We start from the raw sequence: 57,671 nt of genomic DNA, 5'->3' as shown, positions 1-57,671 counted from the left end.
CGCACCGGCCGGATCGGTTTTTATTTTTAACTCCCATGCCTGGCATGGAGGAACAACAAACCGTACCTCTAAACCTAGAAGAAGTATCCACAGTTATTTTTGTACCTCGGACCAACCACAACAGATAGACCAAAAAAAATATATTACTGAGGAAACCAGACAACGAATAGGCATCGGGGCTCAAAAAATACTGGATGTAATATAAGTGCTTGATAGGCATCAACCCTATTTGGGAGTATACAACAGAATGTAATGACAGAGTTTCCTCCTATCCCACCTCCTTAGGCGGCACTATATTCTAATTTGTCCTGAGCAAGTCATTGGTTTTTTTTTACGGCCAAGTGCTGGTAGTTATGTCTTTTACCTGCCTTTACCCTTTCCCTGGCCACTATAATCAATTAGTATTGATATGTTTTATACCAAAAAAACTTGGAGGATCCCCATCCATTATGTAGCTGGATTGTCTAAGACCACAATCTCCAAATCTGTGCCACCAAAAAAGTCACCACAAATCCCATAATAACAGGTAATATTGAAGCCACAAGGGTCCATTTAAGACTTTTGGTCTCCTTATAAATAGTATAAATAGTGGTGCTGCACGGATTGTGCAATAAGCTGAACAACATTAGGTTAATAGCGGTCAACAACGTCCATCCCCCTGCTCTTAGAATATCCCCCGTGGCCGATACCGAATCCAATTCGAACATAACCCCGGCACCTTCACCCGCGGAAATTCCCGTAACTAGGACCGTCAACATCAGAATAGTGGGAATCACAATTTCGTTGGCAGGGATAGCCACAATATAAGCCACCAATATAACACCGTTAAGACCTAAAAGGAAGCCAAAGCCATCCAAGGAATCTATTAACCATGCGGCCAGACTGGCATCTCCCAAATAAATATTGGAAATAAGCCAAATTACGGCTCCGGCAGGGGCTGCAAAGACAATTGCACGCCATAGTACGATCAGGGTCCTATCTATGATGGAAGTATAGATGGTTTTCCAAAATCGCGGAGGTCGATAGGGTGGCAATTCCAAATTAAAGGTAGACACTTCTCCTTTCAACACCGTTTTGGAAAGTCCCCATGAAACCAAAAACATAAAGACCATACCCAATACCGCAATCGCTATAACGGCAGCCAATGATAATACTCCCGAATAGGAAGCGGGTACCAAGGCCCCTACAAATATGGTGGCGATCAGAATCTGCGTAGGCCAACGCCCGTTACACAGGGAAAAGTTATTGGTAATAATAGCAATCAATCTTTCCCTTGGGCTATCAATGATCCGGGTAGCAACAATGCCTGCGGCGTTGCATCCAAACCCCATACTCATGGTCAGTGCCTGTTTGCCATGGGCCCCGCTTAGTTTAAATAAATGATCTAAATTAAAGGCCACCCTTGGCAAATACCCGAAATCTTCCAATAAGGTAAATAAGGGAAAGAATATGGCCATTGGAGGCAACATCACGGCGATGACCCAAGCCACCGCCAAATAGACCCCGTCTATCAAAAACCCGTCCAACCACCATGGCATTCCAATGGCAGCTGCAAATCCCTTCAAGGCCGGATGCACAGTATCCAAGAGCAATCCGGACAACATGGCAGAAGGATAATTGGCCCCTACGATCGTCAGCCATAGCACAAAGGCAAGAATTAAGAACATAAGCGGAAACCCCCAAATCTTGCTCGTAATGATCTTATCTATTTTGGCATCTATCCTAAAGGTGCCCTTTTCGTCCTTTTTATGTACTGAGTCCTTTACAATTTCCGCAGCGTCAGCGTAAATTCCCTCCGCCAGATTATCATGAAATTCATCGCCGATCTGCCAACGAAGGTCATTGGAAAGTGAAATAATATGATCTATCTTTTTAGTGTCCATCAAAGTATGATTAAACAAATTCACCCGTTTTAAGGGTCTCAATTATATTTTTATCGCCTTCCAGCAAGCGCAAAGCGATCCATCTACTATTGGGAATGTCCGGATATACCTGTTTTATTTCTGCACTCAACTTTTCCAAAGCCTGTTCTATGTTTTTTGGTATATTCTTTATGCGGTGTGGCTTACACACAATTTTACCATTGGCCAGTTCACTAACGGTCTGGATCAATTCCGGAATTCCTCTATTGTACCTTGCGCTGGTGGGCACCACAGGAATGCCAAGGTCCCGGGCCAAAGTCCGGGTATCTATCTCCAAATTATTTCTTTCCACCTCATCCATTAAGTTTAAACATAGGACCGCGTTATTTGTAATTTCCAAAATCTGTAATACCAGATTAAGATTTCTTTCAAGTCTGCTGGCATCCACCACGATGACCGTTACCGAGGGCTTTCCAAAAAGAATGAAATTCCTGGCGACTTCCTCATCTTCCGAGGTGGACAACAGGGAATAAGTCCCAGGCAAGTCTACCAGCTTAAATTTCTGCCGATTGTATTCAAAAGCGCCTTCTGCCCTGGTCACCGTTTTGCCCGGCCAATTTCCCGTATGTTGGCGCAATCCGGTCATAGCGTTAAAAACAGTGCTTTTTCCAGTATTTGGATTACCCGCTAAGGCGACTACATAATCAAAATCAGTGGTATTTACCCCTAATTTTTTCAATCCGTCCGCATTGAACTGGGCACAGGTCTCACACGCACTTTTGGGTTTAACTTCCATGATCTAATCTTTTTGTATTAAAATTTTTGACGCTTGATTTTTGCGTAGGGCAATGCTAGTGCCCTTGATTAAAAAAGCTTTGGGATCGCCCAAAGGATTCATAAGATCAATTTGAACCTCGGCTCCTTTCACAAAACCCAAATCGAGCAACCTTCTTCGACTATCTCCCCTGATTTCCTTTGATATTCCAATAATCTTGGCGGTTTCATTTTCCTTTAAAATGGACAACCTCGCTAAATTTTCTTCAAACACCACATCCTTTTCCAAAACGGATACCGTAATATTACCGGCCATTATGGGAGCCAATACAAAGGCCTCCCCCTCAGAATGAAATTCGATGCGGGCAGACGTCTTTTCCATAATCCTTATCACAGATCCAATATGTATATTCTCCGCTAGGATCTGCTTGTAAATTATTTCGGGTTTATCCTTGATATGGACAATTCTTCCAATGGTTCCTATGGGAAGTTCTGATACGGGAATTCCCTTAATTTTGGCAATCTTCCCCGTATTGGTCGGTATAGGGTCTCCATGGGGGTCAAATTGAGGATTGCCTAACTGGGACGACAAATTATCCGCATCCACCTTGGAAAGTTCATGTTCCATTCTTTCTGCCCTCTCGTGCCATTCCGCTTCCTTGAACCCCGTTTTTTCGGCTAAAAATTTTTCCCATAACCTATGGGCCCTAACAATACGCAAGGCATAATCACTACCAGATTGTGTAAGCTTCACATTATCTCCCTGAATACTTATCAACTCGTGGTCGGACATCTTATTGATGCATTCCAGTATGGTCCTGTCATTGTATTTTAAGGTTCTTATAATATCGTTGATATTGAGATGCTTGTCCGCATTTTCATTGTGATATAACAACTTTAAAACATCCTCCACTACTATTTTATCATTCGAAACCGAACTGTTTCTTATCAGCCAAAACCATCCCCTATAGGGTCTGAAAAATAGAAATACCAAAATTGAAAGTGCAAAAAACACCGCTAGGGCCGTTAAGGGATTGTAGGTATTCATTAGCCTGTTGTAGATATATTTTTAAATTGGTTGTTAGCCACTTTACATGTACCCTGCAGGACATGTCCTTTATTAAAATTGATTTTAATAATTTATATAAAGATAATTATTAATTTTTAGATTACCCTAAAAATTTATTTCACATACCCTATATTGATGAAAATACACAAGGCTACTTCCTTAAAGTACACCCACCAATATGGTAGTGGAAGCACCGCGGCAAAAAGGCTACGAAATTTTAAAAGTCCCAAAATTATTTTACACCCTGCAACATGGGATTATTCCTTTTCTTCTTGAAAAATAAATATGCCTTGGTTCATGAATAAGTTTTTATCGTTATAATTGTGGCTTGGTTACAAAAACATTGTGTTACTTTTAAAAAAATATTATTCCAGAGTTTTATGAAAAAATTATTGTTCACCCCGTTATTAAAAAAATTAATTCTGCCAGTTCTGATTTTTGGCATGTTCTCAACCAACGCTCAACAAAAAGTTGGCGGACTGGCACTTTATACGGTCCGGGATAATATGGGTGAAGATGCCAAGGCCACCCTTAAGGCAGTCGCCGACGCTGGGTATAAAAATATTGAAGCGGCCGGATACAAGGATGGAAAGTTTTACAATATGGCGCCCATGGAATTTAGCGAATTGCTTAAAGAAGTGGGACTAAAACCTATCAGTACACATCAGGGAGGGGTAACCTTAGAGAACGCGGACACCATGATTGCCGATGTTAAGGCAGCAGGCTTCAAGTACTTTGTTATTCCTGTACCCCCCATGGGATTGAAGGGCGACTATAAACAACTCGCTTCTGCATTAAACACCTTGGGGGAAAAATGTCACAAGGCAGGGTTGAAACTACTCTACCATAATCACGCTTTTGAATTCGAAAGAGGATATGATGGTATTATTACCTATGATTACCTTCTTGAAAACACCAATCCAAAATTTGTAAATTTCCAGATGGATCTTTATTGGGTAACCAAGGCGGACAAAGACCCTATAGCCTATTTCAACAAATATCCCGGTAGGTTTAAAATGTGGCATGTAAAGGATATGGATGATAAAGGTAGGTTTGCACCAGTAGGCAACGGCCAAATTGATTTCTCAAATATTCTAGCCAAAAAAAAGCTATCGGGGATGAAGTATTATATGGTAGAACAGGATAGAACTTTTGATATGACGCCTTTGGAGGCGATAAAAATTAGTCATGAAGGCATTATCCAAATAGGATTCAAATAAGAATTCAACAAATTTCATTTGTCTTTAAATGAAGTGTTGATTAAAAATTGCCATAGGCAAACGGCTGCTGGGGTTTGACCCTGACAGCCGTTTGTTTTCTCCCCTCCACATATAGTAACACTCCCTGGTTTAATCGAGATTAAACCTTAACAGTCGCAGGGCATTGATTACCACCATTAGGGTAGAACCTTCATGAATGGCCACAGCAATACCTATATTGGCAAATCCAAAAAGGGTTGCTGGAATTAAAAATGCCACAACGCCCATACTGATCCAAAGGTTTTGTTTGATAATTGATTTGGATTTTCTACTCAACCCAATTACAAAGGGAAGGCTCTCTATCTTGTCCGACATTAGGGCTACATCTGCGGTTTCCAAGGCTACATCGCTCCCCGCAGCCCCCATTGCAATACCTACCGTACTGCTGGCCATGGCAGGGGCGTCATTAACGCCATCACCTACCATGGCAATTTTTACTCCTTTTTTCTGAAACTCCTGTATAGCCTTCACCTTTTCTTCCGGGAGCAAATTCCCTTTGACCTCTGTGAGTCCAATTTGTCTGGCAATGGATTCGCCCACGTTCTGATGGTCGCCTGTCAGCATTATCATTTGTTCAATGCCGATTTCCTTAAGTCTCTCCAAAGTTGGAGCGGCACTTTTTCTTGGAACATCCATGACACTCAACAGTCCTATTATGGTTTGTTTATACCCCACCAGCATAACAGTCTGCCCGTTTTTCTGCCATTGGTTAATTTCGTCTTGGGCTTCCGGTGATATTTGGATTCCCTCCTCCTCCATCAGTTGTTTATTCCCAATAAAAACATAATTCCCATTATATTGTGCCTTTACCCCTTTTCCCTGAACGGCCTGCATATTGGAGGAACGGCGTTTCTTTTCTATGTTATATTTTCCAAGGAGATCCTGTGTAATTGCCTTTGCCAAGGGGTGATTGCTTAAACTCTCCACGTCTACCACCAACTCCAGAAACTCATTTTTATCAAATCCATTCAAGGAAATGGCATTTGTCAATCTAGGTTTGCCTTCTGTAAGGGTCCCTGTTTTATCAAAAGCTATGGTAGAAAGGCTGCCCAAATCTTCTAGGGCGCGACCTCCTTTTATGAGCACTCCCTTTTTGGCCGCCCTGGCGATGGCACTCAATACTGCACTTGGTGTTGAAATAGCCAAGGCACAAGGACTGGAAGCTACCAATACACTAATGGCCCTATAAAGACTTTCTTTCACCGTTTCGTCTATGACCAAATGGGCAAAACACAAAATAACGACCAAAACAATAACTGTCGGCACAAACCATTTCTCAAATTTTTTGGTCAGTAATTGAGTGGGGGATTTTTTGGTTTCCACCTCACTTACCATTTTCACCAATCGGGAAATGGTAGTATCCACATTCAATTTTAAAACTTGGATCTCCAGCATGGCATCCCCGTTAATGGTACCTGTAAAGACAATGTGCGACTGCGGTATTTCACTAAACTCTGGAAGCACTTTGGCATTTGTGACAGCCGTTTTGTCTACGGGAATACTCTCTCCTGTTATGGGTGATTGATCTATACTGCTACTCCCCTTTACAATAACTCCATCTGCCGATATTTTGGTATTAGGTTTTACCACTATTATATCGTTCAACTTCAAATCCTCTACGGGTACTTCCCTTATATCCTCTCCATTTTTCAAGAATGCCGTCTTGGGGGTAAGCTCCCCTAGGGCCTTAATGGATTTAGTGGCCTTGTTCATGGCATAATGCTCCAACGCATGTCCCAAACTAAACAAAAACAATAATAGGGCCCCTTCTCCCCAACTATCTATATAGGCCGCTCCCAGGGCGGCAACGAGCATTAGAAAATCAATTTCAAATTCCCCTTCCCGAATTTTTCCAATAGCCTCTAGCAGGGTAAAATATCCCCCAAAAAAATAGGCTGCCATATAGCTTACCAATGGAGCCCATGCCACGGCATCAAATATGGTAGAAAACATCAAACCAGTTAAAAAAAACACCCCGCTTAAAATAGCGAAATAGAGTTCTGTCTTTTCACCAAAAATTCCACCGTGATCGTGTTCATGATGGTGATCCCCACCCTTGTGAGCATGCCGATGCTTCATAAATTAGTCATTTGAAAGCTAAATTAACCCTTATGCCAGTGCAATGTATGTGCATTTATTGGTTGCAGTGCTCACAAACACCCTTTATTAGCATATTTACATCTTCCGGGATAAATTTTTCCGGTAAATTTATTTGAGGAATCCGATGCTCCGTTAAACAAGTAGTCTTATTGCATTGTGTACAATGAAAATGCAAATGAAGGTCCGAATGCTTCACCAAACCTTCATCATGATCGCATAGCGCGTATTTGGGAATTCCTGTGCCGTCAACTATTTGATGTACAATGCACTTCTCCTCAAAAGTCTTTAGAGTCCTATATAAGGTAGTCCTATCCGATTTTTCAAAATTCCCTTCAACGGTGGTAAGGCTAACAGCCGACTTCTGCAAGGCCATAAATTGATGTACCAAAATGCGCATAGCTGTTGGTCTAATACCAAATTTCTTCAGTTGTTTCTCGGTTTCCTTCATAATATCCTGATGTCCGTACTTGCTTATTATTCAATCCTTAATTATCCATCTACCTTCTCCAAACACCAAGGTATTATTTTCTACTGTATCCTTAAAATTCAAACCTTTGAAGTTTTCTCTATTGTATTGAAAACCTATGCCAACTAAGCGTCATGGTGCAAAGTGGTATGGTATATATAGCCAAATTCATTTTGAAAAAGCAATTTCGGATTTATGATCGAGGTTATATTTCGTATTTTTAAGCTAAACAAAAACCCATGGTCAAACCAACTTTTTCCCGTTTTATCCAGCTTCAAATACTGCTTTGTTTTCTCGTTTCCAGCACTGTGTTAAACGCTCAAAACGAATCGTTTATATATGGGGATGCCCTGCCCGATGCTCCTGAATTGGCTTCACGTGGCGCTTATAAAATTGGCGTACGCACATTGGATTTGGTCAATAAGGGACAGGTGGATGTTTTAAATTCGAAAAACGGGATGGACCCCATTTATGATCGGCCCCTAAAGGTAGAAGTCTGGTATCCGGCCTTATTGGCCCCGGGAGCCACAGAATTGGCCATTTATAAGGACGTTATGGGAACCGCCCATGATTCCCTTCGCCCATTGACTCCCATTACTTTTAAAGGTAGGGCGTCCCGTGATGCCGCACCACTTGCCACAGAGGGTCCTTTTCCCCTTTTAGTGGTTGCACATGGTTATGTTGGCTCCAGATACCTTATGACCTATCTAACGGAGAATTTGGCTTCCAAAGGATATATAGTAGTAGCCATAGACCACACGGATTCCACTTTTAGGGATGCTTCCCCTTTTTCAAGTACCTTGGTGAACCGCGCCAAGGATATTTCCTTTGTTATGAACCAAATTGGGGACTTGGGAAAAGCCAATAACAAACACTTTTTATCGGGATTGGTAGATTCCGAAAACATCGGTATTATAGGCTATTCCATGGGTGGATACGGAGTACTGAACGTGGCAGGTGCTGGATATAGCGATGGCCTCGTAGATTTCTTTTCCAGCATGACCGGAGGTAGCAAAGCAATAGCAGAATTGGCCATGAGCAACCCTAACTTTCCAAAGGTTGACCCTAGAATAAAGGCGGTTGTAGCCTTTGCTCCCTGGGGAATGGAGCGTGGTGTTTGGGATACCGAAGGTTTAAAGGGACTAGAGATCCCTACCTTTTTTATAGCAGGGAGCCAAGATGATATTTCAGGATACGAAAAGGGAATTAAAGCTATCTTCGAGGGAGCCATAAATACGGATCGATATTTACTTACTTATGAAAATGCAAGGCACAATGTAGCCCCAAATCCCCCGCCAGTGGAATCTTTAAAGCCTGGACTCCATATGGATGAATACTATAGATATGCCGAACCTAGTTGGGACGAGAGAAAGATCAATAATGTAAACCAACATTTTTTAACTGCCTTTTTAGGTATACATCTAAAACAAAAGGATTATTCAAAATTTTTGGAGTTAGAGGAAGATTCCAATGAAAAGGATTGGACCGGATTTAAGCCTCGTTCCTCAACAGGCATGGAACTGCTTCATGCCAAACCTGCACCTTAGGAGGTAGGTATGGAGCCTTGTCCTTACTTTCTCGTTCCTCAGCTATATATTATATCTTTTTAAAAATAACTAGGCTATGAAGCTTTTTTGGACGATTCTTAAAATACTATTGGCCCTTTTTATGATATATGCAGGGATGCAACATTTTTTTAAACCAACCTTCTACCTGCCTTTCGTACCCCAGTTTTTACCCTTTAAAATATTCGTCATCTATTTATCGGGAATATTGGAGATGGTTTTAGGGGTATTGCTCCTCCTTCCCAAATACACAAAATACGGAGCTACAGGGATATTATGGCTTATGATTGTTTTTCTTCCTGTCCATGTTTGGGATGTTTTTTCCGATCGACCCGCCATAGGAAGTCCGCAGGCAGCCATGATTCGATTGCCAATACAAATTGCCCTTATAGGCCTTGCCTGGGGTGTTGGAAAATATGCCACTGGTAAAAGTTAATATCTATATTTTAAATAATAAAAGGTATTAAACCTCAGGGCAAGCCTGCCTGCCGACAAAGGTAGGCCTGTCTGCCGACAAAGGTAGGCCTGTCTGCCGACAAAGGCAGGCCCTGAACCCCATAATAGGAATCGACCCTAGGGTCGAGGCATTGAACCTAGGTCCCGCCAAAAAAGGCAGGATTAGTTCAACTTGCAATTTTAAGTGCGTCTTGCCGACTTCTTAAAATTGAGTTTCACCGATAGGGATCGACCCCAGGGTCGAGCTAGTGGACCTGGATCCCGCCGAAAAGGGCGGGATTAGTTCAACTTGCAATTTTAAGTGCGTCTCGCCGACTTCTTAAAATTGAGTTTCACTGATAGGGATCGACCCCAGGGTCGAGCTAGTGGACCTGGATCCCGCCGAAAAGGGCGGGATTAGTTCAACTTGCAATTTTAAGTGCGTCTCGCCGACTTCTTAAAATTGAGTTTCACTAATAAAAATCGAAAAAAAAATGACACCTTTGGGGGGTCCAACCCTGTACAAAACCTAATAACTTCGGCCCATGCTGGAACCTGCACATATTCACTTTAAAATTTACAAGCCTTTTGAAATGTTAAGTCAGTTACACTCCAATGACGCCAAGGAGATACGTAACAAACGTTTCCTAAGCGAGCTTTATAACTTTCCTGAGGGCATTATGCCCATAGGTCGACTGGATGAAAAATCGGAGGGATTGCTTCTGCTCACAACGGATGGAAAATTGAGCGATCAGATCAACCGCTCGGGCGTGGAAAAGGAATATTTTGTACAGTTGGATGGAGAAATAACCAATGAAGCTATCCAATTATTGCAGCGCGGAGTGGAAATTGGATTCCATGGCAAGAAATATATAACCAAAAATACTACTGTCCATAGATTGTCCACCCTCCCTGTCCTACCCGACCCGGATAAAAAATTAAGAATAGGACGACATAGGCCCACTTCCTGGATAAGCATCACCATCACCGAAGGGAAGTTCCGTCAGGTGCGTAAAATGACGGCTGCGGTAGGATTTCCTACCTTACGGTTGATTCGCATCCGTATTGGGAATATTGATATGAAGGGATTAACTCCGGGGAAGGTTGCCCCGATCCAAGAACTATCTTTTTAAGTACCGAGGCAAAAGTACATCAGTGCAGAACGACCTATAATTCCTTGCTTTTGCTTTTTGAACATAACTCATTGAATATAAATAAAGTATTACGCAAAGGACTAGGCCTTCTACTCCCTTATCATGAATGAAGCTGCCCAATGTGAATGGATCGAACCAAATTTAAAAATATATTAACGGGGACGGGCAGGACCTTGTGGATCAGGGCGCTGTTTCACTGAGTTCGACGATAGGTGTGAGCATTACTTTTCGGAATTCCACCTCCGCCCCTTCGGCTTGTAAAGCAATATTTCCACTACTTACTGTGGCATTGTAACCATGGTTTACCAAATCGCCATTAACCCATACCTTTATTGAGTTTTTGAGGCACTCAATAGTCATGGAATTCCATTCACCCAATGGATTTTCGGAACCATCGGTTAAATTTTTTATTCTTCGCAATTTGCCTTCGGTAATACCCCATTCTTCTTTAGGACCTCGCCTTTCCAACATATTATCGGTCGTGATGTCCTGAACAATACACCAGAAATCACCGGCATTTTCATGCATCATTTGCACTTCTATAGACTTGGGAAACATGTCATAAAGGGATCTAGGGGTGGAAGCAAACACCAATACACCACAATTACCCGGTTTCCCAGCAAAACGATATTCCACTTCCAGTCTAAAATCCTTATAAATGGCATCCGTAATAAGGTGGCCCTGGGGTTCCCCCAAACTTACCAACATACCTTCCCTTATTATAAATGGATTAATGGCCTCGGGATCATGGTCCATTTCAGGTACATCTACATGCCAACCCTCCAAATCCTTCCCATTAAATAGACTTTTGGACGACTGGGAAGTACAACCAACTAATGTAAAAAAAGCCATGATGGCTGCCACTATACTTTTCATCTGTATATTTTTATCGATAAGTGTATTCAACATTATTAAATTTCATATCCAAGATCCCTTAAATGTATCATTTTCCTATGACATATGAGGTAATGAAATTTTCTCAAAACATTTTTCCCGTTAATCACCAATATCCTAGGGCTCGTTATTTCCAGTGCAAATATTGAAGAAAATACCTTGCACTACGAATATGGGGGTTCAGTATAAATTAAGTAATTTGCACCCATTCAAAATAAAAATAAAGTGAAAGTCTGTATTGCAGAAAAACCTAGTGTTGCTCGAGAAATTGCTCAAGTATTGGGAGCAAATACCAAACACGATGGGTATTTTGAGGGAAATGGATACGCCGTTACATTTACCTTTGGGCATCTCTGCACTTTATATGAACCTAGCGATTACAAGCCACATTGGAAAAGTTGGGACCTGAACAACTTGCCCATGCTCCCTGAAAAATTTAAAACCAAAGTAGTGGACAATGCAGGCATCCAAAAACAGTTCAATATTGTTAAGGCCTTATTCGACAAAGCAGAATTGGTCATCAACTGTGGGGATGCCGGACAGGAAGGGGAACTAATACAGCGTTGGGTGCTACACCAGGCCAATTATAAGGGAAAAGTACAGCGATTATGGATTTCATCATTAACCACCGAGGCAATAAAGGAGGGCTTTACCAAATTAAAATCCTCAGATGACTACGACAATCTTTATTATGCCGGATTTTGCCGTGCCATTGGAGATTGGCTTTTGGGTATGAATGCCACACGCCTCTATACTGTAAAGCACGGGGGCTATAAACAAATGTTATCGGTGGGAAGGGTACAAACCCCTACACTGGCTATGGTGGTGAACAGGTATTTGGAAATAGAAAACTTTAAACCCCAACCCTATTGGGAATTGCAAACCCTTTATAGGGATACGGTATTTAATTATGAAGAGGGCCGTTTCTTAAAGATGGAGGACGGGGAAGTTCTTGCCAAAGAAGTAAAGGAACACGAATTCGAAATTGCAGGTATCACCAAAAAGAAAGGAAAGGAATACGCTCCCAAGTTGTTCGATCTAACAGGTCTTCAGGTATATTGCAATACAAAGTTTGGATTAACGGCCGATGAAACACTGAAAATTGTCCAAAAATTATATGAACAAAAAGTGGTAACCTATCCTAGGGTAGATACCACATTCTTACCCAACGACGTTTACCCCAAAATAGCGGGAATACTTCGTAATTTAACCCAATATGAACAGTTGGCCTCTAGCCTATTGTCCAAAAAAATCAGAAAGTCCACCAAGGTTTTCAATGACAAAAAAGTAACGGACCATCACGCCATAATTCCCACCGGGGTCGAGATAAGGTTGGCACCTGCCCAGCAACAGGTGTACGATAGTATAGTGAAACGATTTATTGCCGTATTTTATGATGATTGTGAAGTTTCCAATACCACGGTAATCGGTAAGGCGGCAAACATCTCCTTTAAAACAACGGGTAAGGAAATCCTAAAAAAAGGATGGAGAGTGGTTTTTGAGACCAACGCTTCCAAGGAAAAAAAAGAAACCGGTATATTGCCTTTGTTCATTAAGGGTGAAAAAGGTCCGCATGAGCCTTCTTTTCTAGAAAAACAGACCAAACCCCCCAAACAATTTACGGAAGCTACTTTGCTGCGAGCTATGGAGACGGCCGGGAAACAAGTTGACGACGAAGAAATGCGCGAACTCATGAAAGAGAACGGAATTGGAAGACCTTCTACCCGTGCCAATATTATTGAAACCTTATTTAGACGCAAGTACATAGAAAGAAAAAAGAAGCAGGTATTGCCTACTCCAACCGGTATTCAACTAATTGATACGATACAAAACGAATTGCTGAAATCGGCAGAATTAACAGGTTTATGGGAAAAGCAACTGAAGGACATCGAAAAGGGAAGTTTTAGTGCAGCCCTGTTCATCAATAATATGAAAAAAATGGTGGACGAATTGGTTTACGAGGTAAGGAGCGAAACCAATCGGGCCAATATCTCCAATGTCATTGCCAACGAAAGAAAGGAAGCCCAAAAGCCAAAGAAAAGGTCAAAAGGTATAACAGAAGAAACCTGCCCAAAATGCCAGAAAGGGAATCTTATAAAAGGGAAGTCGGCCTATGGGTGTAGTAATTACAAGAATGGTTGCGATTTCTTACTCCCCTTTGTCTTTCATCACAAAAAGATCTCGGAAAATCAGTTCACAAGATTACTTCAAAAAGGTTGTACGGTAAATTTAAAGGGGTTTAACCACAATGGTGTTGAGGATGTTGAAGGCCTCGTACGTTTTGACGAGCACTATAAGTTGATTCTAGAGCCAAAGAAAAAACCAAAAACCGATTCTCCAAATTGTCCCAAATGTAAAAATGGAATGATTATCAAGGGCAAAACCTCCTATGGTTGTAGTAATTATGCCAATGGTTGCGATTTCAGGTTTACTTTTAAGGAGGTAAAAGCCAAGGCTAAGGATAGGCCATTGACAAAAGCACTGGTTCTTTCCATTTTAAACAGTGCTTAACGTTAAAGCGGGTATATTATTGATGATAGAATATATTGAATCTCCTAGAGATGATTAGGGTATTATAAGCAAAAGGCCGTCCAAAAACAGACGGCCTTTTAATATCGATGGCATTGATCCCTAAAGGGAAGTGCAATTGCCATTATGTTGTAACCATTATAAAATAGCTACCAATTCCAGCTCAAAAGTAAGATCTTGTCCTGCCAACACGTGATTGGCATCAATAATAATACTCTCTTCCTTAACATCTGTAATTCGCAATTGATTTTCTGTACCGTCCGGATTTTGCGCAACCAACATCATTCCTATTTCAGGTTTAATATCTTCAGGAAGTTCCGACTTCTTGATTTCATGAAACAATTCTTCCATAATATCGCCGTAGGCTTCTTCCTTGGGAACGGTAATAGTTTTCTTTTCATTTACCTCCATATTCACCAATTCCTTCTCAAAACCTGGAATAAGCTGCCCTTGTCCCAAGGTAACTTCGATGGGTTCCCTTTCCAAGGAACTGTCAAAAATTTGTCCCGTCGTTAATTTTCCGGTGTAATGTACTTTTACTTTGTCATTCTCCTTAACTCTACTCATAAAATTTAGTATCTCTAGTTTTAAATCCGACTATTAAAGTGCAAACCTATGCGATATAGATTTTTTAGAAGAATAGATTGTACAAAAACCGCCAAAATTCACAATATCTTAACACTTTCCCTTTTACATCAACCTATATCATCCTTAAATCGGGCCTATTTCATTCCAAAATAGCCTGATAGACCAAACTTCTCAGCTTAGGGTGATCGTCAACTCCATTGGTAGGAATGAGTTGTTTAAAATAAACTACGACCAGTTCCTCCACGGGATCTGCCCAATAAGTGGAACCATAAGCACCTCCCCATTCAAAAGTACCTATAGAACCAGGCTCTCCCCTTTCACCAACATTTTTTGTAATGGAGAAGCCCAGACCAAAGCCCGAACCTTTTCGACTGCCGTAGGGAATCCCCCTTACATCAACATGGTCTACAATCATTAACTCGACGGTTTTTGGGGACAATATTCTGTTTCCGTTAAATTCTCCTCCATTCAGCATCATTTGCAAGAATTTGGCATAGTCCATGGCCGTAGATAGTAATCCGGCGCCACCTGAAAAACTCTTCCTAGGGCCCTTGACATAATGACCTTGCCCCATTCCCAAGCCAGGATCGGGGGATCTTTCCAATGGCTTTCCTTCATAAGCCATATACGAAGTAGCCAGTCTTTCAGTTTTGTTCTTAGGCAAGTAGAAATGTGTATCCACCATCCCTATGGGATCCAAGATCCTTTCCTTAATAAATACATCCAAAGATTTACCGGAAGCCTTTTCCACAATTACCCCAAGGATATCCGTATTGTAACCATATACAAACTTTTCTCCAGGCTGGGCATCCATTGGCAATTTTGCCATACGTGCAACTGTTTCGGCAATTGGCTCGTTTCGGTCTGCAAAATACCAATTCTGTATCCCGGCCTCTTCCCATTCTTTTTTTGCAGGACCATGTCCGTACCCAATTCCGGCAGTATGGGTCAATAAGTCCCTAATGGTAATGGACCGGTTAGCCCTGACCACATCGTATCCCCCATCTTCACGTACCTTCGCTACGGTTGTCTCTTTCCATTCCGGCAAATATTTTCCTATGGGATCTGCAATCAATAATTTTCCTTCTTCCTGCAAAATCATTGCAGCAACACTTACAATGGCCTTTGTTTGTGATGCAATCCTAAATATGGCGTCTGTGCCCATCTTCTTCCCTGCCTCCATATCACTCTGGCCAAACGCCCGATGATAGATCACTTTGCCCTTTCTGGCTACTAGGGCAACATTTCCGGACATCTTTCCGTCCTTCACATACTGCTCCAAGGTAGCCGATAGTCGTTCCAACCTCTCTGAGGACATCCCCACCTCCTCGGGCAGTGCCGAATCTAAATTTTGAGCTTGGGAATAGGATAAGAAAAATAAACATCCCAACAATAGGATGTGTCCTTTGATGAATTTTACCATGGTTTTAATAATTTGATTAGTTATTTTTTTAAAGAAGATTGAAAGTTATTGTTTTTTTTGGTTTTAAAAAACAGGAAGTAATTTTACAGTACGATTATATGTTCAGGATAGACTTTCAATACCGGAGGATGGCCTTTGGAGTATGGTATCCGATAAATCCAAGTGCTTTGCTGTGGTGTTGGGAAGAACAAAGTACAGCGCTTAATTTAAATCCAAAATTATTTACGATTACAGTAAACGGACTTATTCAGGATCAATCCCAAAAGTTGTGTGTGAATTACAAAAAAATATAATTTACTATTTCAAGTTTGTATCCTGTTCATTTTTTGCATCGCCCAAAAAACGAACCAAAAAACGCTAGGCTGATTTTAAATTTCTTTAAATCTACGCAATTTCCACGGCCCCGGCGTCCAGGCCGCTTTCACTTGGGTGAAATGCTCTATGGACGCCTACCTGAACCCAATGTGAAAACTACTTGATTTAAGACGAAATTGAAAATAGGCCGGTCCTTTCGTTCCGTCAACCCTCATGTGGGAAAAGTCATTTTCCGTTATTAAAAACCTTTGAGCATTGTCCTCAAGATCTATGGTTAGGTCGTTCTTCTTCCGTCGTGGAGATGGCATGGCCGTTAAGAATTATTGAAGCCTTGGAAATAATTTAGGCCATGGCATCGGTACTTAAAATCCAGAGATTTTAGGGACCACCTAGCGAAGAAGGGTCTTTTCTCCTGCCTGCCGGAAGGCAGGTTTGTTTAGCTCATGGCTGGTTATTTTCCTAATTATGTATTCGTGAACCTGCGGTTTCGTTTTATTCATTGCTTGCTTATTTTGTAATATGGTATTCATGAACCTCCTAGGTCGGTTTCATTGGACAAGCAAAGAAATCGAAGATTCACGAAATCCGATAAAAAACAATAACAACCAATTGAGTAAAATGAAAGAATAATTTAATCATTGGTTTTAATAAATTGCTCCTATTAATTAAAACTATTGATCAAAAAACACGACTGATCAAATTATTCCTAACTTTTTGATAAACACAACAATTGGTCATGATCCCTTATTCATACTCTATCCAATGAAATTTGGCACAAAAAAATAGTACATAAATCCAGCTGTGTTTTGGATCAATATGTACTATCCATACAATTCTAAAGTAGCCCAAATCCATTGTGGCAATTGGATTGAATACTAGATTTTCTTTACCCGTACCGCATTCATCCCCTTCATTCCCTTTTCCAGTTCAAAGGAAACCTTGTCATTTTCGGCAATCTCATCTATAAGCCCACTAACATGGGTAAAATACTTCTCTTGGTTTTCAGTATCGATAATAAATCCAAATCCCTTGGAAGTATCGAAAAAAGATACTTTGCCATTTCTAACCGGGTCGAATTCCTCAACATCGCTATCATCCCTTTTAGGCACCCCAATTTCTATGGTAGAAGCATCTATTTTTATTTTTTTGGAGGGATCTGGCGGAGTATCCGTTAAATTTCCGTCATGATCAACATAAGCAAATTGAATACCTGGTCCATTTTCCTTCGACTCCAATTTACGGGCCTCCTTTTTCTTCTGCTTTTCCTCACGTTTTTTTAAACGCTTCTTTTCCTTTTCACTTTTACTATACGTTTGTTGCGATTTTGCCATTGTTTTTTTTAATGTTAAAATTGTAAATCTCGTCCGAGCAGCGGTTGAAATACTAAACGAGTGTTTGAAAAAGAAAAATGAATCTAATTTTATCTACCCAAGAATTTAGTAGCAGCAATAGTGATTACAGGTCAATGCGCAACTCTTAAAACTTCAACAAATATAAGGCTAGTATTTCAAATAATTTAATTTCCTCCACCAATTTTTTATTCCTATTGAATAAAAGGTATTAAATCTCAGGGCAAGCCTGTCTGCCGACAAAGGCAGGCCTGTCTGCCGACAAAGGCAGGCCCATAACCCAATAATGGGAATCGACCCTAGGGTAGAGGTATTGATCCTAGATCCCGCCGAAAAGGGCGGGATTAGTTCAACTTGCAATTTTAAGTGCGTCCTACCGACTTCTTAAAATTGAGTTTCACTAATAGGGATCGGCCCCAGGGCCGAGCTAGTGGACCTGGATCCCGCCGAAAAGGGCGGGATTAGTTCAACTTGCAATTTTAAGTGCGTCCTACCGACTTCTTAAAATTGAGTTTCACTAATAGGGCCATGTACTTTCATTTAAAAGACCACATCTACGTTTCATTCAACACACCCCTTCATACAACCCTCTTTTTTAAGCAATTACATCAATTTTTGGGAATTTTTCCTACAATTCGTTTCAGAAATGCTTAACTTCTAAGCATATTAACTCAAAAATACTCACATATGAAAAAGCATTACCTTATTGCTATGATTTTCCTTTTGGGGATGGTAGGTATTACCAACGCCCAAATAAAAGGAACAGTTTTGGATGAAGAGGGTAATCCGTTGCCCGGGGCATCCATTGTAATCAAAGGAACCACCACAGGTACAACTACGGATTTCGATGGCAACTTTACCATTGAGGCTTCCATGGGCGATATTTTAGTGGTTTCCTATATTGGATTCGAGACCTTGCAGTTAACGGTCAATAATACCGTCATGGACATACGTCTTACTTCAGGTGTCGCCTTGTCCGAAGTCATTATTGTTGGTTCGCGTAATCCCAATAGAACGGCCACTGAAAGTACCGTACCTGTAGATGTTATAGACATGAAGGAGCTTAATAATGTGGCGCCGCAGGTAAATCTGAATCAGATATTAAATTATGTGGCACCATCTTTCACCTCCAATACCCAGACCATTTCGGACGGAACAGACCATATTGATCCGGCATCTCTTAGAGGATTGGGGCCCGATCAAGTTTTGGTCTTAATTAATGGCAAAAGAAGGCACACCTCCTCATTGATCAATGTTAACGGTACCTTTGGTAGAGGAAGCGTGGGAACTGATTTGAATGCCATCCCTGCCGCTGCCATACGACGTATAGAAGTGTTACGGGACGGTGCCGCTGCACAATATGGTTCAGACGCTATAGCCGGAGTTATCAATATCATATTGAACAAAGATGTAAATGAACTCACTACTACCGTTACCACAGGAGCCAATTTCACCAAAAACGCCAATGACCAAACCGGGGGTGTGGATGGAGAAACAACCAACATATCGGCTAGTTACGGAATACCACTTGGGGACAATGGTGGATTTATAAACCTGTCCGGAGATTTTGACGTACGGGAGGAATATAGCCGAATGAAGGAGTGGGAAGGTTCTATTTTTAATCTGTACAATACAGTTGAAAGAGTAGCCAATTCAGATGGATACGACATTGCCAATCTTCTGGATGACGATGTAGCCGATGTAATCCAGTATGCAGACCAAGCAGGGATTGATCGAAATGGAGCTAACACCAAAGAGGATTTAAGAACTATTCTTAGTGCAGATGCAACCACTGCGGAATTGGCGGCCAGGGGCCAACAAAGAAGCGATTACAATATGAGGGTAGGACAATCCGCCTTGCGTGGTGGCCGCTTATTTGCCAATTTCTCCTTACCCTTGGATGATTTAGGAACAACGCTATACTCCTTTGCCGGAATCAGTTCCAGGACAGGTAATTCCGCTGGATTTTATAGGTTGCCCAACCAAAGCAGGACCTATACTCCTGCCTATATCGACGGCTTTTTACCCGAGATCAATTCCAATATCAAAGATCAATCCATATCATTGGGAATCAAAGGTATGGTTGGAGATTGGAGCGTTGATTTGAGCAATACCTATGGAAAAAATTCATTCTTGTACACTATCGGAAATACCTTTAATGCCTCTATGCAAAATGCATCCCCCACATTTTTTGATGCCGGTGGGTTCTCTTTTCTTCAAAACACCTCCAATTTGGACATAACACAGTTTTTTGAGGATGTCATGTACGGATTGAACATTGCCTTTGGTGCAGAGTATAGGGTAGAAAATTATGATATTGTTGCAGGGGAAGAGGCGTCCTATGCCCAATATACTGCCAATGGACAACGTATAACCTTGGCATCCCAACAACCTTCCCAAGATTTCTTTGGCGCTTCCAGACCTGGTGGCTCCCAAGTGTTTCCAGGTTTTGCTCCGTCCAACGAATTATCTAGGGGAAGAAGCAGTGTAGCCGGCTATTTTGATGTAGAGGCCGATTTTTCAGAAGCGTTTTTGGCCAGTTTCGCTACCCGATATGAAAATTACAGCGACTTTGGAGGTACCATCAATTTTAAACTGGCAGGAAGATTCAAGGCTACTGATAATCTAAATATTCGTGCAGCTCTGAATACAGGCTTTAGGGCGCCATCCCTCCACCAGATCAATTTTAATTCCACCTCCACTATTTTTGACAACCAAGGTAACCCACAGGAAGTAGGGACCTTTGCCAATGATAGCAGGGCCGCCAAACTATTGGGCATTCCACAGTTGAAGGAGGAAACCTCCCAAAGTGTAAGTTTGGGGCTTACCGCCAAAATTCCGGAAGCCAATATTACCGTGACCGTAGATGGATATTTTGTAAAAATCAATGATCGTGTCGTCTATACCGGTCAGTTTTCTGGACCTGGTACAGGTACAGAATTGGACAACCTGCTAAGACAGGCCAATGCTACGGCGGCCTCCTTCTTTGCCAATGCGATTGATACCGAATCCAAAGGCTTGGATGTAGTAGTCACCCACAAGACCGATTTAGGAGCCAATTGGAGGTTAAAATCGGATTTGGCAGGAACTTTCTCCAAAACCAAAAAAGTAGGGGACATAAATGCCTCTGATGTTCTAAGGAATGCAGGATTGATCGATACTTACTTCCCCGAAGATAGCAGGGTTTATTTGGAGGAGGCAGTACCAAGGACCAAAATAAACCTTTCCAATAGCCTTACCTCGGATAAATTTATCATTTTCCTTAGAAATGTGTACTTTGGAGAGGTAACCGAAGCAACCACAACGCTGGCCAACCAACAGGTGTTCGGCACTAAATTGGTAACAGATCTTTCTGTAGGCTATAAAGCAACGGATGCCCTAACTTTTACTATTGGAGCCAATAATTTGTTGGATATTTATCCGGACAGGGCCAAGGACGAATTTGGTAATCGCAGCGATGGCCGTTTCGATTGGTCGCGCAGGGCACAACAATTTGGCATTGGAGGTAGGTTCCTTTTTGCTCGAGTGAATTTTACACTTAAATAAACCCGTAATATTTACATTCATCAAAAAAAGGAAAAGCCACCATGTAGTGGCTTTTCCTTTTTATGGTTACACCTTGAACATTTATTTATGGTTCGGACCATAAATACCAATTGTCTTAACCTTGCAGGTCCACCTCCAAGATTATGTTTGTTTTCAACAATTTGGAAATAGGACAAATTTCCTTCGCCTTTTGGGCCACTTCCTTAAATTGTTCCAATTTGATTCCCGGTACCGTACCACTAAGACTTAAAGTTATCTGTGTTATACTCCCATCCTCAAAATTTACCTTGGCAGCTGTATCCAAATTGGTCGGCGTAAAACCGGCCTCTCCCAACAAAAAACTGAGCTGCATGGTAAAGCATCCGGCATGGGCCGCTCCAATAAGTTCTTCAGGGTTGGTACCCTTGCCATCTTCGAACCGTGACTTAAAGGAATATTGGGTATCCTTCAAGATGGTACTTTCCGTAGTCAAGGTACCCTTACCATCCTTACCGCTACCTTGCCAGTTTGCACTTGCCTTTCTCGTGAATTTCATACCTACTTATTTTAAGTTATTGCAATCTTTTATTAATCCACTTCCATGTATGCCCCCCCTTCCCTGTACAACAAAATGGACCTTCCCTAAATATTGGTAAATCCTACTTCATATACTGTTGAACGGTGAAGCACATTAACCTCTAAGATATTAAATAGCTAATTATAATTTACCAAAATTCACACATTTCCCTTAGTGTTTCTTGCATGCCACATAAGTTGAACTATTTTTCTTCAGGTCCACTAAAACAAAAAAATAGTCAAATGACTGATATTCAGTTAATTAAAATAAATTTCTCTCCTGTATCCAAGGTATTAATGTTAAATATTGCTTAAAACGGTACTATTTTATACATAGTACTGTAACAATTCCATCAATCTATCGTCTCCTAGTAGTACATCAATTAATCATACATAAAAGAATATTATGGAAACAATTAACAAACATTTGGTAAAACAAACATTGGAATCTTCAAAAAGTAGAATTTGGAATAACAAAAGAAGGTACAATTAGCATATCGCAAAAAAACAATTTAAACATCAATTAAAAATCAACATCATGGAAAAAGTCAATAAGCATTTCGTTAAACAAACAATTGAAAACTCTAAAAGCAACATTTGGAATACCAAAAGGCGTTTCAGGTAATTAAAAAACCTTAAAACAATAATCATGAAATCATTCATCCATAAATCACAATCAGAATCAACTAACTTTCAGTTGACCGGGGAAAGTATCCTAATGGTAAATTTTAAAAGTATCAAGAAAAACCGTTGGGCCGAGCGCAGAATCTATTTAAATTAATTACCATTGTTCACAGTGAAAAGGTTCTATAATTAAGAGCAGTTGATGTGGTATCACCTGCTTTTTTTTATATCAGTTCATCCTACCCCTTTAGCTTTACCCAAGAGTAAGGTGGTACAATTAAAACGGCCCTAATCCTCTTTGGGCGAAAACCGACTTGAAAATCTAGAAAACAAGACCAATTTTTTTCTGGTATTGATAAAATAGACCCCGGTCAGAAGCACTATAGCAGCAATGGTGGACTGGGTAGTTATCTGTTCATCCAAGAAAAACCAACCCAGTAAAAGTGCTATTATCGGGTTTACATAGGTGGAAGTCGCTACCTTTTCGGGTGATACCACTTTTAATAGATAGTTGAACGCGGTAAAGGCAACTATACTGCCCAGAATTATAAGAAACAGCATAGAATATTGTACCGGACTACTCCAAGTTGTAGGAAGGGTCCAAGTTTCCCCAATAAGCAAGCTTCCCACCATTAGAATGATTCCCGCTGTAAACATTTGAAATCCTGTATTGACAAAATAATTCTTGGGTAGATCCGCCTTGGCCACAAACAAACTGCCATATGCCCAACTAACCATACAGCAAAATATCATGACCATCCCCAATACCGAGTTCTCTTGACTTATAATTTGGTTTTGGCTCACCAATAAATAGATCCCCAAAATGCCAATAATAACCCCTACCACAGACATGGTCTGAATCTTTTTTCCTTCCAGTATCCGCATTAACAATAAAATTACCAGAGGTTGTGCCGCTATTTCCAAAGCTGCAAAACCGCTGTCTACGTATTTCAGTGCCCATACAACAAAACCATTCCCAAAAGCAAGGAATAAAAATCCTGCAACAATGGAATTTAATAATTGCCTTTTAGTGATGGTCATTGGAATCCCCATAATCTTACACAGTAAAAAAATTAAAATTCCAGCCACCGAAAACCGCACAGAAGCCAACATAAAGGGAGGTAATTCATGTACAGCGATCTTATTCATTAGGTAAGTAGAGCCCCAAATAACATATATGGCAAAAAAAGCGAGTACTATTAGAAGTGTATTTTGGGATTTGGACATAAAAATAGCTTTTCCAATGAACCACAAAAGTAAGTATAACTTTTATTAATTATGCCCATCCAGGATGCCATATTATGGCAATAATCCACTAATACCGTCCCTGGTCTCCCCAAGTTCCAATCCTAAAAGTTTAGTCACTTATGTAGTTTGCTAAAACAATAGGCAAAGAACAGGCCTACTGCTTTAAATTGTGGCCGTATACATCGCTAACCCTCCTGTTTACCAGCTACCGCCACCGCCACCGCCAAAACCACCGCCAGAAGAACCGCCACCACTAGAGCTTCCACTGCTGGAAGGGGAACTCACCATATTCGATTTTGTGCTTGACATGGTCTTGGAAAAGGATTTGGAAAACTGATTCATTGTAAAACTACTACTTGAAGTAGAGGTATACCAGTTAGGGGGGGGTATATTTAGATTGCGAAACTTTTTGGCCCATTGATCAAACAAACCAAAGGCCAGTGCGTACCCCAGGGTATTCTCAAAGTAATGCGGGTCCTCCTTCAAAAGCATCTTTAATCTGTTTTCCTCCGCTACCTTAATAAATTTTTTAAATCCCTTTAATTCGGAAAGTAACTCATTGCCCTTCGCATTCTTTTTTACCATAAATCGATTGACAAAAATAAGTATCACACAGACAACTACGATGGCCACTGCTGCCAAAGGCCCCCAGAGGAACAAACCTACCAAGGTAAGTCCGATCGCCAAAACTATCAAAGCCACATACATAATGCCCTGCATTTTTTTGGACTCCGCTTCGTAATAGGGCTGTGCACTTTCCTTTAACTGGCTGCGCGCCTTTATCATTTTGGTATAAAAGGTATCCTTTAAACTACTTACCAGTACTTCGGTACCAACCACATTGGCATTGTCACCAAACAGGCCCTTGAATATTTCCAATTCATAGGTAGGGGAATCCATTGGCAAGGATTGCAGCCGAATAATTTTGGTGTCCTTTGATCCAAAAAGGCCCTTTTTGGGAATTTCTTCCAGTCTTATAAACCCTTTTGACCCCCAATAGGGTATTAAGGCTATCAAATCGGCATTGTCATCCTTATCGTTGATTAAAAACCCAACCATGGCAGGATCCAAACCGTCAGGCGGAAAATAACTGGTGGCAGCAATGACACGTTGGTCCTTGCCAAATTTCCACCATACCCTAAAAAAGGCAAAAAGCATTATCCCGATCAGGAACACCCAGCCATAATTATCCCAAAAAGGCCAAAAGGGCTTTTCCTCTTCAACTGAACCTAACGGAAGATTCATCAATACCGTAACACTCTCTCCGGGGTGGGATACAAAGCCCGCCTTGCTTGTTCCGGAAAATTCATTATCCGTAAAATATAATTGCATGTCCGCTGAAGTTGTAGAAGTACCCCTCTCCCCTGCGTACACAAAGCTATTTTCTTTGCTGGGAAATACATTGTCCGGAAGCCTAATGGTAAAACTGACTTGGTGAAAATTGGCCAACCAATCCTCTGGTTTGATGTTCCAATAAAACCGGATTTGCGTATCCTCAAAAAGAAAGGCATTATGGACCCGATATTTAATTTCGTAATGCTGGGGACCAACCAGGGTAATATCCTTATCCCCAATTTTGATTTCCAAATGGTCCTGCATCTTTTGTACAAAATCGAATGGCGCTTCAAATTTGTAATCGGGAACGTTTATCTTACCAATCTTAATCTTTCGGGTAGATTGGTTACCCTTGGAGTCGACAAGGTCATATTTTGTTTGGATAGTCCTATAAATTCCATGTTTGGGAATTTCAAAGTTAAGATCGTAGTTTTCAACCACATCAAAATAACCTTCCTTATGAACCGTGATGTCGACAGCGTAATTTTTAACCGTAAAATCCTGGGCCCAGCCCGTGTGGATAGTTACAAGAAATAAAAATAAACAATAGGTATTTTTCATTAAGAGAAATCTACTTTTACATTCGCTCTACTAGCCTCCTCCGCTTCAAAATAATCGAAATGTTGATATTTAAATAAACTGGCCACCAATACCCCTGGTACACTTTCCCCATAAGTATTATTTTCCCGCACTGAACCATTATAGTACCTTCTGGCGCGTTCCAGATTTTCTTCAATTTCGTTTAACTTTTGTTGCAGATCCAAATAATTGGCGTTGGCCTTAAGATCTGGGTAGGCTTCCCCTAAGGCAAATATACTTCTCAAACTTTGTTGAAGTTGATTCTCTGCCTTTATTTGGGCATTGATATCCCCGGAAGGGACTGCCATAGCAGCATTTCTGGCATTTATTACAGCCTCTAAGGTCGATTTTTCATGTTTGGCATATCCTTTTACGGTCTCCACCAAATTTGGTATTAGATCGTACCTTCTTTTTAAAGCTACATCTATGTTGCTCCAAGCATCCTTGACCAGGTTTCTAAGTGTGGCAAAGCGATTGAAAATATTTACTAAGAACAAGGCTATCAAAGCTAGGATTCCCAAAAAAATAATTAATGTAATCATGGTCCGGTTTTTAGATGTTACAAATATGGTTCACTAAGTTACTTTATTTTTTTGTTCATTCAATAGGCCATTTATCAAATTAGGGGAAACATGGAAAAATTTAAATTAAAAAACTTTATTGTTTCCTTGCCGGGAGAAGGAAGCTTATCTCGAAAATAACAGCAGGCGTGAGAATTACTTATCATAGGTCAATGTGCATAAGCCATAGGAATCTTAATTTTGAGGAAACAAAAAAAAGATATCATGAAAACTATACTACATAAAGCAGACAGCAGAGGACATGCCGATCACGGTTGGTTAAATTCATACCACAGCTTTAGTTTTGCCAATTATCACAACCCCGAGCGAATGAACTTTGGGGTTCTCAGGGTTCTAAACGATGATACTGTCTCTGGCGGGCAGGGCTTCGGGCAACATCCTCACAAGAACATGGAAATCATTTCCATTCCCTTGAAAGGGGATTTGGAACATAAGGATAGTATGGGCAATACCACCGTTATCAAAGAAGGTGATGTTCAGGTGATGAGCGCAGGAACCGGTGTTTTTCATAGCGAGTATAACAAAAACAAAAATGAAGAAGTTAAATTTCTGCAGATTTGGGTATTTCCAAAAACACAAAATGTAACTCCTAGATACGACCAGATTTCTACCCGTGATCTGGCCACAAAAAATTCCTTTTACCAAATTCTTTCACCCGAAAAAACAGAGCAAGGAGTCTGGATACATCAGGATGCTTGGTTTTCCATGGGGGATTTTGAGGCAGAAATCACTTCAACTTATACTTTAAACAATCCCGCTAATGGATTGTATTTATTTGTACTGGAAGGGGAAATAACTATTGAAGACCAAATACTACAGAGACGTGACGCCATGGGTTTGTGGGATACGGACCATATCAACCTTACCGCCAAAGCAGCCAGCAAGATATTATTAATGGAAGTTCCATTGGCATAACGGCCAAACCCCACCAACCAATACACTACATTCTGCTTTTTAGCGAAGTGGTTGGTGGTTTGTCGAATTTAGTGCACTTCCAAGGGCATTTACCTTAATTTAAGGGTAATTTTACTATGCACAAAACCTGTATTTTGAAAAAAATCAAACTCCTGTTCGCGGTAGCAACCATTATTCCCATTGCCTTGTCATGTTCCAAAGAGGGCAAGGAGGAACTTTTGGATATTGTAATCAAGGAACAACCGGCAGATCAACCGACTGAAGAGCCTGGTGTGCAAGAACCTATTATTGAAAGTAGCCCGCTCCCCAACAACCCGCAAAGAACCGGGGATGCCGCAGCTGGATACGAATATTTAATTTCAGGCGATTATATGAGTTCCGGAATTCCCTATGACGCCTTTCTATTGGGGAGCGATGTAAGTCCCGATAACCGTCTCAATAGAACGGGAGACAACGCAAACCTGCCCTACGATTACACAGCAATAACCGCTGATAACGGAACAAGGGTGGTTGCGCCCAATTGTATGGCATGCCACGCCTCTACCATAAACAACCAATTTATAATTGGGCTAGGGAGTCATGATGCCGATTTTACAGTAAACAGGGCTGGCAATATAACTTTGTTGAATTCAGGTATAAGAGCATTATACGGTGGGGAGGAGAGTCCGGAATGGAAGGCATACGAACAATTCAGGAAAAGCATAATGGCCATTGGCCCCAAGACAATTACAGAAACCAAAGGTGCCAATCCCGCCGATAAAATTACCCAGGTATTGATAGCACATCGGGATAAAAACACATTGGATTGGGCAGACACACCATTGGTGGAAATACCGGATGAGGTGATCCCTTCAGATGTGCCCGCATGGTGGCTGTTAAAGAAAAAGAATGCCATGTTTTACCACGCCATAGGCCGACTTGATTATTGCAAGTCGTTTATAGGCTCCAGCCTTCTAACCCTGGGGGATGCAACCAAGGCGGTTGAAATAGACACTAAAATGGTAGATGTATTGGCCTACATACAGACTTTGGAAGCTCCTGAGTATCCATTTCCCATAGATTCGGATTTAGCGCAGCAGGGCAAACAACTGTTTGAAAATACTTGCGCAACCTGTCACGGTACCTATGGGGACAACCCAACCTATCCTAATTTACTCGTAACCTTAAAGTCGGTTGGAACCGATCCGGAATTATCCAACCATTACACACAATCTTCTCCCATGAACGATTATTTTATGGATTGGTTCAACACGGGATGGTTTGGCACCAATGACAATAGCCTGGAAATAAAGGCAGAAGGCGGCTATATTGCCCCACCTCTGGATGGCATATGGGCTACTGCCCCATACTTCCATAATGGATCGGTGCCTACCCTGGAAGACGTCTTGAACAGCAAGAACAGACCCACGAGATGGAGCAGGTCTTTTGACAATACCGATTACGATCAATCAAAAGTGGGTTGGATCTATTCCAGCGAACAGACCAAAGTTGACGAGAACACCTACGATACCACTTTAAAGGGATATGGAAATTCTGGCCACATCTTTGGCGACCAATTGACCAATTTAGAAAGGTCTGCACTAATAGAATATCTAAAAACGCTGTAATTCAACATTTTATAGCTACCGATTTAAATCAATACAACAACTTTATCCCTCTTTCATTTAGAAGAACCAACTAGCGTATATACGGATGTTTTCCAGTGTCCAATGAGCACGGCCAGCCTTATTCCTCCGGTGGCCTGCCATGAATATCTTCGTAAATAGTATCGAAGTTTTGGCGCAAATGTGTGCTTAATTTTTTGTGATAATCATCTGTTAGCCACTTAAGAAAGTTGTAAGTGCTTTTGCTAATGCACTTGGCATAACGCTGAATTCTATCATCTATATCCGGACCCAACATCTTGGCGAGCGCAAGGGCATCATAAACATCCTCACTGTTTTCCACGCATATTCTGGCATGTTGTGCAATAGATCGCTCCAATACCACCTTTGACGTCTCCCCATTTTTAATGGAATCCACATAGGTTTCCTTTATATCGAAATAAACATCCTCGGATTTGGCAAATTCCGCACGCAAATCTTCGGGCATCTCCCATTTGAAATTGCCTTCCAACTCCTCATCACTCAAAAGTCGCTCTGCATAAAAATTGGGCGACTTAAATATGGTCTGCCAGTCCAAATCCGCTCCCCATGGACCAAAGCGATGGAAATTGTTACCCAGGTCAATTACCGAGAAGGAGGATTTATTGTTCAAAATTCTTGAACCCCTACCTATCATCTGATAGTACAGGGTTAAGGATTTGGTGGCCCGGTTCAAAATAATGGTATCTATGGTAGGTTCATCAAACCCTGTGGTCAAAATACTTACGGAGGTTAAAATGGCGTTAGGTGTCATGCTAAACCACTTTAAAATGGTTTTACGCTGTTTTTTGGTAGCAGTATTATCCAAATGGGCAATAGGATATCCCGCTGCCCTAAAGGTCTCGTAAACATGCAGGGAAGTATTTATTCCATTATTAAAAATCAAGGTCTTTTTTCCTTTGGAATGTTTCTCATAAGCCTCCAACAGCTTACTGAGCATTTGGCTGTTGTTATAAAGGTCTTCTGAGGATTTAACGGTGTAATCCCCATTGGACCCAACCTCCAAAGAGGTTAGTCCCATATTGTAGGAGTAGAAATCGGCTCTGGCCAAAAATTCGTTTTCAATAAGCGCTTCAATGGTTTCCCCTACGATCAATTCATCATAATTGTCTTTCATGGGCAAATCCTTATTGGAGCTCAAAGGCGTTGCGGTAACCCCCAAGACAAAGGAATTCTCAAAAAACTTGAACAATTTTGTAAAGGAGTTGTAGTGCGCCTCATCAATAATTACCAATCCAACATCGGAAATATCCAGTTTATCGTCTTGTAACCGGTTGTTCAAGGTCTCCACCATGGCCACAAAACAACTATATTCTTCCTGGTCGTCCAAGTTGGCTTTACTATCCACCACTTTGTTGGTAACCCCAAAACTGGTCAACATGGTAGATGTTTGTTTGCAAAGCTCTATACGGTGGGTCATGATCAGCACCTTCTTATTATGGTGCTTGAGGTATTGCCTCACGATTTCCGAAAAAATAACCGTTTTACCACCGCCAGTAGGCAATTGATACAAAAGATGATAATCATCCGGAGCGGTTTCGAATTTATCAAAAATTTGATCTATAGCTCCTTTCTGATAGCTGTACAGCTCCTTATCCGTTTTTCTTTCTACAATAGCACTGGCAATCAAAGTCTCCGACATAATCTCTTTTTTGGACTGCAAAACTAAGCCCTTTGTTGGGTGTTTAACGAATATTTTTGGAAAATTTAGGGAATAATTTTATTTTATTTCATTGTCGGACCCCTTTAAGGCCGCTATTGCATTAAACTATTCAATGAAATACCTAGGCCCCTACGGTACACTGTTGCCAATGGCAACTCTAATTCTTGGCAAGGTTTCTTAGCGCCACCCATTGCTTGAGCATTTCCCTTGAATCCGTGGCCGGGTACCCCAATACGGTTTTTCCTGGAAGCACATCGCTCATTACACCGGAACCTGCCCCCACTACGGCGCCCGAATTAATAGTGGTATGATCTTTTATGGAAGCACTCCCTCCTATTATTACGCCATCGCCCAAAGTAACCGAGCCAGCCAAACCACTGTGCCCGGCCATAATACACGATCTTCCCAGCACACAATTATGGGCTATTTGAACCAAATTATCTATTTTACAACCATCACCCACTATGGTGGAACTAAACTTGCCTCGATCAACACATGAATTGGCCCCAATTTCCACATAATTGCCAATCACCACATTTCCTATTTGCGGTATTTTCACCAATCCCCTACCATCATCACTGGGCCTATAACCAAATCCATCCGCGCCAATACTGACATTGGTATGGAAAATACAATTATTCCCTATTACACTACGCTCCCTGATAACGGTTCCGGACCAGATCACGGTATGATGACCTATGGTAGTTTCATCAAAAACAGTAACATTGGGATACAGGATAACCCCATCCCCCAAAACTACATTTTTACCCACATAACTACCTGCTCCAATTTTGCAACCCTTACCCAAAACGGCAGTCTCGTGCACTTCGGCCCGTGGGTGGATTTCTTCCAATAATTCAGGAGGTGCTGGTTGAAACGCCTCCAGCAATTTGGCCATGGCCAAATCTGCATTTACCACCTTAATAAAGGCCCTGCCCTCGCCGGGCAGTATTTTTACCGCATTGGACACTATGGCGGCACTGGCGCCGCACGAATCCCATTGCCGTGCATATTTATTGCTGGAGATAAATGTAATTTGTTGGTCTTTGGCCCTATTTATTTGTTCGGCACCAATGATTGGTTTGCTATAACTACCTATAAGTTCCCCGTCCAAGAGCTCACTTATTTCTGCAACAGTAAATGATTTCATATAATATTTTCATTTTTGTTTTATTGCTAAAACACCGATTAATTTTCTACTTTATATTGGAATATAGCGTTAATTAACAAACTAAACCGCCAACTTTCAACGCAACAGGCATAAAAATCAAATTTAAAGAAAAAAAATTGTTGGCTAAGCTTGATTATTTGCCCTATGGCCTGGTAGTGACAACACCCTGCCCAACTATTGCCTTTTCGACTTTAAATACAATTGCTCTACCTTATCCCGCGCCCATGGGGTCTTCCTTAAAAATTTTAGACTGGATTTAATAGAGGGGTCCTGATTAAAGCAGCGTATATTGATTCTTGCCCCCATTTCCTCCCAACCGTATTGGGCTACTAGGGAGTCCAACATATTGGCCAAGGTAATACCGTGCAAAGGATTCTTTTCGTTAAACATTTAAAGCAAAATATTAAATAAATATAATCATATAATTTATCTACAGTTGATTACTATTTTCTTTTTTTGTTTTTTTTCGAAAATATTTTATCTCCCCTGGTGATCGGTTTTTTATATTTCTTTGCGATTTCCCTTTTGTAGGATCCTCCTTGGTTTATCTTTTTGTTTTTATCCGATTTCTCATGAAAGGCAGCACCACGCCCCTCTTGTTGGGACGCACCCACAGGATTGTTGTGTTCCAGATTCTTTGGACGTTCCTCCGGTGCCAGTTCTTCGGAAATTTTCACCTCTTCCGGAAACGCCAATAATGGAATTTTGTAATCCATTAATTTTTCAATGGCATTTTTAAACTCCTCCTCTTTCTCTGTATACAACAACAAGGAGTTCCCTTTTTTCTCCGCTCTACCGGTCCTACCTATACGGTGCATATAGTTCTCTGGATATGTAGGGGTATCAAAATTGATTACATGGGTAATCTGCTCCAGATCCAAGCCCCTGGACATTACATCGGTAGACACCAAGATCCTATTTTTACCTTCATCGAATTGCTTAATGGACCTAATTCTATAATTCTGAGTTTTATTGGAATGAATTATGGCCGCCTCATCGCCAAAATCCACCTGGAGGGCTTCAAACAACCTGTCGGCACTTCTCTTATTGGAAACAAAGATCAATACCTTTTTATAGACGGTTTTATCCTTCAACAGAAAGATCAACAAGTTTACTTTGGTGTAATAATTTTGAACGGCATAGGCAACTTGTTCGATGTTTTCCAAGGGGGTTCCACTAACGGCTATCGATACTTTTTCCGGTGCAATAAAAAAGTCCTCTATTAATTGGGAAACCTCCTCTGTCATGGTAGCAGAGAACATGATATTTTGTCTTCTCTGGGGCATTAATTCAAAAATATTGGTAATCTGGAAACGAAAACCAAGATCCAACATAACATCTACCTCATCGATCACCAATTTCTTGATATCCCTTAGCTTGACCGTCCTGTCCAGCGTAAGGTCATATAATCTGCCAGGGGTAGCCACCAAGATATCACACCCTTGGGCAACTGCCTGCCTCTGCGTATTTATATTTGCTCCCCCATAAATACCGCAAACCCTAACACTCATATACTTGGAATAAGCTTCTATATTGGCCACCACCTGCAGCACCAGTTCCCGTGTGGGCACCAATATCAATATTCTGGGATTGATTTGTTTCGAAAATTTCAACTCCTGCAAAAGTGGCAACATATAAGCAAAAGTTTTCCCGGTACCTGTTTGCGCAATCCCTATAATATCCTTTCCCGACATGATTACGGAAAAGGCCTCTTGTTGGATAGGGGTTGGTACATTAAAGCCCAAATCCTCTATGGCATAATGTAATTGTTTTGATATATTAAAATCCGAAAAAGTGCTCATCCCCAATATTTTTCAACAAAGGTATAGTTTATAATCCTGATTACTATCCTTTTCCCAATTGTTGCCATGAATCAAAGTCCTAATTGGATTCTTAATTAAAACTTAATTCCAGCGGCTAACTATTCAATTATTATTATTTTGATACCCAAACCAATTTAAAATCCAAAAAATGAAAAAAGCCTACATTTCACTTACTTTATCCCTGCTGTGTTTTATTCAAACCGGATTTACCCAGACTGCAGATAAAATTGTTTCCCAAATAGTGTCCGAGGTTAATGGGAATTCACAATTGGAAACGCTGGCCCACGAATTATTGGACGTCATTGGTCCTAGACTGGTTGGCACCCCACAGATGCAACAGGCCCATGATTGGGCCCTGACCCAATACACCAATTGGGGAATTGCCGCCAAAAACGAACAATGGGGCCAATGGAGGGGCTGGGAACGAGGTATAACACATATTGATATGGTAGCTCCAAGAATCCAAACCCTAAAAGGAACCCAATTGGCCTGGAGTCCTGGCACTGGGCGTAAAGGTATCACGGCAGAAGTAATAATCTTGCCTACCGTTGCCGATTCCGCCGAATTTAACAAATGGCTGCCGAACGTTAAGGATAAACTGGTTATGATCTCGATGAAGGAGCCTACCGGTAGGCCGGATTATAATTGGGAAGAATTTGCCACACCGGAGTCCTTCGCCAACATGAAAAAAGACAGGAACTTGCAGGAGGATGAGTGGAAACAAAATATGCAGCGCACAGGATATAACAGACGATCCTTGCCACTGGCATTGGAAAAAGCCGGGGCTTCCGGAATAGTAACCTCATATTGGTCCAAAGGCTTTGGTGCGAATAAAATATTCGGTGCAAACACTGAGGAAATTCCCATGGTAGATCTGGAATTGGAAGACTACACCATGCTTTACAGGCTGGTAGAGAGCGGAAAACGCCCCAGAATTAAAATCCTGGCAGAATCCAAGGAACTCGGCGCGGTGCCAACATTTAATACCATTGCTGAAATAAAAGGTACAGAAAAGCCAGATGAATATGTTATACTATCCGCACATTTCGATTCATGGGATGGTGGAACAGGTGCTACTGACAACGGAACTGGCACTTTGGTAATGATGGAGACCATGCGCATCCTTAAAAAAATATATCCCAACCCCAAAAGAACCATCTTGGTTGGCCATTGGGGAAGTGAAGAGCAAGGGTTGAACGGTTCCAGGGCCTATGTGGAGGATCATCCAGAAATAGTAAATAAGGTACAAGCCGTTTTTAATCAGGACAATGGTACTGGAAGGGTTGTTAAAATATCGGGAGGCGGATTTCTCAATTCCTATGAATACCTTTCTAGTTGGCTATCTGCAGTACCGGACGAAATAACCCAGCACATAGAGACCACATTTCCCGGAATGCCCGCAGGTGGAGGATCGGACAACGCCTCCTTTATAGCTGCCGGAGCCCCGGCATTTGGACTAAGTTCTTTAAACTGGTCCTATTGGAACTACACTTGGCACACCAATAGGGATACCTATGATAAAATAGTATTCGACGATCTAAGGAACAATGTAATTCTTACGGCAATATTGGCCTATATGGCAAGTGAGGACCCAGAAATGAGCTCTAGGGAAAAAAGAATCCTACCGGTAAATCCCAGAACTGGGGAACAATCCCTTTGGCCCACACAACGATCACCTGAGAGAAGGGGTGGATTATGAGAATTTACCATGAATTTCCCTTGGGTTTATTAAAAATAAAGACTAACTTAAATTCCAGAATTAATACCGGATCTTACTTAGGTCTGTTAACTTAAAATCAATTGAATATGAATATCAATTTTGAATATGATGATGTAAAAGCAAGTGCCCGACTAGAAGAATTGGCCACAAAAAAGTTGGAAAAACTAGAAGACAAATATGATTTTATAGTGCGTGCCGATGTTTTCTTCAAAAAAGAGAACACCTCCTCGCCAGATACCGGGTTGATCTGCAACATAAGGCTCAGCGCACCGGGCCCTAGATTGTTCGCAGAGTCCAACAACGCTAAATTTGAAGTGGCCATTGCAGCTTCTGTAGAAGAACTGGAACGGCAATTGGAAAAAAGAAAAGGCAAAATGAAAACACATTAGCCTTGTTTACAGTAATCCATTAACACTAAAAATGCCCCGGAATACGGCTAAATCTTCCCGGGGCATTTTTATTCGCCCTTACCATAATAAAAGGCATAGTTCACAGATGCTCAATCCTCGGCATCCTCAAATTTAGCATCTGCCAAAGTTTTCATCAAGCGATCGGAAAACGGGTTTTTATATAAATCCTTGAGCAGTTTTTTTCTTTTGCGATCAGAAATATCCATAGTATCCAAAATGCCCTGTCTTCTTTTCGCCTCAACCATCCGCTTCTCCTTCAATGCCAACCGGTCTTCGGCCGATAAGATCATGTCCGGCTCATATTCCTCCAATACCGTCCGTTTTTCTACCTTCATCCTTTTTGCCAAAGTATCGTTCCCTTTGGATTGGGCATACCCGTTCACCGCTGAAAAAACCATAACAAGCACAATTACAGCGCTGTAAATATCTTTCATCATATTTCATAAAAAGTGTCTGCTTAAAGTTATGACATTTTATCCACCTTATTATACCCCTAATCCGGTTTAACCTTACCATATATCGTGTTTTAAAGTCATTCTATCGATTTTTACATTAACATCCTTTATCCCACCGCTCTAAGGTTGATAAATTACGCGTTAACATTCCTGAAAAAAGAATATGACATGTTCCCGCTTGTCATTTAAAAATGATACTTACATTTGTGCCTTTAATTACGATAACATATGTTAGTTTGGGGCTCGTTTATTGGTCTGATCATTATTTTTTTGGCACTGGATCTAGGTGTTTTTCACAAACATGAACATGTAATAAAATCAAAGGAAGCGGGAATATGGACGGCCATCTGGGTTACCGTGGCCCTAAGCTTTAGTGGCGTTATTTATTGGCTGTTCTCCAATGGAATCATTGACAATCCTACAGCCTTGACCCCCAACGATGCTGTTTTAAAATACTTAACGGGCTATCTTATTGAACTGTCGCTTAGCGTAGACAATGTCTTTGTCATTGCCGTAATCTTTGGCGCCTTTAAGATTCCTGCCATTTATCAGCACAGGGTACTGTTTTGGGGCATATTGGGAGCTATCGTTTTTAGGGCCCTAATGATCGTATTTGGGGTTGCCCTGATTACAAAATTCGACTGGATCATATATGTCTTTGGGGTATTCTTGCTTTACACTGCCTTTAAAATGTTAAGATCGGACGATAACGAATTTGACCCAAAAAATTCTTTCGTCTTCAGAAGGTTAAAAAAGCTTTACCCTATTACCTCCGCTATTAATGGCCATGATTTTTTTATAAAGCGTATGGGAGTTTACGCAGCTACACCACTTTTTGTGGCTTTGGTTGTCATTGAATTGACCGATATACTTTTTGCCCTGGACAGCATTCCTGCTATTTTAGCCATTACGGCCGACCCTTTTATTGTTTTTAGCTCCAATATTTTGGCCATACTTGGATTGCGTTCCATGTATTTCCTAATTTCCCGAATGTTGGAAAAATTTAGATATATTAATTATAGCCTAGTGGTGATTTTAGCTTTTGTTGGTTTAAAAATGCTGTTTTCCCATCATATTGAAATTCCTGAATGGGTCTCCCTTACGGTGATATCCGTATCCCTGGTTGGGGGCATAATTTCCTCTCTTCTCATCCCTGATAAAAAAGATAAGAAGTAGGGCTATTTTTTATCCTGTAGTTTTTGGGCCACAATATTTAGGGCATCCCTGACCGTTTGCATATTGTCCATATCCTCATTCTCCAAACGTATCCCAAACGCATCTTCCACATCCAGGACAATATCAACCAAATTGGCCGAATTGATATTTAGTTCATTTACAAAATTACTATCCTCCCCAATGGTTCCTTCAGGAACATCCTCTGGAAGATACGCCCTAACAATGTTCTTCAGTTGCTCAAAATGGTGATCATATCCCATAGTCATATTTCCTTATATTCATTAAAGATAATACAGGCATTTACATCTCCAAATCCAAAACTTGCTTTTGCTATGATTTTAGGTCTATGGGCAATTGATTTTAAGGGGATTTTGGAAGCATCCACCAATTTCAGTATCTCCGGATGAAGGTCACTACAATTTTGATTGCCAAAAACCAACCCCTCACGGTATTGCAACAAGGTCGCCACACATTCTATACTTCCCGCCGCTGCCAAACAATGGCCTACCAGCCCCTTAGTGGTATTTATGTACGGAAAATCCTTACCGCTGCGCCCCAAGGCCTCACTCCAGTTTCTAATTTCCTCGGCATCTTTAGAGGTAGCCGTTAAATGTCCATTAATAACATCCACCTCCCATTTTTCTACCCCTGCATCCACTAATGCCTCCTGGATGCATCTCTGCACCGCCTCACTGTTAGGGGCCGTCATAGTACCTAAGCCCCTCTGACCTCCGCTATTGGTTGCTCCCCCCAATACCTCCGCATAGATTTTGGCCCCTCTCTCCAAAGCGCTGTCCAAAGACTCCAACACCATGGCTCCTGCCCCACTTCCTGGAACAAACCCTGAAGCATTGGCACTCATTGGCCTGCTGGCCTGCTGGGGATTACCATTGTACTTGGAGGGAAGTATACGCATGGCATCAAAACCACCCCATATATAAGGACCACTGTCACTACAACTCCCTACCAATATCCTTTCAGCCTTCCCTGCCCTAATACGCTCCATTCCCATAATTACCGCTTCAGTACCAGTTGCACATGCCGACGAATTGGTTGTTATCTGATTACCACATCCCAAAATTCCACCTAGATAAGCACTGATGCCACTGGCCATTGTCTGCATTACGGAATTACTGCCCAAACGGCGAGTGTTTTTATCATCTATTAGATATATGGATTCTCGCAGTTTGTCTATTCCCAAAATTCCAGTGCCAAAAATTATTCCGCTATCCCAATCGGGGCGATCCTTTTCTGCCTTTTCAAGACCAGCGTCCTTCCATGCATCCGTACCTGCCATGACACCATAAACTATACCACTCGCCCTTAAGTTCCTCAATTGCAATGACGTAAAATAAGATTCCTTTAAACTTTCCGGTATTTCCGGTTGTCCTGCTATTTGACATCCAAACCCCAAGTCTGCCAACTCTTGATAAAACTTAATTCCACTTCTACCATGGAGCATGGAATCAAAAAAACTGGGTAGGCCCACCCCGTTGGGGGCACATATCCCAAGTCCGGTTACCACTACCCTCCTGTTCATATTTTTCTATCCTTTATCATCCCGGACAAAACACCTTTACAAATCAATTGGGATTGTTGGTTGTACATTTTAACCTCACATTTCAACTTATTGAAACGGAAGAAAAGCTTCTTCGATTTTACAGTTACTGTTTCCATGGGAAAAACAGGCAATAAAAATTGCATCTCGGAACTACTTAAAGCTACCTCCAAACTCCCTGTATCCACTTTTTCCAAATTAAGCAAGTATATCCCCAAACACACCAATCCCACCTGGGCACAGCATTCGGTAAGTATTACTCCCGGTGTAACAGGTTGCTCCTTAAAATGGCCATCATAAAAAAATTCATTCTTTTTAAAAGTGTAGCAACCTTCAATGGCATCGGTGCCGATCATATTAATCCTATCAACGAATAAAAAAGGATTGGTATAAGGCAATTTATCAATTATACTACTCGTAATAGACATATAACAATCATTTTATTAAACCATTAGTTTACCAATCCAAAACTAGAAATCGGCCTAGACCAATAAAAGGTATTAAACCTGAGGGCAGGCCTGCCGACAAAGGCAGGCCCCGAACCCAATTATAGGAATCGATCCTAGGGTCGAGGTATTGAACCTAGATCCCGTCGAAAAAGGCGGGATTAGTTCAACTTGCAATTTAAGGTGCGTCTTACCGACTTCCCAAAATTGAGTTTCACTAATAATCTCCCAGTCCTATTACCATTCCAGTAAAATGCGTTGGGCAGAGAACCCCGGGCCAAAAGTCAACATTAAACCCCGTTTCCCTTCCTCTATATCCTTTTCCATAAATCGCTCCAAAACATAAAGCACCGTTGCACTGCTCATGTTGCCATATAAACGTAGCGTTTCACGGGTATCGTCCAAATTCTTGCCCAAAACACCAAAAAGCCTTTCCACTGTTTCCACAATTTTCTTGCCCCCAGGGTGAAAAATTAAATGATCAATTTCTTCAATAGTACAACCATACCGCTGCAAAAAAGGATGGATAATTTGTGGAAAATGTTCGGAAATCGTCTGTGGCACCAAGGGATCCAAAATCATTTTTAGGCCCGAATCGATTAGATCGAAACCCATCAAATGTGTTGCATCGGGAAAATGATACATTCCCCCCCCAACAATTGTTGGTCCTTTGGCTTCCCTTTCCGAAGAGAGTAAAACGCAGGCAGCACCGTCACCAAAAATAGCAGCACTTACCATATTTGCCATAGAGTAATCGTTAAGTTGAAAGGTAGCTGTTGGACTTTCAACGGCCACAATGGCCGCCCTCTTTCCTGGATTGGACCTTAAAAAATTGCTGGCATATAGTAAGGCCGATACACCTGCTGCACAACCCATCTCCGTAACGGGCAATCGAACAATATCGTTCCTGAGATCCAGGTCGTTAATAAGATAAGCGTCCAAGGAAGGAATCATAATCCCTGTGCAACTTACCGTAATTATATAGTCCAGACTGTCTGCCGTCCAACCACTCTTATCTAGGGCTTTCCCAAGAACAGTTTTTCCCAACTTTTTGACTTCCCGGACATACACCTTGTTTTTGTCCTCAAACGAAGTTGCTTTAAAAACCTCTTCGGGACTCATTATACTATAGCGTTTATCTACGGCTGCGCCTTCAAAAATTTTCAGTACTTTACGCTGAAACCGCTCATCCTTACCGTACAGCCATTTCTCCACAAAAGGTAAAATATCCTTGGTATTTCTACTGTATTGTGGCAGCGATTTGGTTACTGCAACTATCTTACTCCCTTCCATATGGCAATTGTTTTCCCTTTATTCTCATTATCCATAGATATCTAAATGCCCACCTCCAACATATGTCGTGTTCTACATTGGGTAGATTAATGGAAAAATTTACTAATTCCAATTTGGTAAATGCACTTTTTATGGAAACTAAACCATCATGTTTCGCAATCTTTGTTTTTATAAAAATAAGGCTAAAGAGCCTAAAAAGATAATAGGAGACTTTACTTCTTTGCAGATCGTTTATAACAATGCCCAATCTGCTCAGTTTTACAAATCGATCTAGAAAAATTGGTATTTCCTTGGAATCAAAATGATGCATTGTTAGGGTACAGAGCAGAATATCACATTGTAGCTCCCTTGCTTCCTGAGCCAGAATATCCAGCTCCAAGAATCTTATATTGGAATACGCCTTAAAATTTTCTTTGGCCATTGCAATGGATTTGGAATTTAAATCCACCCCTATTAGCTCCAGGTGTACAGGCTTATTCTTATAATAGGCAGCTACTTTTCCCAACATTGTCCCATCCCCACAACCCATATCCATAATAGTGTAGGAAGTCTGGGGATTTTCCTCAATTATTTTTTCAATGGCACCTAAGGAAAGTGAAAAACCTTGCAAAACTGTATTGACCCTATTTATGTCCGCATAAACTTCCCGCAATAAAAGTGTATCCAGATGGGGGTCATCCATGAGCTCCCGGGCATTGCTTCGTCCTTTAAAATTCATTAACACTGAATAATTTGTCCATGGGTACGTTTTATCATCTTATCTACAATATAGGGAGAATTGGTTAATATCCCCATGGCCAGATTGGATAACTTTGGGCTTAGCATTACAGCTTGCAGCTGCCTGCCCAACCACAGCCTTTTGGCAAACGTATGCTTCCATTGGGTTTCATAATCACTTTCCAGTTGCAACCGATCATTTCCTCCATTTTTAAAATAGCCATGGATAGATTCCGAGGCAATTTTAGCACTGTGAATTGCCATGGCCATACCATTACCACATAAAGGATGGATAAGGCCGGCCGTATCCCCGCACATAATAATATGGTTCTCCACTGGTTTTTTTTTATGGAATGAAATCTGTCCTATGGTCAAGGGGTTCTCAAATAACATCTCGGCTTCATTTAGAAATTTGCCGAGATATGGATTCTTGGCAATAACATTTTGATTAAAGTTGGCAATATCCTTCTCTTTTTTGAAGCTATCGTAGGAAACCAGATAACAAAAATTTACTGCCCCACTTTCTGTTTTGGAAAGCCCCCCGTAGCCGCCCCTGAAATTATGCACAGCTACTAAATTATCAGGGAAGGAGTCCAATTTATAATGCGCCTTTACAGCCAGCCATGGGGATTTCTTTTCTATAAATTGGCGCTGAAGTTCCTTATCCAACCCTGCCCTTTTTCCATAAGCACCAATGACAAATTTACTCTTGTATTCCTTGCCCGATGCGAGGAGGACCCTGAAATTGTCATTTTCATAGTCAATGGCGGTTACGCTGTCATTAAAGACAAATGATCCCAACGCCAAAGACCTTTGGTACAAAAGATGGTCCAAAATGTATCTACTAAGTCCAAAGCCTCCCAGTGGCAATTTAGCCTTCAAGGCTTTACCCTTTTCAATACTCAGCAGTATTTCATTAAATTGGAACGTTTGTGGCAATGTAATTCCCAAAAATTCCAAATAGGGCTTCACTTCGTGTGAAATATACTCTCCACACACTTTATGATGGGGATATTGCCTACTTTCAATAATGGCCACACTGTAGTTTTCCTTTCGTAAATGAATGGCGGCGGTTAAACCGGCCAAGCCTCCCCCCACAATAATGACATCAAAGTTATCCATTAACAAAAGGTACAGAAAATAAACAAAAAAACCCGACGATATACGCCGGGTTTTATATAAAGAACTTTTATTTATTGTTTCGCCTTTTGAAGGGCTTCCTGCTGTAAGGCCTCATTGGCCACAATTACCAGTTCTACCCTACGGTTTTTAGCCTTCCCTGCAGCCGTACTGTTATCGGCCTTGGGTTGCGTTTCTCCATACCAGGTAGTAGTTAACCTACCCCCTGAAATACCGTTGGTGATTAGATAATTGGTTACAGACTGTGCCCGCTGCTTGGATAGATTTAAATTGTATTCATCGGCACCCGCACTATCGGTATGGCCTTCCACCAATATATTGGTGTCCGGATATTCCTTTAAAATCCCTACCAAGCGATTTAATGTTGTTGCCGAAGTTCCCTTTATATCCGATTTATTGGTGTCAAAATAAACACCGGCCTCCTCATTGAAGGTTACATTTATTCCCTCTCCTACCCTAGTGACCTCCGCCCCTGGGATCTCTTCTTCAATTCGCTCTGCCTGGCGGTCCATTCTATCCCCAATATAACCACCGGCTACACCTCCTACAACTGCCCCAATGATGGCTCCCAGGGCGGTATTCCCCCCTTTTCCAACATTGTTGCCGAGAACACCTCCTATTACAGCTCCACCGGCAGCACCAGTTGCTGCTCCCCTTTGCTTGTGACTAGTATTCTTTACTGCTTGACAACTACTAAATGTAGCAAAAATCATAATTATCGATAAACTACTTATTATTATTTTTTTCATTTTATTTTTATTTAATGTTAATCCCAAAATTTGGTGGACGATTTAATCCTTTGAACAGAAATCGTGCCACCTCCAACTTATCCGTATTTTGGCAGGAATGTTTCTTTCTAGTTATTGTTACTAGGGTAGGTCATTTTTTGTAAATTTATAAACCACGGTCAACGGTTGCCCTTCCACAGTTACTTTGGAAGTCATAATCAACTGTTGATCGGTGAGTTGTTCAATGTCCAATCTATATCCCAGACCTCCGGAAATATCCTTATATTTCTCGTCTATAAACTTAAACTGCAACTGGCTGGACATCCCGGGCCTATCCACAACAGACCAACGAATAAAACGCTCGGCGCCATCGCAATTACTGCCGTTGCCCAACATATAGCTACCAGTACTATTATTATTTCTAAAAAACCATGTACTGCCTTCAAAACAAGCGGCATCGGAATCATTAAATAGTACCGATTTAAATTTTCCCTGCCCCCCCTGATAGGAAACACTGTTCAAAATCCAGTTACCGCTCAAAACACTTCTATCCTGTCTTGCCGCCTTGGATACGGAACAGGAGGTTATAAGTCCGGCCGTAAATAACACTAGAAACAAAAGTTTTCTTAAATGCATAATTGTCATATTTATTATTTGAACATATATACGTTGAAAGTGGAAAAAAAGTATGATGCGCACCCTATTAATTTTGAAGTTAAAAATTAATAGCTTCAGGCACAGAATACTCTGAACAACTTATTTTTTCAAAATTATTGCGGATAGGGATAATTGTTTTGCTCTTATAAAAAAATAATTGACTTAGCCCGAATGCAAATCGGTGTGGATTATTGAATGCCTGCCCAACTATCTATATAATCTTCTTAAAAAAAACAAGGGAAAGCATTGCTTTCCCTTGTGCATTAACAGCCAAAACTCTAATATTAAAACCAACAAACAGACTGCTAACAAAACAACATCATAATTTTATCAATATCTGGGTATATAATTCTTCCTTCAATTTGTGGGACGCCTGTAAAATGGCCGCATACAGATTGCGATATTCTTCGTGCTTATTAACATAATATGTATCGCACTCCATATCTTCACATTCATGTAAATTGACCATGGAACTCTTATACCTGTAAAAAACACCTAGATGTAATTTATTTTCCAAGATCAATTCATTCAAGTCGGCAATAAGGTCGTCATTGGACAATTTCTTGGCAATATTGACCAAAATCTCCAACTCCCTATTATTATCCACCAGATGACCTATCCAATTGTTCAGCTCCAGGGCATCTTTTTTGGCAATTAACTTTTCATCCGAATCATGCTCATAAAATACTTCCATAATTACAATAATATATCAGAATCAATAGTGCTGTGTACCTGCTTAACTTCCGTAACCTTAAGGGTTTGCTCCCCGTTCCTAAACTCCCAAACAATATCGTCCCCTTTGGCATAACCAATGACTGCAGCTCCCATTGGAGTTAGGATTGAGATTTTGCTGTTCTTGAAATCACCTTGGGATGGAATTACCAATTGAAATTGTTTGGACCATCCATTAACTGCTTGGATGGTGACGATGGAATTGAACCTAATGACATCTTTGGGCATTTCATCTTCATTATAAACCACCGCAGACGTCAACTCTTCGGTCAACTTTTCTATGGAACTCTTATAGGTATTATCCGTGTAAAACCCTGACACATTAACTAAACGCTTTAATAAAACGAACTCCTTCTCCTCCAACACTAAATTTCCGTATTTCATGATTCTGTATTATTTTAAATTGATTTATGGAAATATCCCTCTTTGAACATACGCCTTCTCTATTCTCTCAATAGCGATGATATAAGCTGCTGTTCTCATATCCCCATCCCTGTTTTCTGCCTTTTCATATACCTTCTCAAAGACTTCCTTCATCTTCTTTTCCAGTTTGGCCAACACCTCTTCCAATTGCCACAACTCTCCGTTTCTATTCTGTAACCACTCAAAATAGCTACCAATTACACCTCCGGAATTACATAGAATGTCCGGTATAATTCCTACTCCATTTTTCAGCAATATCTCTTCACCTTCCACATCGGTAGGTCCGTTTGCCCCTTCCGCTATTAAAAATGCCTTGATCTTGGATGCATTCCCAGCCGTAATTTGATTTCCCAGAGCGGCAGGAATACATATATCACAATTCAATTCAAAAAAATGATCGCTATCTACCACTTTAGCCAAGCTATAGCCTACAATACTACCCTTGTTGCCCTGCATATACCGGTACAACTTGGATACTTCAATTCCATCGCTATTGGCAATACTACCATAGGCATCCTGTACCCCCACTAGTTTGGCTCCTTCGTTTTCCAAAAAATGGGCGGTCCAATAACCTACATTCCCAAAACCCTGAACTATGAACCTTTTATTCTTTAGGTCTACCTTTTTCTTTTCTGCCCATAATTTTATGTTCAGAAAAACCCCATAGCCAGTAGCCCTATCCCTTCCTTCGGAACCCCCGGAGCCCAAGGGCTTCCCGGTTACCACATGTTGATTTTTAGACCTTTCGGCCGGCGACTTGGTAGACATATACGTGTCCACGATCCAAGCCATGGTCTGTGAGTTTGTATTTACGTCCGGGGCAGGTATATCGTGTTCAGGACCAATGTTATCGCCCAATGCATATGTAAATCTTCTGGTAATCCTTTCCAATTCCGCAGTGGAATATTTTGAAGGGTCAATTTGTATACCTCCCTTTGCTCCACCATAGGGCAGACCTGCCAAAGACGTTTTCCAAGTCATCCACATCGCAAGGGCTTTTGCCGCATCAATATCTACGGTTGGGTGATATCGAAGTCCACCCTTATAAGGTCCTAACGCATTATTGTGCTGTACTCGGTACCCCGTAAAAACTTCTACATCCCCATTATCCATTTTAACAGGGAAATGTATTAACAATTCATTATTGGTTATACTAAGTATTTTCCTAATGTTACTATTTAGGTCAATAATATCGGCAGCATTATTGAATTGACGCATCACGTTCTCCAACATGCCCTGTTTCGATTCTGTTTTTGACTTTGTAATCATAAATTTTTGTTTAGAATAATCTCACTTCATTTTTAAAAACTAAATGATTTCCACCAAGTACTGCCCTTGAATCTGCTGATTCAAATTCATTGCAGTTCCAAATATGTTTTTTATTTTTTGTAAGTACACATGTTTTGAAATACTCACAACTTGGACATAAACTAGTGCTGTTTCCCATAACCGTGTATTTTAGAAATACCTTATAGCAACTTGGGTGCCATAAAACACGGAAATATTCACAACACACATAAGTAATTGAAAATGAATTATATGAGAATTACCAAGCAATGTTTACTTGAATATACAAATGGGATATTTTCCCCAGATGGGTAATTTTTACCCATATCAAAAAAAAGTAGTTATTGTATTTTTTGGCGCAGTGTTTTGCGGTCGATCTGTAGGATTTCCGCTGCCTTGGATTTATTTTGGCCAGTAGCCTCCAAAACTTTTAAGATGTAGTTTTTTTCAACCTCCCTTAACGGCAAAAGACTGTCTTCGGGAAAATCGATCTTATATTTCAAATTATCGGGCAAATGATCTATTTCGATTCTTTTATCGCACATGATTACGGCTCTCTGAATTACGTTTTCCAATTCCCTAATATTTCCCGGCCAGGCATATCGCTCCAAGAGTTCCAAGGCTGCAGGTGCAATAGTTACCAATCTATCCTTATATTCCACTCCGTATTTTAAAAGAAATTTCTCCACCAACAGGGGAATGTCCTCTTTTCGCTCTCGAAGGGAAGGCACATTGATTTCCACCACTGTTAACCTATAATATAGGTCTTCCCTGAACAATTTCTTTTGTACTTGGGAATACAAATTACTATTGGTAGCCGCAATGACACGAATATCTATTTTTTCTGTTTTTTGGGACCCCACCTTCATCACTTCCTTTTCCTGCAGCGCCCTTAACAATTTGGATTGTACGGACAGGGAGGCATTGCCTATTTCATCCAAAAATAAAGTGCCCTTGTCCGCGGCTTGAAAAAAACCGTTGCGGTTTTCATTGGCCCCTGTAAAAGCTCCTTTGGCATAGCCAAAAAGCTCTGCCTCCAACAAATTTTCCGGAATGGCCCCACAATTTACTGCTACAAACGGTGCTCTGGAAAATTTTCCCATATAGTGCACGGATCGGGCAACCAATTCCTTTCCGGTGCCACTTTCCCCATTGATCAGTACCGTTGCTTTATTGTCTTTCACCCGGTCTATAATATCGGTCACTTTTTTTATGGCCTCGGATCTACCAATGAGCTCCCCATATGCATGTACATTGCTTTTTTTAGAATCTGAAAGACCTTTGGGTTCTGCATTATCGGCAGAATTGCCCTTAAAGGATTTTAATACCGCCTGTTTAAGCTCTTCCTTGGTAAATGGTTTGACCAAATAATCCAAGGCTCCGGATTTTATAACGCTCATTGCATCGTCTACCGAGGGATATCCCGTAACCACTAATTTTGGTAACTTGGGATAATGTTCGGAGACGTATTTAACCAGTTGCAATCCGTCCACATCCGGCATTTTTAGATCCGTTATCAGTAGGTCTATTTTGGAATCTTTTAGGATTACCAGGGCTTCCTTAACAGAAACCGCCTTATAGGTGTGGTAATTAAAGGATTGAAGGTGTCTGTGGATAAGTTCCAATATATTTACATCATCATCTACGATCAGTACGTTCTCTTTCTTAAAGCCCATAATCTTAAATTTTTGGAAAATCAACGGTAAATATAGCCCCTTTAGGTTTGTTGGATCTATACTTTATTGTTCCCTTATGACTTTTTATGATACCGTGCACGACACTTAAGCCCAATCCGGAACCCTCACCGACAGGTTTGGTACTGTAAAATGGCTCAAAGATCCTATCCCTGGTTTTGGGATCTATACCCGGACCCTGATCCGCTATACTAATTTGGATATTCCCGTTGGTTTCCTTTACTGTTATACCAATCTTACCTTTAACTGGGGAAAAATATATGGCATTGAGCACCAAATTAAAAATCACCTGCGTTAACTGTATCGTATCTACCCTCAGGAAAATGGGCTGGTCGCCCAAATTGAGTTCGTGAACAATTTTCTTTTTCTTAAAACTGGGTTCCATTAAGTTCACCGCATTGGCAATTATAGGGCCTATATTTACCAAGGACATTTGATGGGGCATTTCACAGGCAAAGAACATGAGCTTTTTTACCACCTCCCTGGAAAATATGGCACTATTTATAATTTTATCCACATCTTTCGAGGCTTGGGTATCTTGGGTTACCCTGGTTTTCAATAATTCGGCAAATCCCAGTATATTGGCCAAGGGGGTATTTAATTCATGGGCGATTCCTGCTGTAATTTCTCCTAAAATACCCAGGCGGTCTGCCCTTTCCATTTTACGCTTTATTATTATCTCATTGTCCTTGATCTGTTTTCTTTCCAAAAGATTGCCTACCTCCAAACATACATTTCCAAGCAATTTTTCTTCTTCCTTTAAAAAATCGTCTTCGTTATATTTTGGTCTTGGATAAGCCACTTGCAACCCACCTACCTTCTTATTGAATACCTTGACACTGGATTCCAGGTACACAGGGTCATCCGGAAAATCTGGCGTCGCAATATTGTACTGGTCCGAAATGAGTTTCACTTGGGCTACCTCACTATAGAGCCAAGCTTTCTGTAGGCAGTGCATAATTCCCTTTAGGGCATCCTCCACCTGGTCATAGTCGCAGTTTACTATTATAGAAGTTACTTCATACAAACAGGTAAGCTCCTTTATACGCTCCTTAAGTTTTTCTTCCGCTGTAATCATATGCATATTGAACCATTTTATGTTTAGGGAGATATTTAATAGGCTATTAAATTTAAAAGTTCCTTTACGAATCTTTCTTTGGGCAAATAATTGTTTTCCAAATTTTTCGTAAATGGAATAGGGGTTTCCAAACTGGCAACCCGTTTTACGGGTGCATCCAAATACTCGAAACAGTTTTCCACCACTAAGGCCGAAATATCACTGGCCACCCCACCAAATAAGCTATCTTCTTGTAGAACAATTAGTTTGCCAGTCTTTTTTACAGACTTATAAATAGACTCCATATCCATGGGCTGCAACGTCCTCAGATCTATCAAGTCGGCATTTACACCCGGATTTTCGTTGAGAGCTTCCAAAGCCCAATGAACTCCCAAACCGTAAGACACCACAGTAATATCTGTGCCCTCCCTCAACAGGGATGCCTTACCAAAGGGAAGTGTATAATAATCCTCGGGCACATCTTGGTAAATATTCCTATAAAGTCCTTTATGTTCAAAAAACAATACCGGATTGGGATCATTTATGGCCGTGGCCAAAAGCCCCTTGGCATCATAGGGAAATGCAGGATAGACCACTTTTAAACCTGGGGTCTTGGTAAACCAAGCCTCGTTGGTCTGGGAATGAAAAGGTCCTGCCCCCATCCCTGCACCACAGGGCATCCGTATAACAACATCTGCATGCTCCCCCCAGCGGTAATGCACCTTCGCCAAATAGTTGACAACAGGGTTGAATCCTGTACTTACAAAGTCTGCGAACTGCATTTCCACTACCGATTTCACTCCGTTTATGGAAAGGCCCATTGCTGCGGAAACCACTGCGGATTCACATATGGGGGTATTCCTCACCCGGTCCTTCCCAAAGGTCTCCACAAAACCCTCGGTTATCTTGAACACTCCACCATAATCCGCTATATCCTGTCCCATTACCACCAGATTTTCGTGTCTTTCCATAGACTGTTTCAGGCCTTGGGAAACCGCATCGATCAAACGAATGTTTTTAGTAATGGCATTGGGGTTAATTTCCTGATAATCAAAACTTTTATAAACGTCCTTTAATTCCTTTGTTTCATCTACTTCTACCTCTTTCTCCGCAAATGCCTTTTTTAGGTCGTAGTCAATTTCAGCCTGTATTTCATTTTTAAAGGTTTCTATCAAATGGGCCGAAAGAATCTTTTCATCCAAAAGAAAGTTTTCGAAATTTACAATCGGATCCTTTTCCTCCCAGGCTTCCAATAATTGCTGTGGGACATATTTGGTGCCACTTGCCTCCTCATGGCCGCGCATCCTAAAAGTCTTAAATTCCAATAGTACAGGCCTAGGGTTTTTCCGCATACTCTTACAGATAAAATCGACCTGGGAATACACCTCCAAGATATTGTTCCCCTCCAGAATATGCGATTCCATTCCGTAACCAACTCCCTTATCCGCCAAATTTTCACATCTGTATTGCTCGTTGGTCGGGGTAGATAAACCATAACCGTTGTTCTCTATGCAAAATAAAACTGGCAGATTCCAAACTGCTGCAAGATTCAAGGCCTCATGAAAATCGCCCTCGCTAGTACCTCCCTCTCCCGTAAAGACAGCAGTAACCTTGGTATTTTGTTTCAAATGATCTGCAAGTGCAATTCCGTCCGCCACCCCCAATTGGGGGCCTAAATGGGATATCATCCCCACAATCCTATATTCCTGGGTGCCAAAGTGAAAACTTCTGTCCCTACCATTGGTAAAGCCATTGCCTTTACCCTGCCATTGGGAGAAAAGTCGGTGCAAAGGTATATTTCTCGTAGTAAAAACACCAAGATTTCGGTGCATGGGCAAGATGTATTCATCCGGCCTTAAGGCACTGGTAATCCCTACCGATATGGCCTCCTGCCCTATACCGCTAAACCATTTGGTGATTTTCCCCTGCCGTAGAAGTATCAACATTTTCTCCTCTATCATGCGTGGTTTTAACATCCGTTGATAAAGTTTCAATTGCATGGCCTTATCAACACTATCTCCTTTATATTGCATGTTATGTTTATGTTCTTTTTGGCTTAATTAATTTATAAATGTAACAAAACGGAAAAACAAAGGCGAATAATATTTCAAGAAGATTAGCCATATTTGTTAACTTTGACTTTATTAAAAATAACATGATGATGAGTGCAATACCCAGTGTAAATCTCGAAGATTATATATCCAACGATAAAAATCGAAAAGAAAAATTCATTAAAGAAATAGGAAGTGCCTTCGAGAATATTGGATTCGTAGCATTAAGTGGTCATTTTTTGTCCCAGCAATTGGTGGACGATCTCTATTCGGAAATCAAGCAATTTTTTAACCTACCGCAGGAAATTAAGGATAAATATGAAATTCCCGGAATTGGAGGGCAAAGGGGATATACCTCTTTTGGAAAGGAACATGCCAAGGGAAGAAAAGAGGGTGATTTAAAGGAATTTTGGCATTTTGGCCAATATGTGGAAAACAATCCAAGATTGGAAAAAGAATATCCACCCAATGTAGAGGTCCAAGAATTGGTCCATTTTAATGCCGTGGGTAAGGAAACTTATAAGATGCTGGAAAAAACGGCTAAATTTGTTCTGCGTGCACTGGCCCTTCATTTGGAATTGGATGAAACCTATTTTGATGATTTTATCAAAAATGGAAACTCCATTTTAAGGCCTATACATTACCCCCCAATTCAACATGAACCCAAAAATGCGGTTAGGGCCGCGGCTCATGGGGATATTAACCTAATTACACTATTAATGGGGGCACATGGCAAGGGGCTCCAGGTAAAAAACCACGCCGGGGAGTGGGTAGATGCCATAGCCCGGCCGGATCAACTGATGATCAATGTAGGGGATATGCTTTCCCGTTTAACCAATAATAAATTGAAATCCACCATACATCAGGTGGTCAATCCCCCCAAGGAACTATGGGGTACCTCTAGGTATTCCGTGCCGTTTTTTATGCATCCAATTAGCGAAATGCCTTTAAATTGTTTGGAAAAATGTGTGGATAAAGAACATCCAAAACAATTTGGGGATATTACGGCTGGGGAATTTTTGCATGAAAGACTAATAGATTTAGGCTTAATTACGAAGTAGGTCAAAATTAACCCAAGTTTAATTATTGCCTAGTGAATGGAACAATCTTTAGTATTAACAATTTAAGCTTGGACATTATGAAAAAAGTAGTTTTACCAATTGTTTTATTGGCGGTTTTGGCATTTGGAGTGATTAATTCCACCCTTACAGATGCGGAAAGGGAATTTGCCGTAAAAGAAATGACAAAATCCCGTGATCATTTTTTAAACACTATTGAGGGCTTAAACGAAGCGCAACTCAATTACAAGGCAACGGATGATTCTTGGTCCATTGCTGAATGTGCCGAGCATATTGCAATTTCCGAAAATATGATCTTTGGTATGCTTCAAAGTACTTTGGCCCATGGGGCAGAGCCTGGCAAGCGTTCAGAAGTTAAGATATCGGATGAAGGATTAATTGCCATGATAGAAGATCGCAGTAAAAAGGTGAAAACAGGAGAAGCTTTTGAGCCATCGGGAAAATACGGGAGTTTTGAAGAAACAGTCGAAGAATTTAAATCCAAGAGGAAGGAACATATTGAATATGTTAACAGTACCCAGGATGACCTGCGAAACCGTTACCAACAACTTCCTTTCGGAACCATTGATGCCTACCAAATACTTTTATTTATGTCTGGCCATACGGAAAGGCATATTAAACAAATGGAGGAGGTTATGGATGACGAAGACTTTCCTATGGAATAAACAGTAACCAAATTAAAAGGACCCATCCCAACAAAATTCCCAATTTGCGAAGGATGGGTTTTGATTTTAGCGCTGAAATATTATTTTAGCATAATTTTAAAATATACAATGGACTTAAAGGATCAATTGAAAAATCTATTTCCGGATCATGAGCCTACGGAGGATGAACAGAAAAGGGATACTGAAAATGATATTTGGCTACAGGATGAACCTATTATTTGCAAGTATGAAAAACGAAAGGGAAAACCAACAACCATTTTAGAGGGATACACCGGTGCAGATGAAGATTTTAAGAAATTGGCCAAAGAGCTCAAAACCAAACTTAGCGTAGGCGGAAGTTTTAAGGATAATTCCATAATCATCCAAGGGGATTATAGAGATAAAATAATGACCATATTAAAAGAAAAAGGATTTAAAGTTAAACGCGTTGGAGGTTAGATTTTTGTTAATTATTTTTTGATATTAAGATAAAACACTACATTTATTAGCCACAACCTAAACCACCATTACAATGAGTTCCCAATTACACATAACAAACGGTGATATACTCACCAACAAATTAAGTACCCTTAAATTGGAAGGGGATATTATTACCTGGCGCGAAATGTTATGTGAAGGTAAGACCGAAACGAATGTTGGAAGTGAATCATTTTGGAAAACCAGGTTCGAATTTTTGAATAAAAACTACAAGGTTTCCAAGTCCTGGTTTATTGACAAAACATTAAAAGAATACCGCACCCTTTGTAACCATAAACAGGAAGACCGTATTGTTCTTTGGTTCGATTTCGATCTTTTTGATCAAATTAATAAGTTGGCGGTAATCAGTTGGCTCAAGACCCACAGACCTTATGCCGAAATTTCTTTGGTATCGAGTGTGGAGGAGGATAATTCCGTTAATATTTTAGGCTTAGGGGAATCAACCGATGACCAACTACGCAATTTATACACTAATCGCACCCTTTTAACACAGGACGATATAGAATATGCCGATTATGTTTGGCAGTTGTACTGTAGCGACAACCCCATTAGATTGGAGAATCTTAAAGATTTTGACAGTTTTCAGTTCTCCCACCTATCAGGTGCCATTGAAGCCCATTTAATGCGTTTCCCAACCATTAGGAACGGTCTCAATGAAGTGGAAAATAACATTCTGCGCCTGGCACGCAGTGCGAAACCAAAGACCAAGCTGGTATTACTGAACACGGTATTAAAGAATCAAGGGCGTTATGGCTTTGGTGATACCCAATACGAGCGGGTCATAACCAAATTAAAGCCACTTTTTACCAATTTCAATCCTGTTAAACTTTCAAAAAAAGGGATGGAAATCTTGGAAGGAAAAACTAGCTATTATTCCTGTATCCAAGAAAATGACGCCTATTTGGGCGGAGCCTTAAAATATAATTTCCTCTATAACTCTGAAACGAACCGCATACTAAAATTGTAAAATGAAAATTGGTTCTTCAGAGCTAATCCTAAACGCAGACCATAGCGTATACCATCTTAATTTATTTCCCCAAGACCTAGCAGATACCGTAATCACCGTTGGAGACCCCGATAGGGTAAAACTAGTTTCACAGTATTTTGATACCATTGAACTAAAAAAGGGAAAACGGGAATTTCTTACCCATACTGGATGGCTTAACAATAAACGTATTTCAGTAATCTCAACAGGTATTGGCACGGACAATATAGATATAGTCCTAAATGAGCTGGATGCCTTGGCCAATATAGACTTTGAAACTAGAACGATAAAAAAAGATAAAACCCGCTTGGACATTATTCGCATAGGCACTTCAGGCGCCATTCAGCCCGAAATTCCTGTAGATTCCTTTTTGTTGAGCGAATATGCGATTGGCCTGGACAGTCTTTTGCATTTTTACGACAGTGTCCACATCCAACACCCAGAAATACAGCAAGCATTCGTAAAGCACACCAATTGGCTGAAAGACAAGTCCAATCCCTATGTAGTAGCATTTGACAAAGATTTGGGAGCCCAGTTCATTTCGGACAAAGTCCAACTTGGATTCACCGCTACCAATGTTGGGTTCTATGGACCCCAAGGCCGAAGTCTACGTTTAAAATTGGAAGATAAAAACATGAACGCCAAACTGGCCAGTTTTAACTACAATCATAAACGTATTACAAATTTGGAAATGGAAACCTCAGGGATATATGGCCTGGCAAAGTTATTGGGGCACAGGGCCGTTTCCTTAAACTGCATACTGGCAAACAGGGCCAAGGGCCAATTTTCGTCCAGGCCGGATTTGGCCATAGACGCCTTAATCAAATACGCCCTGAACAAAATAGCCTAAAGGACCAACAGAGCAAAACCAAGATAATTATTTATAAATAACAAGGGATATTGGCACCATCATAGCCACAACGCCCAATTAATGGACAATCCACATAAAAATAAATTGATTTGAAAACCGTAAACATCATAGGTGTTCCAGAACACTTTAATTTTCCATGGCAATTAGCTGTGGAAGAAGGAGCCTTTGGCGCCAGAGGAATAAACCTAAAATGGAAAGATATCCCGGAAGGAACCGGTAAAATGGCACAAATGTTAAGGGACAATGAAACTGATTTGGCCATTATTCTCACCGAAGGGATTATAAAAAGTATCAGTGAGGGCAATCCTTCCAAAATAGTACAGGAATATATTGCCACCCCCCTCCTATGGGGAATCCACGTGGCCGCAAAAAGCGATTATAAGGCCTTGTCCGATTTAAAAAACAAAACCGCAGCCATAAGTAGATACGGAAGTGGCAGTCATCTAATGGCCTATGTAAACGCCCAAAACCAAGGCTGGGATACCAATGAATTAAAATTTGAAGTCGTGGATAATTTAAATGGGGCCGTTACGAGTTTAACAGAGGGTAAGTCCGACTATTTTATGTGGGAACGTTTTACTACAAAGCCCTTGGTCGATCAGGGTGTATTTCGAAGAATTACAGATTGTCCTACCCCCTGGCCCTGCTTTGTAATTGCTGCCACGGATAAATTTATAGCCCAAAATCCCGGAACCTTGGCCCATATACTTGAGGTCATCAATGTATACACCTCCGATTTTAAACAAATTCCCAGTATAGACCGGACCTTGGCCAATACTTACAATCAGGAATTGGAGGACATTAGGCATTGGTTATCCCTAACGGAATGGGGACAAAAGAATATAGGCAAACAGAATTTGGAATTGGTACAAAATACTTTAAAGGATTTAAGGCTGATAGAAAAGATAATCCCCAACACGGAGATATTATATAAGGAACCTAAAAAATAGCCAACGCAATTTTTTGATCTTCTCTAGTCGTAAAAATAGGTTTGGATAATACTTCTGAAATTGATGTCCGACAAAGGCTTCTGTAGGCATTCCTTGACGCGGGGATTGGATAGTGCCCTGTAGGTTAATTCTTCACTACTATTGGCTGTTAAAACGGCTATAACAATTTTCTCCTTTTCCTCTTTTCTAAAAAGAATATCGAAGGCTTCCAAGAATTGCCATCCGTTCATTATCGGCATTTCGATATCCAAAATCAATAGAAAACTACCTTGATCTATATCATTGATATTGGCCTCTATAAAATCTAACGCCCTATGACCGTCCGTAACCGTATCGATTTCCAGATCTGGAATAAGTTTTTTTAAAAAAAGTTTATTTAGCATATTGGTCGTTCCGTCATCATCAACCAGTAATACCCATTTTAATCTAGTGGAATTCATTAACCTATTTAATATTTAATATCACAAATGCTATTGCAAGTTTTATAATACAGATTCAAAAAAAAATACAAATATAGATTTAGTTAATGTACATTTTGGCTTTTGGACAAAAAAGTAATATAAATATTGCTGCATTAGCAGGAATTAAGCAAATAAATGGAAACCTATCGATACTTCATAACGGATCAATCCCAAAAGTTGTGTGTGAATTAGAAAAAAAATAATTTACTATCTCATTTTTGTGTTCTGTTCATTTTTTGCATCGCCCAAAAAACGAACCAAAAAACGCTAGGCTGATTTTAAATTTCTTTAAATCTACGCACTTTCCACGGCCCCGGCGTCCAGGCCGCTTTCACTTGGGTGAAATGCTCTATGGACGCCTTCCACCTTCCAATGTGAAAACCACTTGATTTAAGACGAAATTGAAAATAGGCCGGTCCTTTCGTTGCGTCAACCTTCATGTGGGGATAAGTCATTTTCCGTTATTAAAAACCTTTGGTATTGCCATCAAGGTCTCTGGTTTGGTCATTCTTCTTCCGTCGTGGAGATGGCATGGCCGTTAAGAATTATTGAAGCCTTGGATATAATTTAATCATTGGTTTTACAAAATTGCTCCTATTAATAAAAACTATTTATCAAAAAAAACACGACTGATCAAATTAATCCTAATTTTTTGATAAACACAACAATTGATCATGATCCTTCATAACATTGGAACAGTTTTGTTTTAAAACTTGTCCCAACCTATTCGAATTACCAATTAATTGCCTGCCTACCATTTTTAATTAATATTTCATTCGTCCTGCTAAAGTGCTTGTTCCCAAACCAATGCCCTCTATTGGCACTTAAGGGGGAAGGGTGTCCTGAAGTTAAAATATAATGTTTCTCGGGATTGATCAATTTTGCCTTCTTCTTTGCAAAACCTCCCCATAACAAAAAAACCAATCCCTCCATTTCGTTGGATAATTTTTGGATTACGGTATCCGTAAAAAGTTCCCATCCCTTATTCTGGTGGCTTCCGGCCTCATGAGCCCGTACCGTTAAGGTGGCATTCAATAAGAGTACCCCTTGGTCCGCCCAACGTTCCAAATTACCATTTTGGGGATAGGCTCTGCCTAGATCGGATTCAATTTCCCTAAATATATTTACCAATGATGGTGGATGCGCCACCCCTTCACTTACAGAGAAACAGAGA

General features: G+C 40.8%; 52 protein-coding genes and 1 pseudogene (2 of these 53 cut by a window edge). 19 read left to right on the top strand and 34 right to left on the bottom strand.

The annotated features are described in order from the left end of the window. Positions 1-205: the 3' end of a phytanoyl-CoA dioxygenase family protein gene (locus QSE00_RS13590; protein WP_286106355.1), read on the top strand. Its footprint begins 536 nt before the window's first position; 205 of the gene's 741 nt are visible here — the last part of the coding sequence; its start codon lies off the left edge, out of view; the stop codon is at positions 203-205. 259 nt (positions 206-464) lie between these two features. On the opposite strand, the pseudogene feoB reads toward QSE00_RS13590, so the two are convergent. Both feoB and QSE00_RS13580 read right to left on the bottom strand, forming a co-directional pair. Further along, a pseudogene (feoB, locus tag QSE00_RS13585) lies at positions 465-2,658 on the bottom strand (ferrous iron transport protein B). Between the two features lie 3 nt (positions 2,659-2,661). Continuing rightward, complete coding sequence (locus tag QSE00_RS13580; RefSeq protein WP_286106354.1) at positions 2,662-3,684, bottom strand: metal-dependent transcriptional regulator; 1,023 nt, start codon at positions 3,682-3,684, stop codon at positions 2,662-2,664. Positions 3,685-4,085: 401 nt separating this feature from the next. Between QSE00_RS13580 and QSE00_RS13575 the strand changes: the two genes are divergently transcribed. Further along, the gene (locus QSE00_RS13575) at positions 4,086-4,925 is read left to right on the top strand and encodes a sugar phosphate isomerase/epimerase family protein (RefSeq protein ID WP_110355168.1); all 840 of its coding nucleotides are present in this window, start codon (positions 4,086-4,088) and stop codon (positions 4,923-4,925) included. 129 nt (positions 4,926-5,054) lie between these two features. On the opposite strand, the gene QSE00_RS13570 is transcribed toward QSE00_RS13575, so the two are convergent. Both QSE00_RS13570 and QSE00_RS13565 read right to left on the bottom strand, forming a co-directional pair. Next, positions 5,055-7,043 (bottom strand): heavy metal translocating P-type ATPase, encoded by a 1,989-nt coding sequence (locus tag QSE00_RS13570; RefSeq protein WP_286106353.1) that lies wholly within the window; start codon positions 7,041-7,043, stop codon positions 5,055-5,057. A 55-nt stretch (positions 7,044-7,098) separates the two neighbouring features. Continuing rightward, on the bottom strand, positions 7,099-7,512 hold the full coding sequence (locus tag QSE00_RS13565; RefSeq protein ID WP_110355166.1) for a Fur family transcriptional regulator: 414 nt from the start codon (positions 7,510-7,512) through the stop codon (positions 7,099-7,101). A 257-nt stretch (positions 7,513-7,769) separates the two neighbouring features. Between QSE00_RS13565 and QSE00_RS13560 the strand changes: the two genes are divergently transcribed. The 3 genes from QSE00_RS13560 to QSE00_RS13550 all read left to right on the top strand — a co-directional run bounded on the left by QSE00_RS13560 (position 7,770) and on the right by QSE00_RS13550 (position 10,663). Beyond that, complete coding sequence (locus QSE00_RS13560; RefSeq protein WP_110355165.1) at positions 7,770-9,077, top strand: alpha/beta hydrolase family protein; 1,308 nt, start codon at positions 7,770-7,772, stop codon at positions 9,075-9,077. A 76-nt stretch (positions 9,078-9,153) separates the two neighbouring features. Beyond that, positions 9,154-9,531: a DoxX family protein gene (locus tag QSE00_RS13555; protein ID WP_286106352.1), complete on the top strand. Its 378-nt coding sequence runs from the start codon at positions 9,154-9,156 to the stop codon at positions 9,529-9,531. 544 nt (positions 9,532-10,075) lie between these two features. Continuing rightward, complete coding sequence (locus QSE00_RS13550) at positions 10,076-10,663, top strand: pseudouridine synthase (RefSeq protein ID WP_286106351.1); 588 nt, start codon at positions 10,076-10,078, stop codon at positions 10,661-10,663. Positions 10,664-10,864: 201 nt separating this feature from the next. Here QSE00_RS13550 and QSE00_RS13545 read toward each other — a convergent pair whose 3' ends face one another. Next, entirely contained in the window at positions 10,865-11,560 is a 696-nt protein-coding gene (locus QSE00_RS13545) for a 3-keto-disaccharide hydrolase (RefSeq protein WP_286106350.1), read from the bottom strand. 243 nt (positions 11,561-11,803) lie between these two features. On the opposite strand from QSE00_RS13545, the gene QSE00_RS13540 reads away from it, so the two are divergent. Then, positions 11,804-14,089, top strand: a complete 2,286-nt coding sequence (locus QSE00_RS13540) for a DNA topoisomerase 3 (protein WP_286106349.1) — start codon at positions 11,804-11,806, stop codon at positions 14,087-14,089. A gap of 156 nt (positions 14,090-14,245) precedes the next feature. Here the strand turns inward: QSE00_RS13540 and QSE00_RS13535 are convergent, their stop codons facing one another. The 3 genes from QSE00_RS13535 to QSE00_RS13525 form a co-directional block, all read right to left on the bottom strand. Beyond that, positions 14,246-14,674 (bottom strand): FKBP-type peptidyl-prolyl cis-trans isomerase, encoded by a 429-nt coding sequence (locus QSE00_RS13535; protein WP_110355161.1) that lies wholly within the window; start codon positions 14,672-14,674, stop codon positions 14,246-14,248. A 160-nt stretch (positions 14,675-14,834) separates the two neighbouring features. Continuing rightward, entirely contained in the window at positions 14,835-16,118 is a 1,284-nt protein-coding gene (locus QSE00_RS13530; RefSeq protein ID WP_286106348.1) for a serine hydrolase domain-containing protein, read from the bottom strand. Between the two features lie 1,190 nt (positions 16,119-17,308). Next, complete coding sequence (locus QSE00_RS13525) at positions 17,309-17,764, bottom strand: cold-shock protein (RefSeq protein ID WP_085498044.1); 456 nt, start codon at positions 17,762-17,764, stop codon at positions 17,309-17,311. A 705-nt stretch (positions 17,765-18,469) separates the two neighbouring features. Here QSE00_RS13525 and QSE00_RS13520 point away from each other — a divergent pair. Further along, entirely contained in the window at positions 18,470-21,328 is a 2,859-nt protein-coding gene (locus QSE00_RS13520) for a TonB-dependent receptor (RefSeq protein ID WP_286106347.1), read from the top strand. Positions 21,329-21,443: 115 nt separating this feature from the next. Here the strand turns inward: QSE00_RS13520 and QSE00_RS13515 are convergent, their stop codons facing one another. After that, positions 21,444-21,863 carry an OsmC family protein gene (locus QSE00_RS13515; protein ID WP_110357519.1) on the bottom strand — a complete coding sequence of 140 codons (420 nt, stop codon included), beginning with the start codon at positions 21,861-21,863 and terminating at the stop codon, positions 21,444-21,446. 669 nt (positions 21,864-22,532) lie between these two features. Between QSE00_RS13515 and QSE00_RS13510 the strand changes: the two genes are divergently transcribed. Beyond that, positions 22,533-22,664: a hypothetical protein gene (locus QSE00_RS13510; RefSeq protein ID WP_258364888.1), complete on the top strand. Its 132-nt coding sequence runs from the start codon at positions 22,533-22,535 to the stop codon at positions 22,662-22,664. 131 nt (positions 22,665-22,795) lie between these two features. Here QSE00_RS13510 and QSE00_RS13505 read toward each other — a convergent pair whose 3' ends face one another. The 3 genes from QSE00_RS13505 to QSE00_RS13495 all read right to left on the bottom strand — a co-directional run bounded on the left by QSE00_RS13505 (position 22,796) and on the right by QSE00_RS13495 (position 26,211). Further along, a complete protein-coding gene (locus QSE00_RS13505; protein WP_110357520.1) occupies positions 22,796-23,734 on the bottom strand; it encodes an EamA family transporter in 939 nt (312 codons plus the stop codon). Between the two features lie 219 nt (positions 23,735-23,953). After that, a complete protein-coding gene (locus tag QSE00_RS13500) occupies positions 23,954-25,651 on the bottom strand; it encodes a DUF2207 domain-containing protein (RefSeq protein WP_286106345.1) in 1,698 nt (565 codons plus the stop codon). Beyond that, entirely contained in the window at positions 25,651-26,211 is a 561-nt protein-coding gene (locus QSE00_RS13495; protein WP_110357522.1) for a LemA family protein, read from the bottom strand. The genes QSE00_RS13500 and QSE00_RS13495 overlap by 1 nt, the downstream gene beginning before the upstream one ends. A gap of 243 nt (positions 26,212-26,454) precedes the next feature. Here QSE00_RS13495 and QSE00_RS13490 point away from each other — a divergent pair, with 243 nt between their 5' ends. Further along, the gene (locus tag QSE00_RS13490; RefSeq protein WP_286106344.1) at positions 26,455-27,165 is read left to right on the top strand and encodes a pirin family protein; all 711 of its coding nucleotides are present in this window, start codon (positions 26,455-26,457) and stop codon (positions 27,163-27,165) included. Between the two features lie 134 nt (positions 27,166-27,299). Continuing rightward, complete coding sequence (locus tag QSE00_RS13485; protein WP_286106343.1) at positions 27,300-28,772, top strand: c-type cytochrome; 1,473 nt, start codon at positions 27,300-27,302, stop codon at positions 28,770-28,772. Between the two features lie 118 nt (positions 28,773-28,890). Here QSE00_RS13485 and QSE00_RS13480 read toward each other — a convergent pair whose 3' ends face one another. The 4 genes from QSE00_RS13480 to QSE00_RS13465 all read right to left on the bottom strand — a co-directional run bounded on the left by QSE00_RS13480 (position 28,891) and on the right by QSE00_RS13465 (position 33,444). Next, positions 28,891-30,450 (bottom strand): DEAD/DEAH box helicase, encoded by a 1,560-nt coding sequence (locus QSE00_RS13480; protein ID WP_286106342.1) that lies wholly within the window; start codon positions 30,448-30,450, stop codon positions 28,891-28,893. 178 nt (positions 30,451-30,628) lie between these two features. Then, positions 30,629-31,621 (bottom strand): UDP-3-O-(3-hydroxymyristoyl)glucosamine N-acyltransferase, encoded by a 993-nt coding sequence (lpxD, locus tag QSE00_RS13475; RefSeq protein ID WP_110357526.1) that lies wholly within the window; start codon positions 31,619-31,621, stop codon positions 30,629-30,631. 195 nt (positions 31,622-31,816) lie between these two features. After that, on the bottom strand, positions 31,817-32,032 hold the full coding sequence (locus tag QSE00_RS13470; RefSeq protein ID WP_286106341.1) for a VF530 family protein: 216 nt from the start codon (positions 32,030-32,032) through the stop codon (positions 31,817-31,819). 53 nt (positions 32,033-32,085) lie between these two features. Next, positions 32,086-33,444, bottom strand: a complete 1,359-nt coding sequence (locus QSE00_RS13465) for a DEAD/DEAH box helicase (RefSeq protein WP_286106340.1) — start codon at positions 33,442-33,444, stop codon at positions 32,086-32,088. A gap of 169 nt (positions 33,445-33,613) precedes the next feature. Here QSE00_RS13465 and QSE00_RS13460 point away from each other — a divergent pair, with 169 nt between their 5' ends. Both QSE00_RS13460 and hpf read left to right on the top strand, forming a co-directional pair. Then, positions 33,614-35,164, top strand: coding sequence for a M20/M25/M40 family metallo-hydrolase (locus QSE00_RS13460; protein ID WP_286106339.1), 1,551 nt, complete (start codon positions 33,614-33,616; stop codon positions 35,162-35,164). A 107-nt stretch (positions 35,165-35,271) separates the two neighbouring features. After that, the gene (gene hpf / locus QSE00_RS13455; protein ID WP_110357530.1) at positions 35,272-35,574 is read left to right on the top strand and encodes a ribosome hibernation-promoting factor, HPF/YfiA family; all 303 of its coding nucleotides are present in this window, start codon (positions 35,272-35,274) and stop codon (positions 35,572-35,574) included. Positions 35,575-35,684: 110 nt separating this feature from the next. On the opposite strand, the gene QSE00_RS13450 is transcribed toward hpf, so the two are convergent. Further along, a complete protein-coding gene (locus QSE00_RS13450; protein WP_286106338.1) occupies positions 35,685-36,032 on the bottom strand; it encodes a hypothetical protein in 348 nt (115 codons plus the stop codon). A gap of 246 nt (positions 36,033-36,278) precedes the next feature. Here QSE00_RS13450 and QSE00_RS13445 point away from each other — a divergent pair, with 246 nt between their 5' ends. Further along, positions 36,279-37,226, top strand: a complete 948-nt coding sequence (locus QSE00_RS13445; protein WP_286106337.1) for a TerC family protein — start codon at positions 36,279-36,281, stop codon at positions 37,224-37,226. A gap of 2 nt (positions 37,227-37,228) precedes the next feature. Here QSE00_RS13445 and QSE00_RS13440 read toward each other — a convergent pair whose 3' ends face one another. From QSE00_RS13440 to QSE00_RS13370, 15 genes are all read right to left on the bottom strand, one after another. Then, complete coding sequence (locus QSE00_RS13440) at positions 37,229-37,486, bottom strand: acyl carrier protein (protein WP_286106336.1); 258 nt, start codon at positions 37,484-37,486, stop codon at positions 37,229-37,231. 2 nt (positions 37,487-37,488) lie between these two features. Then, positions 37,489-38,766 (bottom strand): beta-ketoacyl-[acyl-carrier-protein] synthase family protein, encoded by a 1,278-nt coding sequence (locus tag QSE00_RS13435; RefSeq protein ID WP_286106335.1) that lies wholly within the window; start codon positions 38,764-38,766, stop codon positions 37,489-37,491. After that, positions 38,763-39,212, bottom strand: a complete 450-nt coding sequence (locus QSE00_RS13430; protein WP_286106334.1) for a 3-hydroxyacyl-ACP dehydratase FabZ family protein — start codon at positions 39,210-39,212, stop codon at positions 38,763-38,765. The genes QSE00_RS13435 and QSE00_RS13430 overlap by 4 nt, the downstream gene beginning before the upstream one ends. Before the next feature lie 255 nt (positions 39,213-39,467). Next, positions 39,468-40,523, bottom strand: coding sequence for a type III polyketide synthase (locus tag QSE00_RS13425; protein WP_110357536.1), 1,056 nt, complete (start codon positions 40,521-40,523; stop codon positions 39,468-39,470). Beyond that, positions 40,510-41,241, bottom strand: coding sequence for a methyltransferase domain-containing protein (locus QSE00_RS13420; protein ID WP_286106333.1), 732 nt, complete (start codon positions 41,239-41,241; stop codon positions 40,510-40,512). Before QSE00_RS13420 ends, QSE00_RS13425 begins: the two co-directional genes overlap by 14 nt. Beyond that, entirely contained in the window at positions 41,241-42,362 is a 1,122-nt protein-coding gene (locus QSE00_RS13415) for an NAD(P)/FAD-dependent oxidoreductase (RefSeq protein WP_286106331.1), read from the bottom strand. The genes QSE00_RS13420 and QSE00_RS13415 overlap by 1 nt, the downstream gene beginning before the upstream one ends. A 71-nt stretch (positions 42,363-42,433) precedes the next feature. Next, the gene (locus QSE00_RS13410; RefSeq protein WP_286106330.1) at positions 42,434-43,129 is read right to left on the bottom strand and encodes an OmpA family protein; all 696 of its coding nucleotides are present in this window, start codon (positions 43,127-43,129) and stop codon (positions 42,434-42,436) included. A 120-nt stretch (positions 43,130-43,249) separates the two neighbouring features. Continuing rightward, positions 43,250-43,744, bottom strand: coding sequence for a lipocalin-like domain-containing protein (locus QSE00_RS13405; RefSeq protein ID WP_286106329.1), 495 nt, complete (start codon positions 43,742-43,744; stop codon positions 43,250-43,252). A gap of 340 nt (positions 43,745-44,084) precedes the next feature. Then, the gene (locus tag QSE00_RS13400) at positions 44,085-44,459 is read right to left on the bottom strand and encodes a hypothetical protein (RefSeq protein WP_286106328.1); all 375 of its coding nucleotides are present in this window, start codon (positions 44,457-44,459) and stop codon (positions 44,085-44,087) included. Between the two features lie 2 nt (positions 44,460-44,461). Further along, entirely contained in the window at positions 44,462-44,881 is a 420-nt protein-coding gene (locus QSE00_RS13395; protein ID WP_110357541.1) for a GreA/GreB family elongation factor, read from the bottom strand. A gap of 24 nt (positions 44,882-44,905) precedes the next feature. Next, complete coding sequence (locus QSE00_RS13390) at positions 44,906-46,189, bottom strand: Glu/Leu/Phe/Val family dehydrogenase (protein WP_110357542.1); 1,284 nt, start codon at positions 46,187-46,189, stop codon at positions 44,906-44,908. Between the two features lie 10 nt (positions 46,190-46,199). Beyond that, positions 46,200-46,367, bottom strand: coding sequence for a hypothetical protein (locus QSE00_RS13385; protein WP_181422931.1), 168 nt, complete (start codon positions 46,365-46,367; stop codon positions 46,200-46,202). Between the two features lie 181 nt (positions 46,368-46,548). Beyond that, positions 46,549-47,883 carry a sigma-54-dependent transcriptional regulator gene (locus QSE00_RS13380; protein WP_286106327.1) on the bottom strand — a complete coding sequence of 445 codons (1,335 nt, stop codon included), beginning with the start codon at positions 47,881-47,883 and terminating at the stop codon, positions 46,549-46,551. A gap of 4 nt (positions 47,884-47,887) precedes the next feature. Then, positions 47,888-48,985 (bottom strand): sensor histidine kinase, encoded by a 1,098-nt coding sequence (locus QSE00_RS13375; RefSeq protein WP_353477471.1) that lies wholly within the window; start codon positions 48,983-48,985, stop codon positions 47,888-47,890. Between the two features lie 29 nt (positions 48,986-49,014). Then, the gene (locus QSE00_RS13370; RefSeq protein ID WP_286106326.1) at positions 49,015-50,991 is read right to left on the bottom strand and encodes an alpha-ketoacid dehydrogenase subunit alpha/beta; all 1,977 of its coding nucleotides are present in this window, start codon (positions 50,989-50,991) and stop codon (positions 49,015-49,017) included. 128 nt (positions 50,992-51,119) lie between these two features. On the opposite strand from QSE00_RS13370, the gene QSE00_RS13365 reads away from it, so the two are divergent. The 6 genes from QSE00_RS13365 (at position 51,120) to QSE00_RS13340 (ending at position 56,036) form a co-directional block, all read left to right on the top strand. Beyond that, a complete protein-coding gene (locus QSE00_RS13365) occupies positions 51,120-52,070 on the top strand; it encodes an isopenicillin N synthase family dioxygenase (protein WP_286106325.1) in 951 nt (316 codons plus the stop codon). Between the two features lie 77 nt (positions 52,071-52,147). Further along, positions 52,148-52,753, top strand: a complete 606-nt coding sequence (locus QSE00_RS13360) for a DinB family protein (RefSeq protein ID WP_286106324.1) — start codon at positions 52,148-52,150, stop codon at positions 52,751-52,753. A 108-nt stretch (positions 52,754-52,861) separates the two neighbouring features. Then, a complete protein-coding gene (locus QSE00_RS13355) occupies positions 52,862-53,191 on the top strand; it encodes a translation initiation factor (protein ID WP_286106323.1) in 330 nt (109 codons plus the stop codon). Positions 53,192-53,264: 73 nt separating this feature from the next. Then, positions 53,265-54,197, top strand: coding sequence for a DUF1835 domain-containing protein (locus QSE00_RS13350; protein ID WP_286106322.1), 933 nt, complete (start codon positions 53,265-53,267; stop codon positions 54,195-54,197). 1 nt (position 54,198) lies between these two features. After that, the gene (locus QSE00_RS13345) at positions 54,199-55,065 is read left to right on the top strand and encodes a nucleoside phosphorylase (protein WP_110357548.1); all 867 of its coding nucleotides are present in this window, start codon (positions 54,199-54,201) and stop codon (positions 55,063-55,065) included. Between the two features lie 110 nt (positions 55,066-55,175). Continuing rightward, on the top strand, positions 55,176-56,036 hold the full coding sequence (locus QSE00_RS13340) for a substrate-binding domain-containing protein (protein ID WP_286106321.1): 861 nt from the start codon (positions 55,176-55,178) through the stop codon (positions 56,034-56,036). A 23-nt stretch (positions 56,037-56,059) separates the two neighbouring features. Here QSE00_RS13340 and QSE00_RS13335 read toward each other — a convergent pair whose 3' ends face one another. Both QSE00_RS13335 and QSE00_RS13330 read right to left on the bottom strand, forming a co-directional pair. After that, positions 56,060-56,476, bottom strand: coding sequence for a response regulator (locus QSE00_RS13335; protein ID WP_110357550.1), 417 nt, complete (start codon positions 56,474-56,476; stop codon positions 56,060-56,062). A gap of 753 nt (positions 56,477-57,229) precedes the next feature. Beyond that, a protein-coding gene (locus tag QSE00_RS13330) for a uracil-DNA glycosylase (protein WP_286106320.1) crosses the window boundary here: on the bottom strand, positions 57,230-57,671 show its 3' portion. 224 nt of this gene lie beyond the right edge of the window; only the last 442 of its 666 coding nucleotides appear in the window; its start codon lies beyond the right edge, outside the window — the gene reads right to left on this strand; the stop codon is at positions 57,230-57,232.

This window comes from Arenibacter flavimaris (genome assembly GCF_030291335.1).
Classification (GTDB): domain Bacteria; phylum Bacteroidota; class Bacteroidia; order Flavobacteriales; family Flavobacteriaceae; genus Arenibacter.
Note: the sequence above shows the minus strand (reverse complement) of the source record. Positions and strands in the feature narration are given on the sequence as shown.

Bases quoted from the DNA above. Each gene is read 5' to 3' on its own strand.
- QSE00_RS13500 (WP_286106345.1), bottom strand. From the start codon at position 25,651: ATGAAAAATACCTATTGTTTATTTTTATTTCTTGTAACTATCCACACG.
- QSE00_RS13550 (WP_286106351.1), top strand. From the start codon at position 10,076: ATGCTGGAACCTGCACATATTCACTTTAAAATTTACAAGCCTTTTGAA.
- QSE00_RS13375 (WP_353477471.1), bottom strand. From the start codon at position 48,985: ATGCATATGATTACAGCGGAAGAAAAACTTAAGGAGCGTATAAAGGAG.
- QSE00_RS13350 (WP_286106322.1), top strand. From the start codon at position 53,265: ATGAGTTCCCAATTACACATAACAAACGGTGATATACTCACCAACAAA.
- QSE00_RS13505 (WP_110357520.1), bottom strand. From the start codon at position 23,734: ATGTCCAAATCCCAAAATACACTTCTAATAGTACTCGCTTTTTTTGCC.
- lpxD (WP_110357526.1), bottom strand. From the start codon at position 31,621: ATGAAATCATTTACTGTTGCAGAAATAAGTGAGCTCTTGGACGGGGAA.
- QSE00_RS13560 (WP_110355165.1), top strand. From the start codon at position 7,770: ATGGTCAAACCAACTTTTTCCCGTTTTATCCAGCTTCAAATACTGCTT.
- QSE00_RS13450 (WP_286106338.1), bottom strand. From the start codon at position 36,032: ATGATGAAAGATATTTACAGCGCTGTAATTGTGCTTGTTATGGTTTTT.
- QSE00_RS13470 (WP_286106341.1), bottom strand. From the start codon at position 32,032: ATGTTTAACGAAAAGAATCCTTTGCACGGTATTACCTTGGCCAATATG.
- QSE00_RS13555 (WP_286106352.1), top strand. From the start codon at position 9,154: ATGAAGCTTTTTTGGACGATTCTTAAAATACTATTGGCCCTTTTTATG.
- QSE00_RS13410 (WP_286106330.1), bottom strand. From the start codon at position 43,129: ATGAAAAAAATAATAATAAGTAGTTTATCGATAATTATGATTTTTGCT.
- QSE00_RS13490 (WP_286106344.1), top strand. From the start codon at position 26,455: ATGAAAACTATACTACATAAAGCAGACAGCAGAGGACATGCCGATCAC.
- QSE00_RS13530 (WP_286106348.1), bottom strand. From the start codon at position 16,118: ATGGTAAAATTCATCAAAGGACACATCCTATTGTTGGGATGTTTATTT.
- QSE00_RS13400 (WP_286106328.1), bottom strand. From the start codon at position 44,459: ATGGAAGTATTTTATGAGCATGATTCGGATGAAAAGTTAATTGCCAAA.
- QSE00_RS13565 (WP_110355166.1), bottom strand. From the start codon at position 7,512: ATGAAGGAAACCGAGAAACAACTGAAGAAATTTGGTATTAGACCAACA.
- QSE00_RS13405 (WP_286106329.1), bottom strand. From the start codon at position 43,744: ATGCATTTAAGAAAACTTTTGTTTCTAGTGTTATTTACGGCCGGACTT.
- QSE00_RS13365 (WP_286106325.1), top strand. From the start codon at position 51,120: ATGAGTGCAATACCCAGTGTAAATCTCGAAGATTATATATCCAACGAT.
- QSE00_RS13440 (WP_286106336.1), bottom strand. From the start codon at position 37,486: ATGGGATATGATCACCATTTTGAGCAACTGAAGAACATTGTTAGGGCG.
- QSE00_RS13525 (WP_085498044.1), bottom strand. From the start codon at position 17,764: ATGGCAAAATCGCAACAAACGTATAGTAAAAGTGAAAAGGAAAAGAAG.
- QSE00_RS13445 (WP_286106337.1), top strand. From the start codon at position 36,279: ATGTTAGTTTGGGGCTCGTTTATTGGTCTGATCATTATTTTTTTGGCA.
- QSE00_RS13545 (WP_286106350.1), bottom strand. From the start codon at position 11,560: ATGAAAAGTATAGTGGCAGCCATCATGGCTTTTTTTACATTAGTTGGT.
- QSE00_RS13370 (WP_286106326.1), bottom strand. From the start codon at position 50,991: ATGCAATATAAAGGAGATAGTGTTGATAAGGCCATGCAATTGAAACTT.
- QSE00_RS13510 (WP_258364888.1), top strand. From the start codon at position 22,533: ATGAAATCATTCATCCATAAATCACAATCAGAATCAACTAACTTTCAG.
- QSE00_RS13345 (WP_110357548.1), top strand. From the start codon at position 54,199: ATGAAAATTGGTTCTTCAGAGCTAATCCTAAACGCAGACCATAGCGTA.
- hpf (WP_110357530.1), top strand. From the start codon at position 35,272: ATGAATATCAATTTTGAATATGATGATGTAAAAGCAAGTGCCCGACTA.
- QSE00_RS13435 (WP_286106335.1), bottom strand. From the start codon at position 38,766: ATGAACAGGAGGGTAGTGGTAACCGGACTTGGGATATGTGCCCCCAAC.
- QSE00_RS13425 (WP_110357536.1), bottom strand. From the start codon at position 40,523: ATGGAAGGGAGTAAGATAGTTGCAGTAACCAAATCGCTGCCACAATAC.
- QSE00_RS13360 (WP_286106324.1), top strand. From the start codon at position 52,148: ATGAAAAAAGTAGTTTTACCAATTGTTTTATTGGCGGTTTTGGCATTT.
- QSE00_RS13430 (WP_286106334.1), bottom strand. From the start codon at position 39,212: ATGTCTATTACGAGTAGTATAATTGATAAATTGCCTTATACCAATCCT.
- QSE00_RS13335 (WP_110357550.1), bottom strand. From the start codon at position 56,476: ATGAATTCCACTAGATTAAAATGGGTATTACTGGTTGATGATGACGGA.
- QSE00_RS13515 (WP_110357519.1), bottom strand. From the start codon at position 21,863: ATGAAATTCACGAGAAAGGCAAGTGCAAACTGGCAAGGTAGCGGTAAG.
- QSE00_RS13465 (WP_286106340.1), bottom strand. From the start codon at position 33,444: ATGAGCACTTTTTCGGATTTTAATATATCAAAACAATTACATTATGCC.
- QSE00_RS13580 (WP_286106354.1), bottom strand. From the start codon at position 3,684: ATGAATACCTACAATCCCTTAACGGCCCTAGCGGTGTTTTTTGCACTT.
- QSE00_RS13355 (WP_286106323.1), top strand. From the start codon at position 52,862: ATGGACTTAAAGGATCAATTGAAAAATCTATTTCCGGATCATGAGCCT.
- QSE00_RS13535 (WP_110355161.1), bottom strand. From the start codon at position 14,674: ATGAGTAGAGTTAAGGAGAATGACAAAGTAAAAGTACATTACACCGGA.
- QSE00_RS13520 (WP_286106347.1), top strand. From the start codon at position 18,470: ATGAAAAAGCATTACCTTATTGCTATGATTTTCCTTTTGGGGATGGTA.
- QSE00_RS13395 (WP_110357541.1), bottom strand. From the start codon at position 44,881: ATGAAATACGGAAATTTAGTGTTGGAGGAGAAGGAGTTCGTTTTATTA.
- QSE00_RS13570 (WP_286106353.1), bottom strand. From the start codon at position 7,043: ATGAAGCATCGGCATGCTCACAAGGGTGGGGATCACCATCATGAACAC.
- QSE00_RS13415 (WP_286106331.1), bottom strand. From the start codon at position 42,362: ATGGATAACTTTGATGTCATTATTGTGGGGGGAGGCTTGGCCGGTTTA.
- QSE00_RS13420 (WP_286106333.1), bottom strand. From the start codon at position 41,241: ATGAATTTTAAAGGACGAAGCAATGCCCGGGAGCTCATGGATGACCCC.
- QSE00_RS13460 (WP_286106339.1), top strand. From the start codon at position 33,614: ATGAAAAAAGCCTACATTTCACTTACTTTATCCCTGCTGTGTTTTATT.
- QSE00_RS13575 (WP_110355168.1), top strand. From the start codon at position 4,086: ATGAAAAAATTATTGTTCACCCCGTTATTAAAAAAATTAATTCTGCCA.
- QSE00_RS13495 (WP_110357522.1), bottom strand. From the start codon at position 26,211: ATGATTACATTAATTATTTTTTTGGGAATCCTAGCTTTGATAGCCTTG.
- QSE00_RS13390 (WP_110357542.1), bottom strand. From the start codon at position 46,189: ATGATTACAAAGTCAAAAACAGAATCGAAACAGGGCATGTTGGAGAAC.
- QSE00_RS13380 (WP_286106327.1), bottom strand. From the start codon at position 47,883: ATGGGCTTTAAGAAAGAGAACGTACTGATCGTAGATGATGATGTAAAT.
- QSE00_RS13480 (WP_286106342.1), bottom strand. From the start codon at position 30,450: ATGTCGGAGACTTTGATTGCCAGTGCTATTGTAGAAAGAAAAACGGAT.
- QSE00_RS13385 (WP_181422931.1), bottom strand. From the start codon at position 46,367: ATGGGAAACAGCACTAGTTTATGTCCAAGTTGTGAGTATTTCAAAACA.